The sequence below is a fragment of the Brevundimonas sp. AVps5 genome (assembly GCF_058681515.1).
In genome coordinates, this window is sequence record NZ_CM178740.1 from 1,862,501 (window position 1) to 1,920,171 (window position 57,671).

At 66.5% G+C, this 57,671-nt stretch carries 40 protein-coding genes, 1 tRNA gene and 1 pseudogene (2 of these 42 running past the window's edge); 27 read left to right on the plus strand and 15 right to left on the minus strand.

The window, feature by feature from the left end:
• From ACW18A_RS09560 to ACW18A_RS09570, 3 genes are all read right to left on the minus strand, one after another.
• A protein-coding gene (locus tag ACW18A_RS09560) for a cyanophycinase (protein ID WP_492021492.1) crosses the window boundary here: on the minus strand, positions 1–859 show its 5' portion. 398 nt of this gene lie to the left of the window's left edge; only the first 859 of its 1,257 coding nucleotides appear in the window; the start codon lies at positions 857–859; its stop codon lies beyond the left edge, outside the window.
• 524 nt (positions 860–1,383) lie between these two features.
• A complete protein-coding gene (locus ACW18A_RS09565; RefSeq protein ID WP_492021493.1) occupies positions 1,384–3,876 on the minus strand; it encodes a TonB-dependent receptor domain-containing protein in 2,493 nt (830 codons plus the stop codon).
• A gap of 377 nt (positions 3,877–4,253) precedes the next feature.
• Positions 4,254–6,092, minus strand: a complete 1,839-nt coding sequence (locus ACW18A_RS09570) for a methyl-accepting chemotaxis protein (protein WP_492021494.1) — start codon at positions 6,090–6,092, stop codon at positions 4,254–4,256.
• Positions 6,093–6,554: 462 nt separating this feature from the next.
• On the opposite strand from ACW18A_RS09570, the gene ACW18A_RS09575 reads away from it, so the two are divergent.
• From ACW18A_RS09575 to ACW18A_RS09635, 13 genes are all read left to right on the plus strand, one after another.
• A complete protein-coding gene (locus ACW18A_RS09575; RefSeq protein WP_492021495.1) occupies positions 6,555–7,697 on the plus strand; it encodes a DUF2332 domain-containing protein in 1,143 nt (380 codons plus the stop codon).
• A 527-nt stretch (positions 7,698–8,224) separates the two neighbouring features.
• Positions 8,225–9,667, plus strand: a complete 1,443-nt coding sequence (locus tag ACW18A_RS09580; protein ID WP_492021496.1) for an aldehyde dehydrogenase family protein — start codon at positions 8,225–8,227, stop codon at positions 9,665–9,667.
• Between the two features lie 330 nt (positions 9,668–9,997).
• Complete coding sequence (locus ACW18A_RS09585; protein ID WP_492021497.1) at positions 9,998–10,420, plus strand: hypothetical protein; 423 nt, start codon at positions 9,998–10,000, stop codon at positions 10,418–10,420.
• A complete protein-coding gene (locus ACW18A_RS09590; protein ID WP_492021498.1) occupies positions 10,417–10,659 on the plus strand; it encodes a hypothetical protein in 243 nt (80 codons plus the stop codon). Before ACW18A_RS09585 ends, ACW18A_RS09590 begins: the two co-directional genes overlap by 4 nt.
• Positions 10,660–10,706: 47 nt before the next feature.
• On the plus strand, positions 10,707–11,579 hold the full coding sequence (locus tag ACW18A_RS09595) for an AAA family ATPase (RefSeq protein ID WP_492021499.1): 873 nt from the start codon (positions 10,707–10,709) through the stop codon (positions 11,577–11,579).
• A 114-nt stretch (positions 11,580–11,693) separates the two neighbouring features.
• A complete protein-coding gene (locus tag ACW18A_RS09600) occupies positions 11,694–12,575 on the plus strand; it encodes a methyltransferase type 11 (RefSeq protein ID WP_492021500.1) in 882 nt (293 codons plus the stop codon).
• A 129-nt stretch (positions 12,576–12,704) separates the two neighbouring features.
• Complete coding sequence (locus ACW18A_RS09605; protein ID WP_492024376.1) at positions 12,705–13,298, plus strand: YfbR-like 5'-deoxynucleotidase; 594 nt, start codon at positions 12,705–12,707, stop codon at positions 13,296–13,298.
• Between the two features lie 4 nt (positions 13,299–13,302).
• A complete protein-coding gene (locus tag ACW18A_RS09610) occupies positions 13,303–14,244 on the plus strand; it encodes an NUDIX hydrolase (protein WP_492021501.1) in 942 nt (313 codons plus the stop codon).
• A gap of 99 nt (positions 14,245–14,343) precedes the next feature.
• Positions 14,344–14,433 (plus strand) — tRNA-Ser (locus tag ACW18A_RS09615).
• A gap of 760 nt (positions 14,434–15,193) precedes the next feature.
• The gene (locus ACW18A_RS09620) at positions 15,194–16,975 is read left to right on the plus strand and encodes an FAD-dependent oxidoreductase (RefSeq protein WP_492021502.1); all 1,782 of its coding nucleotides are present in this window, start codon (positions 15,194–15,196) and stop codon (positions 16,973–16,975) included.
• Complete coding sequence (locus ACW18A_RS09625; RefSeq protein WP_492021503.1) at positions 16,972–18,810, plus strand: 2-oxoacid:acceptor oxidoreductase subunit alpha; 1,839 nt, start codon at positions 16,972–16,974, stop codon at positions 18,808–18,810. The genes ACW18A_RS09620 and ACW18A_RS09625 overlap by 4 nt, the downstream gene beginning before the upstream one ends.
• Positions 18,807–19,862 carry a 2-oxoacid:ferredoxin oxidoreductase subunit beta gene (locus tag ACW18A_RS09630; protein WP_492021504.1) on the plus strand — a complete coding sequence of 352 codons (1,056 nt, stop codon included), beginning with the start codon at positions 18,807–18,809 and terminating at the stop codon, positions 19,860–19,862. Before ACW18A_RS09625 ends, ACW18A_RS09630 begins: the two co-directional genes overlap by 4 nt.
• A gap of 612 nt (positions 19,863–20,474) precedes the next feature.
• Positions 20,475–20,978: a phasin family protein gene (locus ACW18A_RS09635; RefSeq protein ID WP_492021505.1), complete on the plus strand. Its 504-nt coding sequence runs from the start codon at positions 20,475–20,477 to the stop codon at positions 20,976–20,978.
• Here ACW18A_RS09635 and ACW18A_RS09640 read toward each other — a convergent pair.
• Positions 20,975–21,568, minus strand: coding sequence for a TetR/AcrR family transcriptional regulator (locus ACW18A_RS09640; RefSeq protein WP_492021506.1), 594 nt, complete (start codon positions 21,566–21,568; stop codon positions 20,975–20,977). The two genes, ACW18A_RS09635 and ACW18A_RS09640, sit on opposite strands and share 4 nt — an antisense overlap.
• 121 nt (positions 21,569–21,689) lie before the next feature.
• On the opposite strand from ACW18A_RS09640, the gene ACW18A_RS09645 reads away from it, so the two are divergent.
• Positions 21,690–23,378 (plus strand): alpha/beta fold hydrolase, encoded by a 1,689-nt coding sequence (locus tag ACW18A_RS09645; RefSeq protein ID WP_492021507.1) that lies wholly within the window; start codon positions 21,690–21,692, stop codon positions 23,376–23,378.
• A gap of 14 nt (positions 23,379–23,392) precedes the next feature.
• Positions 23,393–24,271, plus strand: a complete 879-nt coding sequence (locus ACW18A_RS09650; protein ID WP_492021508.1) for an alpha/beta fold hydrolase — start codon at positions 23,393–23,395, stop codon at positions 24,269–24,271.
• 89 nt (positions 24,272–24,360) lie between these two features.
• On the opposite strand, the pseudogene ACW18A_RS09655 reads toward ACW18A_RS09650, so the two are convergent.
• Positions 24,361–24,477: pseudogene (locus ACW18A_RS09655) on the minus strand (IS6 family transposase); the annotation flags it as partial.
• Positions 24,478–24,529: 52 nt separating this feature from the next.
• Between ACW18A_RS09655 and ACW18A_RS09660 the strand changes: the two are divergent.
• The gene (locus ACW18A_RS09660) at positions 24,530–25,228 is read left to right on the plus strand and encodes an IS6 family transposase (RefSeq protein ID WP_492021509.1); all 699 of its coding nucleotides are present in this window, start codon (positions 24,530–24,532) and stop codon (positions 25,226–25,228) included.
• 395 nt (positions 25,229–25,623) lie between these two features.
• Here the strand turns inward: ACW18A_RS09660 and ccmI are convergent, their stop codons facing one another.
• Genes ccmI through ACW18A_RS09680 form a run of 4 tightly spaced genes read right to left on the minus strand, consistent with a single transcriptional unit; the run spans position 25,624 to position 29,805 of the window.
• Positions 25,624–26,802 (minus strand): c-type cytochrome biogenesis protein CcmI, encoded by a 1,179-nt coding sequence (gene ccmI / locus ACW18A_RS09665; protein ID WP_492021510.1) that lies wholly within the window; start codon positions 26,800–26,802, stop codon positions 25,624–25,626.
• Positions 26,799–27,272 carry a cytochrome c-type biogenesis protein gene (locus tag ACW18A_RS09670; RefSeq protein ID WP_492021511.1) on the minus strand — a complete coding sequence of 158 codons (474 nt, stop codon included), beginning with the start codon at positions 27,270–27,272 and terminating at the stop codon, positions 26,799–26,801. The genes ccmI and ACW18A_RS09670 overlap by 4 nt, the downstream gene beginning before the upstream one ends.
• Entirely contained in the window at positions 27,269–27,823 is a 555-nt protein-coding gene (locus ACW18A_RS09675) for a DsbE family thiol:disulfide interchange protein (RefSeq protein ID WP_492021512.1), read from the minus strand. Before ACW18A_RS09675 ends, ACW18A_RS09670 begins: the two co-directional genes overlap by 4 nt.
• Complete coding sequence (locus ACW18A_RS09680; RefSeq protein WP_492021513.1) at positions 27,820–29,805, minus strand: heme lyase CcmF/NrfE family subunit; 1,986 nt, start codon at positions 29,803–29,805, stop codon at positions 27,820–27,822. Before ACW18A_RS09680 ends, ACW18A_RS09675 begins: the two co-directional genes overlap by 4 nt.
• Positions 29,806–29,913: 108 nt before the next feature.
• Between ACW18A_RS09680 and ACW18A_RS09685 the strand changes: the two genes are divergently transcribed.
• From ACW18A_RS09685 to ACW18A_RS09705, 5 genes are read left to right on the plus strand one after another with little or no spacing between them, the layout of a single operon-like run.
• A complete protein-coding gene (locus ACW18A_RS09685) occupies positions 29,914–32,361 on the plus strand; it encodes a cyclic nucleotide-binding domain-containing protein (protein ID WP_492021514.1) in 2,448 nt (815 codons plus the stop codon).
• Positions 32,362–33,237 (plus strand): hypothetical protein, encoded by an 876-nt coding sequence (locus tag ACW18A_RS09690; protein ID WP_492021515.1) that lies wholly within the window; start codon positions 32,362–32,364, stop codon positions 33,235–33,237.
• A gap of 7 nt (positions 33,238–33,244) precedes the next feature.
• Positions 33,245–35,110 (plus strand): FHA domain-containing protein, encoded by a 1,866-nt coding sequence (locus ACW18A_RS09695; protein WP_492021516.1) that lies wholly within the window; start codon positions 33,245–33,247, stop codon positions 35,108–35,110.
• A complete protein-coding gene (locus ACW18A_RS09700; protein ID WP_492021517.1) occupies positions 35,107–37,371 on the plus strand; it encodes a CHASE2 domain-containing protein in 2,265 nt (754 codons plus the stop codon). The genes ACW18A_RS09695 and ACW18A_RS09700 overlap by 4 nt, the downstream gene beginning before the upstream one ends.
• Before the next feature lie 44 nt (positions 37,372–37,415).
• A complete protein-coding gene (locus tag ACW18A_RS09705; protein WP_492021518.1) occupies positions 37,416–38,285 on the plus strand; it encodes a phosphodiesterase in 870 nt (289 codons plus the stop codon).
• On the opposite strand, the gene ACW18A_RS09710 is transcribed toward ACW18A_RS09705, so the two are convergent.
• The 4 genes from ACW18A_RS09710 to ACW18A_RS09725 are packed head-to-tail and all read right to left on the minus strand — an operon-like array spanning position 38,282 to position 47,477.
• Complete coding sequence (locus tag ACW18A_RS09710; RefSeq protein WP_492021519.1) at positions 38,282–42,208, minus strand: LVIVD repeat-containing protein; 3,927 nt, start codon at positions 42,206–42,208, stop codon at positions 38,282–38,284. The two genes, ACW18A_RS09705 and ACW18A_RS09710, sit on opposite strands and share 4 nt — an antisense overlap.
• Positions 42,209–42,218: 10 nt before the next feature.
• Entirely contained in the window at positions 42,219–44,135 is a 1,917-nt protein-coding gene (locus ACW18A_RS09715; protein WP_492021520.1) for a hypothetical protein, read from the minus strand.
• A gap of 1 nt (position 44,136) precedes the next feature.
• Positions 44,137–46,107 (minus strand): heme-binding protein, encoded by a 1,971-nt coding sequence (locus ACW18A_RS09720; protein ID WP_492021521.1) that lies wholly within the window; start codon positions 46,105–46,107, stop codon positions 44,137–44,139.
• Positions 46,104–47,477, minus strand: coding sequence for a multiheme c-type cytochrome (locus tag ACW18A_RS09725; RefSeq protein ID WP_492021522.1), 1,374 nt, complete (start codon positions 47,475–47,477; stop codon positions 46,104–46,106). The genes ACW18A_RS09720 and ACW18A_RS09725 overlap by 4 nt, the downstream gene beginning before the upstream one ends.
• A 223-nt stretch (positions 47,478–47,700) precedes the next feature.
• On the opposite strand from ACW18A_RS09725, the gene ACW18A_RS09730 reads away from it, so the two are divergent.
• Positions 47,701–51,195, plus strand: coding sequence for a beta strand repeat-containing protein (locus ACW18A_RS09730; RefSeq protein ID WP_492021523.1), 3,495 nt, complete (start codon positions 47,701–47,703; stop codon positions 51,193–51,195).
• Here ACW18A_RS09730 and ACW18A_RS09735 read toward each other — a convergent pair.
• Together ACW18A_RS09735 and ACW18A_RS09740 are read right to left on the minus strand one after the other, a co-directional pair.
• Positions 51,192–52,100 carry a FecR family protein gene (locus ACW18A_RS09735; RefSeq protein WP_492021524.1) on the minus strand — a complete coding sequence of 303 codons (909 nt, stop codon included), beginning with the start codon at positions 52,098–52,100 and terminating at the stop codon, positions 51,192–51,194. The genes ACW18A_RS09730 and ACW18A_RS09735 overlap by 4 nt on opposite strands.
• 17 nt (positions 52,101–52,117) lie before the next feature.
• Positions 52,118–53,437 carry a tetratricopeptide repeat protein gene (locus ACW18A_RS09740; protein WP_492021525.1) on the minus strand — a complete coding sequence of 440 codons (1,320 nt, stop codon included), beginning with the start codon at positions 53,435–53,437 and terminating at the stop codon, positions 52,118–52,120.
• A 205-nt stretch (positions 53,438–53,642) separates the two neighbouring features.
• On the opposite strand from ACW18A_RS09740, the gene ACW18A_RS09745 reads away from it, so the two are divergent.
• The 5 genes in view from ACW18A_RS09745 to ACW18A_RS09765 are tightly spaced (at most 35 nt apart) and all read left to right on the plus strand, a layout consistent with a single transcriptional unit that may run on beyond the window.
• On the plus strand, positions 53,643–54,881 hold the full coding sequence (locus tag ACW18A_RS09745) for a class I SAM-dependent methyltransferase (RefSeq protein ID WP_492021526.1): 1,239 nt from the start codon (positions 53,643–53,645) through the stop codon (positions 54,879–54,881).
• Between the two features lie 35 nt (positions 54,882–54,916).
• Complete coding sequence (locus tag ACW18A_RS09750; RefSeq protein WP_492021527.1) at positions 54,917–56,275, plus strand: NAD(P)/FAD-dependent oxidoreductase; 1,359 nt, start codon at positions 54,917–54,919, stop codon at positions 56,273–56,275.
• The gene (locus ACW18A_RS09755) at positions 56,275–57,087 is read left to right on the plus strand and encodes a DUF1365 domain-containing protein (RefSeq protein ID WP_492021528.1); all 813 of its coding nucleotides are present in this window, start codon (positions 56,275–56,277) and stop codon (positions 57,085–57,087) included. The genes ACW18A_RS09750 and ACW18A_RS09755 overlap by 1 nt, the downstream gene beginning before the upstream one ends.
• Positions 57,080–57,595, plus strand: a complete 516-nt coding sequence (locus tag ACW18A_RS09760) for a lipocalin family protein (RefSeq protein ID WP_492021529.1) — start codon at positions 57,080–57,082, stop codon at positions 57,593–57,595. The genes ACW18A_RS09755 and ACW18A_RS09760 overlap by 8 nt, the downstream gene beginning before the upstream one ends.
• An 18-nt stretch (positions 57,596–57,613) precedes the next feature.
• Positions 57,614–57,671, plus strand: the start of a protein-coding gene (locus ACW18A_RS09765; RefSeq protein WP_492021530.1) for an SAM-dependent methyltransferase. It continues 965 nt past the right edge of the window; only the first 58 of its 1,023 coding nucleotides appear in the window; the start codon lies at positions 57,614–57,616; its stop codon lies off the right edge, out of view.

The window sequence follows — 57,671 nt, forward strand, 5'->3', positions numbered from 1 at the left end:
GGCCTGCAGCACGCAACGCCTCGGCGTCGTCGATCACCGTCACGGTCCCGACACCCTTGACGGTCGCAATATGGGTGGCCGTCTCGACGACCAGCGCCGTGTTCTCGTCGATGCCATAGCCGAACCGATCCATCGGACTTTCGGTGACCGCTCTGGACAATCGGCCCAGCCGCGCCTGCCGGTCAAAGTGCTGATCGACGATCCCGTCGGTAAAGAAGCCCGCACCCGTGCCCAGAATCAATCGGCCGTCCTCCATGTCAGCGTCGGGGCCGGGGGATGTCATTGGCCGGGTCAGAGCGATCAGGCCATCGCCGCGCAGGATCATGGTGGCGCTCTGGATTGCGGCGCCGGCGCTGGAGCCACCGATGACCGCGCCCTCCTCAAGGCGGCGACGAAGCATGATCAGGAGGGGGGTCGGCGATCCCGCGGCATCAAACAGCACCCGCGCTGTCCGGACCTGATCGCCCCCCGTGAACCAGATTCCGCCCGCCCCCTCGGTCATCGCGACCGCCGCCGGATCGTCGCCGCCATCGGCCCAGAGACTCTCGTCATCGGTCGTGGCTGGATCATCGACGAGGGCGGCACGAACGAGGACGACCCGGTCAGGGGAAACGCCGTGCAGCGCCAGCGCCGCGCGGGCCGACTCAAAGGAGGCGACGGGCTCGCCCGATGCTGCTGCGATGACGGCGACACGGTCGGTCGCCGGGTGGGGCAGCCCGTTCACAAAGGCCCCCCAGATCTCGGCATTCCGCGCATCGAGCGCGCCGCCGACGATCACGAGCCGCCCTGGCTCGGCGAGGGCGGGGGCTGCGGCAACCAGGCCGACAAGACCTCCGAGAAGGACATTCAGGAGGCGCATAGGACGTGTCATTAGCGATATCCGGTCAGCGTTGCGACAACAACGAACGTCCCGGCCAGAACCGGACGGGATTGACAGAACTCAGCACGCTCCGCAGGCCCCGACCAGGTCGAGCAGAGGGTTCAGCACGCTCGGTCGGATCGGATCGTCGCCGCCCGGAAGCCATGACCTGCCCCTCGGCATTTCCTCCACGCCGCGGCAGAGTCCGGACCTTGAAAGGACGGACGGAAGGAAGCGAGCGAGACCTGGGATTGAGGGCTGCCGTATTCGCCTGCCCGAAACAGATCATCAGGGTTCTACGGGAGAACGAGGCGGGCGCGAAGGCGGGTGAGTTGTCGCACAATCCAGGCGTTTCGGAGGGCACGATCTCCGGCCGACAGCGCCACCGCGAAGCTCTGGCCGTATCAGGCGCACCGATCGTCGGCATCAAAATGGCCGGACCTTGCGGTCCGGCCATCTGATACGCCTGGCCTGGACGACCAGACCTGGCCGTCAGATCATGGAGCCGTGAAGACGGCCGTCCATCAGAAGTAGAAGCGGACGGCTGCGCTGACGGTGCGGCCCGGCAGCGCCTGGACGAGGCTGACACCGCTGGTCGGCAAGGTGAAGGCAGCCACATCCGTCAGGGCCAGTTCGTCGAACAGGTTGGTGGCGTTCAGCGACACCACGACCCGGTCGATCGGGCGGACCTGCAGGAAGGCGTTCACCGTGGTGTAGCCCGGCATCGTCAGCTGGTTCTGGTCCTGGGCGTAGCTCTCCGTAGTGCCGACGATGCTGGCGCCCACGGTGAACAGGTCGTTCTCGTACTGCGGCATCAGCTGGAAGATCACGTCGGCCTGGCGGCGCGGCGAATTGCCGATCAGGGCCGGGTCTGCAGCGGCGGTGATCTCGGCGCTGGTGAATGTCGCGCCGGCCGCGAGACTGAAGGGACCGCGGCGGATGCCACCCTCGAACTCTGCACCCTGGGCCTGATAGCCCTGGGTCAGCAGGACCAGTGCAGTCTGGCCGTTGGCGTCCGGCCGCACCTGCTGGTTGGTCTCGCTCACCTCAGCCCAGAAGCCTGTGATATTGGCGAACAGACCGTCTGTCCGGTATTTGAAGCCGATCTCGGCCTGGTCGACCGGATCATAGGCGGCTTCGGTCCGGGCAAGGCCGCCGGTAAGGGGGTTGATGGCCGCCGTACGAACGATCTTCTCCGCCGCCGCACGGCCGCCGCTGCTGTAACGGGCGAAGGTCGAGACGCTTTCCGAGACGCGATAGTTGGCGCTGACGGAATACGACGTGTAGTCGTAGCCATAGTCGACCGGGATGGCGGTTGAAGCCGTGGGGAAGGCGAAGCTCCGCTCGGCCTCGGACAGGACGCCGTCGTTGTTGACGTCGATGGTCCGGACGCTCGTCGCGCTGTTGGTGGTGGTGACGCCGCTGACATCGCCGGTGTCAAACCGTACCGAAGCGCCCACCGCCAGCTTGCCGATCCGGTAGTTTGCCGAGGCATAAGGAGCCAGGACGCTGTAATCGAGGTCAAAGGTGGAGTTCGACCCCGGACCGGCCGCCGGACCGAAGAAGTTGAACACTCCGCCCTGGGTGCGGCGGGTGCCGTTGGCGTTGATGATGTCCACCGGGGCGGAGTTCCCGCCGCCGACCACATCCTGGAAATAGGGAATAAACTGACGGTCGAACCGCAACTCCTGGTCGGCGCTGTAGATGCCGACCGTCGTGGTCAGCTCGCCCTCGCCGATGTCCCAGACCCGGCTGGCGCGCAGATCAGTGGTGAAGTTGTTCAGGCTGTCGACCTGGCTGTTGACCAGGGTCGAATAGGCGATCAACCCATTGCCGTTCAAGGTCGTGGGATTGGTGATCGGCTGGCCCTGACGTGGCCCCCCGGCATAGGCCAGGGTGCCCGGTCGCCCACCGAAGGCAAAGGGCAGGACGGCGGCAGGCACGATGGCCAGTGGATAGCCCAGAACCTGGCTGCCGGACTGGTCGGCGAAACGCATGTTGCCCGAGACGGTCCAGCCCGCGAGGTTGAACCGGGTCTGCAGGCCGATGGACTTGACCAGGGCTTCGTTCCCCGTGCCCAGGTCAGCCTGTGCGAGGTTCCCGTCACCGTTGAGGTACGGGATGGAGTTGAAGTTGGCCGTCGTCAGGGTGTCGCGCAGATTCGAAAAGTTCGGGACGTCCGAATAGTTCGGATCGTCGTTACTGCCGGATACGAGCATCGGAGCCGGGGCATAGCCGGCGACCTTGTCGTCGAGCAGCTTGCCCTCGAGCCGGACGAACCCGCCCTCGAACTCCTGGGTGATGTTGAACTTGAACTGCCCGCCTTGATTGGCGTCATAGCCGGCCTCCCGGACGCCCTCGCCCTCGCGGTAGAAACCGCCGACGTGGAAGCGCAGCGTATCGGTCAGATGGCCGCCGTAGCCGAAGTCGACGCGGGAGTTGCCGTAGTCGAGGCCGGTCGAGACCTGGACCGACCCGCCCTCAACCTCGCCCGTGTGGGAAATCAGGTTGATCACCCCGCCCGGCGCGTTGGAGGCGAAGGTCGAGGCCGAGCCGCCACGGATCGACTCGATCTGGGCGACGTTGAAGTCGTAACGCATGAAGTAGTCCGGCGTGAACGCCAGGATGTCGCCGAACTCCAGGACCGGTAGGCCGTTCTCCTGGAACTGCAGATATTTCGCGCCGCTGCCGACCATCGGCAGGCCCCGGATCGTATAGCTGCCGTTGACCTCACCCGAGCCGGCTTCGGCGCGGATGCCCGGGATCGTGCGGAAGATACCGGCAATCGAGGATTCGCCGATCTTGATAATCTCGATGTCGTTGATCGAGCTGGTCGAGGTGGCGCTGTCCAGTCGGTCGCGCGCGCGTGCCACGCCGGTCACAACCATGTCGCTGTTCGCACGGGTGCGGCTGGCCTCCCAGGCGGTGGGCCGGGCCTCGGCCTGAGTCGTCTGGGCTTGCGTCGGCATCCCCAACAGAAGGGGCGCGAGCGCGGCGGTGAGATACAGGGATTTCAAGGGAGCCTCCAGGGCAGTTTCTTCGCTTGGAGTACTATTGAAACGACTATTATTGATTAACTTGGATCCTGATATTCGCCCCCCAATGACAGTTCAGTTCGCCGCCTGGAATATCTGGATACGTATATATACGTAACCTATGCTGTAACGCCAGTCACTGGAACCTGCATTCGCCAGTAACAGCTCGCGCAGGCTGTGACTGTCGCGGATCCGGAGCGGCGCGCAGCGGGATCCGGTCCGCTGGCCGGCCGTCCACGCCGTCCGGGATGAGGGCATTTTCCGACAGCCGGACAGTGTCGCTCAAAGCGATCCGTGTCCCACGCTCTCTGACGTCTGACGCCGCGGTCACCGAACAAGCCGCCCGGTGAAGGGTTCGGCTAGAATTCCTGCCACTCGTCTTCGACCACGGCGGCTTTCAGGGCCAGGGCGCCGACCGTTCGCGGCGCCTCACGCAGCGGCCTGGCGGGTGCCGGCGACGCGCTCCGCTCGCGCGGGGTCGCGACCATCGCGGGAGCGGACCCCCGTGTCGAGTTGAGGCGGAAGCGAGCGACCAGGGTCGCCAGCTCATCGGCCTCGGTCGCCAGGATACGCGCCGCCGCGGTGGCTTCCTCGGCCATGGCTGCGTTCTGCTGCGTCGCACGATCCATGCTGGCGACAGCGCCGTTGACCTGTTTCATGTTTTCCGCCTGGGTCTGCGCTCCATGCGCAATATCGACCACCAGCGTATTGGCATCGCCGATCTTCGATACGACCCGCGCCAGCATATCCCCGGTCTCGCCGACGCGGTCGACGCCGAGCTTCACTTCCTCGGACGACCTGACGATCAATTGTTTGATCTCCTTGGCGGCGTCCACCGTGCGCTTGGCCAGCTCGCGCACTTCGCCCGCGACCACGGCGAAGCCCCTGCCGGTCTCGCCTGCGCGCGCGGCCTCGACCCCGGCATTGAGCGCCAGGAGGTTGGTCTGCAGGGCGATGCCGTCGATCATGGTGATGATCTCGCTGATCTCCTGCGACCCGACCTTGATCGCGTCCATAGCGGAGATCGCCTGCTCCACGATCGCGCGCCCATCGGTTGCGTCGCCGTTGGCCATGGTGATCGCGGTCCGGGCGTCTGCGGCGCTTCGCGCGGTCCCGCCCACCATGTCCGTGACCTGATTGGTCGCAGATGTCGTCTGCTGAAGCGTGGACGCCTGCTGCTCCGTCCGATGCGACAGATGTTCCGACGCAGAACAGATCTGGTTCGCGCCCGCCCGAACACTCTCCGCCGACCCGGCGACGCCGGCGAGGCTTTCCTCCAGGCCCTGGACGGCGACGTTGAACGCCTTGCGCAGTCGGTCGTACTCCGGCGCGAACGGCGTGCTGATGACATGGGTCAGGTCGCCGGCCGCGAGAGCCTCGAGGGCGGTGTCCAGGGCCTCCACGACATGCCGCTGCGCCGTATCGGCCTCGGCCTTGTCGCGTTCAGCAGCAGTTTTGGCGAGATCAGCCAATGCCTTGGCGGCGTCCGCCTCGACCTTGGCCAGCGCCGTATCGCGGAAGACCAGCACGGCGCGAGCCATGTCGCCGAGTTCATCGGCGCGATCGGCGTCCACGATGATGTCGTTGTCGCCGTTAGCCAGTTGGCCCATGGCAGACGTCAGCGTCGTGATGGGCCGCGCGATCAGCCGGCTTAACATCGCCGACAGGACGATTGCGATCCCGATCAAGGCGACACCGCCGACGATCAGGGCGATAATCGCCGTAACGATGGCGACCTCTTGCCGCGCCACATTCTCGGCGGTCAGCGTCGCCTCGCCCTCGCGAAGCTCCCGAAGCGGCAGAACCGCGTCGCTCACCAGAACCAATTTGCCGGCGTCGCGAACCGCCTGCGCCGCTTCTTCCCGCCCGCCGGCTCGCACGACAGCGATCAGGCGATCGCCCCAGTCCGCGCGCCAGGCCATCGTGGCGACCCGCGATTTCTCGAGAAGCGCCTGCTTGTCCGCTTCGGTGAGCAATGCGCCCAGTTCGACAACGACCCGATCGTACTCGTCGCGCCCCTCGTCGTAAGACTTCAGATAGGTCTCGTCCCCCGTCACCAGGAAGCCGCGGAACTGACTGTTCTGGCGGAGTATCGCGGTTTCCAGCGACATTGCATGGGCTTCGATCGTGCGGGTCAGATTGTTACTGTCTATCGAGGCGCGGATCATCATGATCGTGCCGAAGAAGACTGCCATCATGACAGCTGCAGAAACACAGATGAGAACGAACGAAAGCGTAAGCTTTCGTGGAATTTTCATTGCCGACATCATGCTATTACAGTCTCGCGATCAATTTTTTGCTCGGCGAACATTTCGCGTTACGCGTACACCAGTCAGGAGTCGTGCAGGAAAAAAGCCTGAAGACTCTGGCTGAGAAGCCGTACCTGTCGACCCCACTCCGCTCTTGCAGGCAGCCGCTGAACATATGGTTAAGGCGGCGCGCGATGCGAGACGGATCGGCGGGCCGTTCCTGAGATGACCTGGCTCGAAGCTTCGTTCATTGGACCTTAAGCCCGCCCCTCTAAGTGCCTGATAGATTGAAGTCGTGGCTGCGTGGAGCGTCCGGTCGTCTCTGAAGGGCGCGAGGCGGCCAGGCCCCAATACTTCCAGGTCAGATTTGTATTTTCAGTCGGGGTACGTGCGTATGCGGTTGGTGATTTGATGATGGGCCTCGCCGCCGCCGCCCCCGAGGATGAACTCGCGCGGCAGGCCGACCGCTGCCGGGCGCTGGGTTCGCCCTTCATCGCCGACATTCTCGCCGCCGCCGACAGGCAACTGTTCCTCGCGCCGCTTACCGCGGCTGCGGTGCGCAACTGGCCGGGCGACCCCGCCGCGGCCGCGGTCGCGTTGCGGGTCAACGGAGCGCTTCACGCTCTCGCGCGACGCGGATCTCCGCCTTATCTGGCCGAGCTATACCGCCACGAACACGAAGACTTCGACGGTGCCGTCGCGGTCGCCCTTTCGCGAAACGATCAATTCATCGCCGACTGGATCCGCCACCCCACCCAGACCAATGAGGTTGCGCGAGCTGCCGCCATCATGTCCGCACTGATGGCCGCGCCATTGAGCCGGCCCATGCCGTTCGAACTGCTCGAACTCGGCTCGAGCTGTGGTCTGAATTTGAATCTCGACCGCTACGACTACAGCCTCGGGTCGGTACGCGCCGGTGATGCGCTGTCCATGGTGAAAATCGCGCCAGACTGGCGTGGACCGCCGCCGCCCGTTCGCCCGGTGACGATCACGGCTGCACGAGGCGTCGATCTGCAGCCGCTTCGCGCAACGGACGCAGCGGATCGCGAACGACTGCTGTCATTCGTCTGGGCGGATCAACCGGCGCGGTCGAAACGCCTCGAGCAGGCACTGAAGATCGCTGTGGCGCAGCAACCCCGCGTCGATCAGGGACATGCAGCGGCCTGGTTGGCGGAACGGCTCGCTGAGCCCCAGCCGGCTGGTCACTGTCGAGCGGTCGTACACACCATGGTTCTTCAGTATCTTGACGCTGGCGAGCGTCAGCATCTCTCTGCAACAATGGCGGACGCCGGTGACAGGGCTTCACCGGAGCGGCCCCTCATCTGGATCCAATTCGAGTGGACCCCGGACCGACGAGCTGTGGAGTTGCGGCTTACCTCCTGGCCGACCGGCCGCACCGTTGTGCTGGCCACCTGTCACCCCTACGGAGACTGGCTGAACTGGCAGGACATGGCGTCGATGGACGACGCCGGTGAACGCGCCGACCAATTCATGAGTGCCTCTCAGGCGTCCGACGATCCCGGCTGTATGGCGCTGAAAATGGCCAGGGCTTGATGAGTGAGGTTTCGGCAGTGCCCTGTCGGCTCCATCTGGACGCCTGGCCCCCACACGCTAGCTAGCGTCAGGCCCGGCGTGCGCCACGGAGACGACCTCGCCGGCGACGAAAAGGCCAGCCAGCGCGTATTCCAGAAACCAGCCACCATCCAGCCGCAGTGCTCGCGGCTCTCCTTTTCCAGGAACTGATGCGCGGCGTCAAAGCAGGTAACCGGGAACGACGGCAACCCGCTGCCGATCATCATGGCCGCTTCTGCAGGCGTCATGCTGGACCTGGAGCTCCCCGCACGATCTGGCGGCGCGCCGCCTGGTGCCGTTTCCGCGCCGTGTCGAAACGCTGACGAGGGGCGATGCGGGGCTCAAGCCAGATGAGCTATCGACCGATACGCGTTTCGGCCTGGCCGCCGTTCACCTGACCGGGTGCGGGCCTGGATCGATGCACATTCCGGTTCGATCCCTGCCCGTTTCGGTGTTCGCAGGGCTTGGGTGAGCCTCTATACCGCCCTCGACAACCGAAGGACCCAGCCATGACCGAGACCCTGAACCTCAGCCATCTGATCGACGGCGAACGCGCGGACGTCGCCCGGCCGACGGAGAGCCTCAATCCCTCGAACACCAACGAGGTGGTCGCCCGCACGCCGGACGGTGGTCAGGCCGAGGTCGACGCGGCCGTCGCCGCTGCGAAGGCCGCCTTCCCGGCCTGGTCCGGGGCCTCGCCCGAGGTCCGCTCCGATGTGCTCGACCGCGCCGGAACCCTGGTCATGGAGCGGCGTGAACAACTGGGGCGTCTGCTGGCGCGCGAAGAAGGCAAGACCCTGGCCGAAGGCATCGGCGAGACGGTTCGGGCCGGACGCATCCTGAAATATTTCGCCGGCGAGGCCCTGCGTCGTCACGGCCAGAACCTCGACAGCGTCCGTCCGGGCGTGGAGATCCAGACCTATCGTCAGGCTGTCGGCGTCTTCGGGCTGATCACGCCGTGGAACTTCCCCATAGCCATCCCGGCCTGGAAGGCGGCTCCCGCCCTGGCGTTCGGCAACACCGTGGTCATGAAGCCCGCCGGCCCGACCCCGGCGACCGCCTCGGCGCTGGCCGACATCCTTGTCGAGGCCGGCCTGCCCAAGGGGGTGTTCAACCTCGTGATCGGTCGCGGCGGCGTTGGCCAGGCGATCGTCGATCACCCCGACGTCGACGGTCTGTCGTTCACCGGGTCACAGAGCATCGGCTCGGGCGTGGCGCTCGGCGCCATCAAGCGTCAGGCCCGGGTGCAGCTCGAGATGGGCGGCAAGAACCCGCTGATCGTGCTCGACGACGCCGACCTCGAGCGGGCGGTCATGGTGGCGCTGGACGGCTCCTTCTTCGCCACGGGTCAGCGCTGCACCGCCTCCAGCCGCCTGATCGTCACCGAAGCGATCCACGACCGGTTCGTCGCCGCCCTGGCCGAAAAGGTCGCATCCCTGCGTGTCGGCGACGCCCTGGATCCCGACAGCCAGATGGGTCCGGCGGTCTCCGAGGCCCAGATGGAGACCAGCTACAGATACATCGACATCGCCCGCGAGGCCGGCGGCCGGATCGTCACCGGCGGAGCGCGGCTGAAGCTCGCCAGCCCTGGCTGGTATGTCCAGCCGACCCTGATCGCCGACACCGATCCGACCATGCGGATCAATACCGAAGAGGTGTTCGGCCCTGTAGCCTCGACGATCCGCGTCAAGGACTACGAGGAGGCGCTGGCCGTCGCCAACTCCACAGAGTTCGGCCTGTCGGCCGGCATCGTGACCACCAGCCTGAAGCATGCCCGCGACTTCCAGCGCCGTGCCCGCGCCGGCATGACCATGGTCAATCTGGCCACCGCCGGGGTCGACTATCACGTGCCGTTCGGCGGCTCGAAATCCTCCAGCTACGGCGCCCGCGAACAGGGCTTCGCCGCCGTCGAGTTCTTCACCCAGACCAAGACCAGCTACAGCTGGAGCTGAAGAGCGCTGTCAGCGACGAGATCCGGCTGGGTGCCACGATCCCGGTCCAGAGAGAATCGACGAAGGGCCCAGCGCGTCAGGCCCGGGCTTTCGACGCCGTTGTCGACATCCGCGTTACTGCGGGCGGCGCCTTTCCCGGCAGCTGAAGATTGTTCCCGGAAAGGCGTCGGCGAACAATCATTGCCGGTGTTCCCTCGAGGACAGGCCAGGTGTCTGGTCCCGGATCTTGGTCGATCGGGTCGACCCTGAACCGCCCGGGCTCTCCGGACATGGGCGAGGGAACGCGCGGCAAAGTCACCGCGTTGATCTCCAGATAACAGGGAGGCGAGCATGGCCGACATCGATCCGTCCGAAGCTTTCGACGAAGACAATAACGACGCCTCCGAAACAGGCGGTGTGACCAGCGAGTTCAAGACTTTCGAGGAAATGCCCGCCGTCCTCGACGTCACCGCGGCCGACGGCGACGCGGACGAGGAGGATTTCGACGAGGACGATCAAGGCCTCGAAGACAGGCTCGGGACCGACGGGGTCGAGCCTGAAGCCGACGCCCGGTACGGTGCCGACGGGACGCGCATCAACGACCTCGACCTCGGCACCGACGAACCCGGCGAGGGTGAGGTCGAGCTGGTCTATTCCGGTCTGATGGAGGACGCGCGCGGGGCCCAGGCCAGCGCCGCCCACTGGGAAGCCAGGACCCTGTCGGACGACGATATCGCAGACCTGGGCTACGGCCCCGAAGGAGACCAGACATGACCGACGCCAAGCCTTTGACCGGCAAGCCGCGCGATCCCGATCTTGATACCGACACGCCGCATGCCCGCCGCGCCGACCGTCTTGAAGGCAAGCCGGACCAGCTGAACGAGAAGCACGGCCACGCCGAGGACCGCCAGGAGGCCCTGGTCGACGAGGGCGTGGAGGAAACCTTCCCTGCCAGCGACCCGGTCTCTGCCAAACGGATAACCTCACCCCGGCATCAAACTGATCGTTGTTAACCGGCCGTGTCATCGGCTAGGCGTGATGCGAACTCACGGAGCATTCGATGACACGGCCGACCGACCGGTTCGAGGGCACCTCGAACTATATCGCCACCCAGGACCTGAAAATCGCGGTCAACGCCGCCGTCGCCCTGGAAAGGCCTCTCCTGATCAAGGGCGAGCCCGGGACCGGCAAGACGGTGCTGGCCTATGAGATGGCCAGGGCGCTGAACGCCCCCCTGATCACCTGGCACATCAAATCGACGACCAAGGCCCACAACGGCCTCTATGAATATGACGCCGTAAGCCGCCTGCGGGACTCCCAGCTTGGCGAGGCGCGCGTCCACGACGTCCGAAACTATCTCAAGCCCGGCAAGCTGTGGGAGGCCTTCACCTCCCCCGTCCGCCCGATCCTGCTGATCGACGAGATCGACAAGGCCGATATCGAGTTCCCCAACGACCTGCTGCAGGAACTCGATCGCATGGAATTCTATGTCCATGAAACGGACGAGACGATCCGCGCAGAGGTGCGCCCGATCGTGGTCATCACCTCGAACAACGAGAAAGAGCTGCCCGACGCCTTCCTGCGCCGCTGCTTCTTCCACTACATCCGCTTCCCCGACGACGAGACGATGAAGGCCATCATCGCGGTCCACTTCCCCGGCATCAAACCCCGGCTGGTGTCCGAAGCACTGAAGACCTTCTACGAAATCCGCGACACGCCGGGCCTGAAGAAGAAACCCTCCACGTCCGAACTGCTGGACTGGCTGAAGCTGCTTATGGTCGACGACGTTCAGCCGGAGACGCTCCGCGAGACCTCGCCGAACAAGCTGATCCCGCCGCTCCACGGTGCCCTGCTGAAGAACGAACAGGATGTGCATCTGTTCGAACGGCTGGCCTTCCTCAATCGTCGCGAGGGCTCGCGTCCCGGCGTTTGAGAAACGACGCAATCCGGTCATCCGACGGACAGATATCGTCAGTTCGATTACCGCGATTTCACTGGAATAGTGACGGCTACTGTTCAAGATGAAGGCCTGAAGAGGAACCTGTTTATGCGACTGCTTCTCGCCACCATCTGCACCGCTTGCCTGATGACGGCAGCCTGCGACGGCGAATCCGTGCGCATCTCGTCGACCACGACCGAGACCGGCCCCAAGGGCGTGCTGAAGGTCATTGACACCCTGCAGTGCCCGGAGACCATCGGTGTCCTGACGCGCAAGGGGACAGCCCACGCCGGCGGTGCCACCTGCCTCTACAGCGGCCCGCGCGGCGCTGAAGTCTCGCTGCAGCTGATCACCGTCAGCGATCAGACGGCGGACGCCGTGCTGCAACGCTTCGAGAACACCCTGTCGGCTGACATGCCGCACACCACCGCCGAACTCCGCGCTTCCGCCGATGCCGCTCGCGCCCAGTCCGCGGCCGATGAAGCCCGGGTCCAGGCCGATGTTGCGGCCGTGGCGGCGGATGCCGCCGCAGTCGAGGCGCACGCCGCAGCTGCTGCCGCCGACAGCGCCAACGTCCGCGCCCCGGGGCTGGCCGTCGACGCCGAGGGCGATCGCGCCCGCGTTCGCCTGCCGGGCATGAGCGTCGACACCGACGGCGACAAGGCCCACGTCCGCATCGGCGGCTTCTCCATCAGCGCCGACGACAGCACCGAAACCGTAGACATCTCGTCGTCCGACGAAAGCGTCAGCATCCGGGCCCACGACGACGCAGCGGAAATCCGCACCCGCGCCCCCGGCGAGGCGACCCGTCGCACCTATATGCTGACCGACAGCCGCCCGGCTGACGAGGGCTGGAGACTGGTTGGCTTCGAGGCGCGCGGTCCCGTCGGCGGCCCGATCGTGATCGCCACGGTCCGCGCCAGGGACCGCGACAGCGACAGGGTCTTCGACTCCGCCAAGGATCTGGTCACGCTCAACGTCGGCGAATAGGGCGCTGAAGCTTGATCCGGCCGCCGGGATGGGTCACCTGACCTGCCGTTCGACGTCTGGATCCCCGCCTTGGCCTCTGCCCCCTCCCCCCGCGCCTCGAGGACGCCCGCGCCCCGCGCCTGGCAGCGTATGCTGTCGGGCCGCCGCCTGGACCTTCTGGACCCGTCGCCCTTCGACATCGAAATCGAGGACATCGCCCACGGCCTGGCCCGGGTCTCCCGCTGGAACGGCCAGACCATCGGCGAACACGCCTTCTCCGTCGCCCAGCACTCCTGCGTCGTGGAGGAGATCGCCGCCCACATCAAGCCCGGCCTGGAGCCCAGATGGCGTCTCGCCGCCCTGCTCCACGATGCCTCCGAATACGTCATCGGCGACATGATCTCGCCCTTCAAGGCGGCCCTGGGCGTCAGCTACAAGTCCTTCGAGGCCCGGCTGGAAGACGCGATCCACGTCCGCTTCGGACTGCCGCCCAAGACGCCCCTGCCGATCAAGAAGCTCATAAAGACTGCGGACAAGGCCTGCGCCTTCTTCGAAGCCACCCAGTTGGCCGGCTTCAACGAAAAGGAGGCGCTCGGTTTCTTTGGCTCGCCCCCTCCGGGCTACGACCTGGTCATCGATCCCCTGCCAGCCCCTATCGCCCAGCAGCGATATCTGGAGCGGTACCGCATGCTCGCCGGGGCCGTGGGCATCCTGCCCGCCGCCGACGCCTCGCACACGGAATAGCGCCATGTCCTGGGGTGGCGAGCACGGGGTGCGCATCGGCCTGTCCGCCGTCGTTATGGCGCTGCGTTCCAGTCATCTCTGCATCCTGACCACGGAGACGCCGGAAGGCGAACTGGCCCTGCCCTTCGGCCCGTTCGATCCGGCCGGGGACCGCACCTTCGAACGCGCACTGCGGGCCTTCGTGACGGCCCAGACCGGCTTTGGCCTCGGTTTCGTCGAGCAGCTCTACACCTTCGGCGACGCCGGCCGCGCCGCGCCCCGCCCGACGCCGGGCCCGGATCGCCAGCGCGAGGTCTCCGTCGGCTACCTGGCCCTGACGGCCGACGCGGTCGACATGGCCCCGACAGGAGCCCGCTGGACACCCGCTCTGGAGGTCTTTCCGTGGGAGGACCGCCGCCCGGCGACGACCAGACTGACCAGTGAAATCTTCGACCGTTTGACGACCTGGGCCGGCGGCGATCCCCGACGCGCTGAGAGGATCGACGCCCTGTTCGCCCCGTCCGCTTCCGCCCGCTGGGACGAGACGCGCGTGCTCGAACGCTATGAGCTCCTCTACGAGGCCGGCCTGGTCGCCGAGGCCGCCCGCGACCGCGACGACGCGTCTCCGCTGGATCTGCCCGACCGCCCCATGGCCTCGGACCACCGCCGCATCCTCGCCACGGGCCTGGGGCGGCTGCGCAGCAAGCTCCGTTACCGCCCTGTCCTGTTTGAACTGACGACCGACACCTTCACCCTCTCCGCCCTGCAGGCCGCCGCCGAGGCCGTCGTGGGCCTGAAACTCCACAAGCAGAACTTCCGTCGCGGGGTCGAACGCACCGGCCTGGTCGAACCCACCGGCCGCCTCTCGACCGGCACCGGAGGCCGTCCAGCCGAGCTGTTCCGTTTCACCGGCGCCGGCCCACGCGACGGCCAGGCCCCCGGTCTCGCCCTCCCCGCCCTGCGCTGACCCGTCTTCGTTCGGAAAATCGTCCGCGCCCGCTTGCGGCGCAGGCTTCACCCCATTAGAGAAGCCCCTCGCTTTCGACCGAGCGTCCTACGGCCCCGCGGAGAGGTGGCAGAGTGGTCGAATGTACCGCACTCGAAATGCGGCGTGCCTTTACGGGTACCGTGGGTTCGAATCCCACCCTCTCCGCCACAACTTTTCCCTAGTTTTATCAGACACTTAGGTGTTACATCAGGGTGCCGCACTGACCCCGTTGTTGCCTGCCAACAGGCCCTGACTGAAGCCGTTCTATCGTTGGCCTGCCAGCACCCTCCCGGAGCCAGCCGGGTCAGTGAAGATGGCGAAGACTCAGCTTCGGCCGTCGGGCAATCAACGGTCCGAACCTGGTCGCCCAGCGCCGGATCGCTTCACGGCTGACTTCGATCCGGCGCTGAGCCATCAGACCCATACTGGAACCGTGCTGCCGTTAGCCAACCAGTCCCTCACCGCGTGTGCCTCAACCCGAATTTCTACTCTGGTTTGTAAGTGAGGCGGAAGGCATAGGTTGTGTCCTGCCGGTCCGTTCGGCCTGCCAGCGGGTCCTCGCCTTGCGAATAGGTGATCCCGACCGAAGGCACCCAGCCTGCTCCTGGTTGGGTAGGGCGATGGCCGAGTTCGACATCAATCGACGCGACCTGATCCTCCCTCGTTTCGGTAGACATGCATGCCTGCTTCGGCAGGCCGCTATGCGCCTAGGCCCCATTCCGCGAAATGGATCCGGGAGCTCGCTGACTGCCACCACCCTCGTGGTGTCGCCCAAACACCTATCACCGCAGATACTGGCTAGCGCTGTTCCCGCGGTCTAGAGTGATCGCTTGAGCATCTGTTGCGTGCGTAGGAGGACCGCTCCTGTGTAGATGGAGACGGCTTTTCTCGCAAAGGCACCGGAGCGGGGGAAGAGGAGTTCCATGCTTTGGAGTCCACGAATACCGAGGCACCTGAGTATTTCCACAAGGTCGTCGATTGCCAGTGGGCCTGTCCGGCCCACACGCCAGTTCCCGAATACATCCGGCTGATCGCCCAGGGGCGCCATGCCGACGCCTACATGGTCAACTGGAAGTCCAATGTATTCCCCGGCATCCTGGGGCGGACCTGCGACCGCCCGTGCGAGCCGGCGTGTCGTCGCGGTCGGGTGGAGGATGAGCCGGTCGCCATCTGCCGGCTCAAGCGCGTCGCTGCTGACAACAAGGGCGACGTCTCGGCGCGCATGCCGACGGTGCCGGTCAAGCGGATCGGCAAGAAGATCGCCTGCATCGGTGCCGGACCGGCCTCGATGACGGTGGCGCGGGATCTCGCCCCGCTCGGCTATCACGTCGTGGTCTATGACGCCGACGCCAAGGCGGGCGGCATGATCCGCAGCCAGATTCCCCGGTTTCGCCTGCCGGAAAGCGTGATTGACGAGGAGATGGGCTACGTTACCGCCCTCGGTCTGGAGATGCGGCTGGGGCAGCGCGTCGAGAGTCTGGGCGGGCTGCTCAAGGAAGACTTCGACGCCATCTTCGTCGGAACCGGGGCGCCGCGTGGTCGCGATCTGGAGGTTCCGGGCCGCCAGGAAGCCACCGCCAACATCCACATCGGCATCGACTGGCTCTCCAGCGTCTCATTCGGACATATCGAGCGGATCGGCCGCCGGGTGATCGTTCTGGGTGGTGGCAATACCGCCATGGACTGTTGCCGCACCGCCCGTCGCCTCGGCGGCGAGGACGTCAAGGTCGTCGTCCGCTCCGGCTATGAGGAAATGAAGGCCTCGCCCTGGGAGAAGGTAGACGCAGTTCACGAGGGGATACCGATCCTCAACTTCCTCGTCCCGAAGGCCTTCACCCATGCCGACGGCCAGCTCACCGGCGTCACCTTCGAGAGGGTCACGCCCATAGTCGACGAGAAGGGCCGCCGCACGCTCAAGCCTACGGGTGCCCCTGATGAGCACATCGAGTGCGATGACGTTCTGGTGGCCATCGGTCAGGAAAACGCCTTCCCATGGATCGAGCGGGATATCGGCCTCGACTTCGACGAATGGGGCATGCCCGTCGTCAATGAGACCACCCTTCAGTCCACCAACGACAAGGTCTTCTTCGGAGGCGACGCGGCGTTCGGGCCAAAGAACATCATCTGGGCCGTGGCCCATGGTCATGACGCAGCGATCTCGATCGACCACTTCTGCCGCGGCAACGATGTCCGGCTCAGACCGCCGCCCGGGGTGCTGGTCTCATCCCAGAAGATGGGCATCCACGAGTGGAGCTACGACAACGACATCTCCGTCGATGACCGCCAGATCGTGCCGCAGTTGCCGACCGCTGAGGCCCTGGCCAATGTGAGGGCCGAGGTCGAGCTGGGCTTCGACACCGCCCTGGCTCTGGCCGAAGCCCAGCGCTGCCTCAACTGCGATATCCAGACGGTGTTCACCACGCCGCTGTGCATCGAATGCGACGCCTGCGCCGACATCTGCCCGACCGATTGCATCACCTTCACCGTCAACGGCGAGGAGGACGAGCTACGCCCCCGCCTCAAGGCGCCGGCCCTGAACCTGACCCAGGACCTCTACATCTCAAGCGCCTTGCCCACGGGGCGGGTGCTGGTGAAGGACGAGGATGTGTGCCTGCACTGCGGCCTGTGCGCCGAGCGCTGCCCGACCGGGGCGTGGGACATGCAGAAGGTCATCATCGAGATGACCCATGCCGGCGGGTGCTCGAAATGAGCGGACCAACCCGCGCGGTGAACGACTTCGTGGTGAAGTTCGCCAACGTCAACGGCTCGGGCTCCGCCAGCGCCAACGGCCTGTTCGTCAAGGCCATCCTGCGGATGGGCGTGGCGGTGGCGGCGCGCAACATCTTCCCGTCGAACATCCAGGGCCTGCCGACCTGGTACGAGATCCGCGTCAGCGGCCAGGGCTGGCTGGGCCGGCGTGGCGGCGTCGACCTGATGATTGCCCTGAACCCTCAGACCTGGGACCGCGACGTCGCCGAAATCGATCCGGGCGGCTACCTGTTCTATGATTCCACCAAACCCATGCCGGCCAACAGGTTTCGTGATGACATCACGATCGTCGGCATCCCGCTGACCGCCCTGTGCAACGCCGCCTACGTCGAGCCGTCCAAGCGCAAGGTGATGAAGAACATCATCGGCCTGGGCGCCCTGACCTTCCTGCTCGGCATCGAGCAGGAAGTGGTCGAAGCCCTTCTGGCCGCGGAATACGCCTCCAAGCCGGCCATGATCCCGGCCAATATCGAGGCCCTCCACATCGGTTTTGACCATGCGAAACAAAACCTCAAGCCTCTCGGCCTGCAGTTGGAGCGCAACGATGCGGTCGGCGATCGGATCTTCGTCGACGGCAACACGGCCGCTGCGCTCGGCGCGGTCTATGGCGGGGCCACGGTCTGCGCCTGGTATCCGATCACCCCGTCGACCTCGCTGGCGGAGGCCTTCACGGACTACTGCGGCAAGCTGCGTCACGATCCGGAGACCGGGGAGGCCCGCTACGCCATCGTCCAGGCCGAGGACGAGATCGCCTCGATCGGCATGGTCGTCGGCGCCGGCTGGAATGGCGCGCGCGCCTTCACCTGCACCTCGGGACCGGGCGTCTCGCTGATGCAGGAGTTCATCGGCCTGTCCTATTTCGCCGAAATTCCGGCGGTCATCTTTGACGTCCAGCGCGGCGGTCCTTCCACCGGCATGCCGACGCGGACCCAGCAGTCGGACATCCTCTCGGCCGCCTACGCCAGCCACGGAGACACCAAACACGTCCTGTTGCTGCCCGAAGGTCCGGGCGAATGCTTCGAAATGGGTGCCAGCGCCTTCGATCTGGCCGACCGGCTGCAGACCATGGTCTTCGTCATGCTCGACCTGGACATGGGCATGAACGAATGGCTGGTCGAACCTTTCCGGTGGGACGACAGCCGCAGCCTCGACCACGGCAAGGTCATGACGGCCGAAATGCTCGAGGCGGGTGCCGACTTCGGCCGCTACAAGGATGTCGACGGCGACGGCATCCCGTTCCGCACCCTGCCGGCGACCCATCCATCCAAGGGTGCCTATTTCACCCGCGGCACCTCGCGCGATCCCTATGCCCGCTACAGCGAGGAGGGGGCCGTCTACGTCGACAACATGGAGCGGCTGCTGCGCAAGTTCGACACGGCCAAGGCGCTCGTGCCTGCGCCGATCCTGCGCAAGGCCCCGAAACGGACCTCATACGGCGTGATCTACTACGGCTCGACCTCGCCGGCGATGGATGAGGCGTTGGCCGGTCTCGAGGCGCAGGGTCTCAACGTGGACGCCCTGCGCATCCGCGCCTTCCCCTTCCCGGGCGAGGTGTTCGACTTCATCGCCCATCACGAACTGATCTTCGTGGTCGAGCAGAACCGCGACGCCCAGCTTCGCAGCCTGCTGATCAACGAGGGCGGGGTCGATCCGGCCCGGCTGGTCAAGGTGCTCAACTACGACGGCTCGCCGATCACCGCGCGGTTCATTCAGGCGGAGCTGGCCCGGGGGATGGGCGCGGTCGACGCCAACGCGGCAGGGGAGATGGCGCAATGACCTGGATCGTCAAGCCACAGTTCCATCACCCCTCCCTGCCGACCAACAAACTGGGCTTCACCCGCCGCGACTACGAGGGCCGGGTTTCGACCCTGTGCGCCGGCTGCGGCCACGACTCGATCAGCGCCGCCATCGTCCAGGCCTGTTTCGAGATCGATCTGGAGCCGCACCGGCTGGCCAAACTGTCCGGGATCGGCTGTTCGTCCAAGACGCCGGACTATTTCCTCAGTGCCAGTCACGGCTTCAACACCGTGCACGGGCGGATGCCCTCAGTGCTGACCGGCGCCAATCTGGCCAATCGCGAGCTGATCTATCTGGGCGTCTCCGGCGATGGTGACAGCGCCTCGATCGGTCTGGGCCAGTTCGCCCACGCCATGCGGCGCGGGGTCAATATGGCCTATATCGTCGAGAACAACGGCGTTTACGGCCTGACCAAGGGCCAGTTCTCCGCCACCGCCGACAAGGGCAGCAAGTCCAAGAAGGGCGCGGTCAATTCCGACAGCGGCATCGATCTGGTCGCCATGGCCCTGCAGTTGGGAGCCACCTTCGTCGGCCGAAGCTTCTCCGGCGACAAGGATCAGCTGGTGCCCCTGATCAAGGCCGCCCTGACCCACAAGGGGGCCGCGTTCATCGACGTGCTGAGCCCCTGCGTGGCGTTCAACAACCACAAGGGCTCGACCAAGAGTTTCGACTGGGTGCGCGAGCACAATGAGGCCGTCAACCGGCTGGACGTGATCCTCGGCCGCGTCCCTGTCACCGCCGACTACGCGCCCGGTTCCCTCATCGAGGTGGCCCAGCACGACGGATCGGTCCTGATGCTGCGCAAGGTCGCCCGCGACTACGACGCGACGGACCGGGTGAAGGCCATGGCCTATCTGCACGAACGGGAGGCCGTCGGCGAGATCGTCACCGGCCTGCTCTATATCGACCCCGGGTCCGAAGATCTGCATGGCGCCCTGGCGACGGTCGCCAAGCCGCTTAACGCCCTGTCCGACGCCGAACTGATCCCCGGAGCGGCGGCCCTCGACAGGATCAACGCAGCGCTGCGCTAACCGCCGGATTGGCCCTGTCAGCCAGAACCGATTGCTCGCCGGCAAGCTGACACCTGTCGTCGCCCGAGGGCTCGCTCCACCAATCCGTTCCGCTACTTCGACAGCTCGGCGTGGCGCTGTCAGGGCAACTTGGCCGAGTCCAAAGCCGCCTGTTCCACCGCCATTCAGGCGGTGCTGTCAGGGCAATTTTTGCTGGCTCTATGTGGAGCCATGCGACGCTTTGCTGGTTGGCAAGAAGCCTTGTAAATTCTGTGACAAGCCGCTTCCCCAGAGTGGCTTCGCACTCGCCTAAAAGATGCGAGACTCAACCTAGGTCACCGATTGTGGCTTTGAACCTGACAGCACCCGACCGCCATGACCGCCGGGCTATCCGCCTCAAGCAGCAAGCGGCGGCGTGCCTCGAGGCCCTCGTCCCGGGCATGGGCCGAAGGAGTCGCAGCAAGCAGAACGGCCGTGATGAGAAAAAGGCGGCGCATGGGTGGGTGCAGGCCATCAGGCGAGAAGCCGACGTTTTCGGGGGCTCGTGAACGGTTAGGATGCTCTTTCTAAAGTTGGGGCCTAAGCCGTCCTTATCCGCCCCGACTGATCGGGTCGCCTTTGAGGATTTCGACCATGACCGACGCCAAAAAGACCACCAAAACCGCACCGAAAACCACGACTGCAGATCCTGACATCGCCCGCAACATCTGGCTTGCCGGCGTCGGCGCCTACGGCCGCATGTTCACCGAGACCCAGGGCGCCGTCAAAAAGCTGGCCTCTGGCGCCAACGAGGCGTTTGACCAGCTGGTCGCCCAGGGTGAACAGGTCGAAGACACTGTGCGCGAGGCCATCTCCAAGTCGCCCCAGGGCGAGAAGGTGGTCAGCATGGTCGGGACCGCGACAGCCAAGGTCCAGGGGTTCCGTGAGGAACAGCGCGCTTCGCTGGATGCTCGCATCGGCAAGGTTCGCAAGACCGTTTCCGAGGCTCTCGCCCCGCTGAATATGACCGCCCTGGCTCAGGCGGTGGAGAAGCTGTCGGCTCAGGTCGAGAGCCTGACCGAAGAAGTCTCCGCGCTGAAGTCTGAAAAGACTGACGGAGCCGCCAGGAAGGCGACCGAGAAGGCCGACGCGGCCTAGGCCCGCCCGGTCAATCCCGCCGGAAGAAGCATGATCTGGGCTGCCGCACGCGCCAGGCGTTCGCGCGGCGGCCCGGTATCACCTTCCAGCTCCAGTTCGATGGCGTGGAAGTTGATTCCGGTGACCATCAGACGGGACAGTCCGTCGATGGCTTCGGGGGATCCGGCTATCACCCCGGCGGCTTCGAGTGTCTGCAGCATGAGTCGCAAAGCATCGCGCTCTGCGGCAGCTATGCGGCGGACGCGCGCTGCGAGCTCGGGATTCCCGAGCACAAGCCCCCCGGCCTCCCGGTAGAGGAAGCGCGCGTCCCACGCCTCCTCGACGAGAATATGAACGTGCGTCCAGAGCGTTTCCAGGGTCGCTCCGTCGGCCTGGCACGCGTGCAAGGCCGCTTCCAGGACAAGCTCGACTTCGCTCTGATAAGCGGCGCTAAGCGCGGAGAGGATCTCGGGCTTGCCTTTGAAGTGATAGTATAGGTGTCCTGGGCTGATCCCCATGGCGGACGCGATATCGACAGCTGAAAGAGCGCCAACTCCCTCGGTATTGAACAGAAACAGCGCTGTTTCGAGGATTTTATCCTTGGTGCTCACGGGGTTTGTCTGGATCGCGACATCGTCGTTGACACCGTGCAGGAACACCAGAGGATGAACCGATCAATCGGCTTCGCGAACGAAAGCCGTTGTATCTACATTTGATCTGGGAGGATCAGCGATGTCAAAGGCAGGGATCACGCTCGAGGGTGATGGGCCTGAGAATACCGTAGCGCTGAACCCCTTGCTGGGTTTGGCGCGCGAGGATCTCATCGGCGCCGTCGGCGTAATGCTGCGCGAGACAGCCACACGGCCCGTCAAGACGCTCAAGCACATGAAGAAGCTTGGCGACGAGGTCGTGAAGATCGTCTCCAATCAATCCGAGCTCGCCCCTGAATCCAAGGACAAGCGGTTTCTCGATCCGGCCTTCCGCTACAATCCGTTCTACAAGGCGGGCATGCAGTATTACCTCGCGGTCCGTAAGGGCGTCGGCGAGTGGATGGAGGAGCTGGATTTCGACGAGACAGAGCGCGCGCGCGCCAGTTTCGTTGCCGGGATGATCCTGGACTCCATCGCCCCCACCAACTCTCTGCTGGGGAACCCGTCCGCGATCAAGAAAGCGTTCGACACCAGTGGCGGGTCGCTGATCCGCGGGCTGAAGAACGCCTACGATGATATCGCAAACAACGACGGAATCGTCAGCCAGGTAGACAAACGCCCCTTCAAGGTGGGCGACAACATCGCCAACTCGCCGGGTGCGGTCGTGCATCGGACCGAGATGATGGAGCTGATCCAGTACGCTCCGGCGACGGCGCAGGTGCATGCCACACCCTTCCTGATGATCCCGCCCCAGATCAACAAGGCCTATGTGAATGACCTCTCGCCGGACAAGAGCATTATCCGTTACCTGGCCGCCGGCGGCATCCAGCCCTTCATGGTCAGCTGGCGCAACCCGACCGCAGAGCATGCCGACTGGGGGCTGGAGGATTACGTCCAGTCGCTGATCGAAGCGATCGACGTGATCTGCGAAATCACCAAATCCAGGACGGTGAACGTGTCTGGCGCCTGCTCGGGCGGCATCACCACCGCGGTCCTGCTGAGCAAGCTGGCCGCCGAGGGCAACAAGCGGATCAACTCCGCCAGCCTCATGGTCTGCGTCCTCGACCCGCAGCGTAACGACAGCGAAACGGGCGCACTGATATCCGAGCATGGGATCGAGCTCGCGAGGCGGCGTTCCGCCAAGGCCGGCATTCTCGAAGGCTCATCGCTTTCGCGCACCTTTGCATGGCTGCGGCCGAATGACCTGATCTGGAACTATGTCATCAACAACTATCTGCACGGGGAAGACCCGCCGGCTTTTGACGTGCTCTTCTGGAACAACGATTCGACCAACCTGACCGCGACACTGCATTCGGACTATCTGCGCATCTTCGAAAAACAGCCTTTTGCGAACCCCGGGACCATCGCTATCGCCGGGCACAAAGTCGACCTCTCCAAAGTGACCCAGGACTGTTTCATTGTCGCCGGCGTCACTGATCACATCACGCCCTGGAAGGCCTGCTACCGGGTCGCCGGACTGCTCGGTTCACCCAACGTCGAGTTCGTCCTCTCCCAGTCCGGGCATATTCAGGCCATGTTGAACCCGCCGGGAAATCCGAAAGCGAAATACTTCAAGAGCGACAACCGTCCCCCTGCCGACGTCGATGAATGGCTCTCGTCCCACGCCCGTGAACACGCCGGGACGTGGTGGCCGTACTGGCTTCAATGGCTCCAGGACCGGTCCGGCGCGTTGAAATCCAAACCGAAGTCCCTCGGTTCCCGGGCAAACCCGGCCGGCGACCCGGCGCCGGGCCTGTACGTTCACGATTGAAAGCCACTGTGTCCATGTCCACCATCGAGCGCACAGCCACGCGGGAACCCAAGGTCGAAATCCATCGCGCGGGGGGCAGGAAGCTGCGCGTGGCAATATGGTCCGGGACACCTCAGCCTGGCCGGGACCCCGGGCGACCGATCCTGTTCTTCAACGGCATCGGGGCGAATATCGAGCTGATAAGTCCGCTGGCCGACTGGCTGCCGGACAGAGACATAATCACGTTCGACATGCCGGGGATCGGAGGATCGCCTCCGCCACGGCTGCCCTACCGCCCGTGGACGATGGCGCTGCACGCCGCAAGGCTGCTCGACAAGCTCGGTTATGACCAGGTCGACGTCATGGGCGTATCATGGGGCGGAGGGCTCGCACAGCAGTTCGCCTTCCAACACCCCAGGCGCGTCGGCAAACTGATCCTGGCGGCAACGGCTGCCGGGATTGTCATGGTGCCGGGCAACCTCAAGGTGCTGGCGAAAATGGCCAACCCGCGGCGCTACATCGACGCGGACTATATGCTTGCGAACTTCGCCACGCTGTACAGCGAGAGTACGGACGCGGAAGCGCACGTCGCCCGCCTCAAGGCTCCCACCAAGCTTGGCTATCTTTACCAGCTCGGCGCCATGGCTGGCTGGACGAGCGCGCCCTTTCTCCCTTTCCTGAAGCAGAAAACGCTTATCCTGATGGGCGCGGATGACCGCATCGTGCCACCCGTCAACGGCAAGATCATGGGCGCGCTCATTCCGAACGCCCGTCTTGAAATCGTGCCTGGCGGACACCTCTTCCTGGTGACGCAGCCGAGGTCGACGATCCCCTTGATAAAGGCTTTCCTGGAAGAGACGGATATTGTCGAAAAGGCGCTGCGGGGCGCTGTCAGGAAAACTTCCGTCGGTTGAGAAGCCCCTGCCCCGGTAGGCGCTGTCAGGGAGCCTGGGTCTGTCAGGCTAACTTCGCCTCGTCGAAAGTCCCCGACCCCGCCCAACATTCACGCAACCGCCGCCGCCCATGCGGCATCAGCATCGGCGCGGAAGCGGCGAAGGGTGGGTCTGCTGACTAGATGGCGTTGGATATTGAAGACCTTGTAGATCGCTGCGTGGGTGCTGGCAGTCTAACGCAAACTTCTCTCCAGTCTGGCCGATAGGCGAGGAGGCGGAGTGAGCCCGATCAGTTTCAATTGTCACCGGTTCCCGACAACGGTCATCCTGAAGGCGGTGCAATGGTATGTCCGCTTCACGCTCGGCATCCGCGACGTTGAGGAGTTGATGGCGGAGCGCGGGATCGAGGTCAGCCGTGAGGCGATCCGCTGCTGGGTGATCAAGTTTGGACCATTGATCGCAGCGAACCTGCGTCGGAACCGGCCATCGCCGACAGGCCGCTGGCACCTCGATGAGGTCGTCGTGAAGATCGGTGGCCGGCGGATGTATCTGTGGCAGGCAGTGGATGACGAAGGCGAGGTGCTCGACGTTCTGGTGCAGAAGCGCCGGAACAAGCAGGCCGCCTTGAAGCTCCTGCGCCGACTGCTCCGCAACACCGGGATCCATCCGGAGGCCATCGTCACGGTTAAGCTGGCTTCATACCGGGCGGCGATGAAGGTGCTTGGTCTCCAGGCCCGTCACCGTCCTGGCGGGATGCGGGAGAACAATCGCGCAGAGAACTCGTACCTCGTGATCCGACGACGAGAACGCAAACAGCAGAAGTTCAAGTCGCAAGGCTCAGCCCAGCGCTTCCTCTCCAGCCACGGTCCGAACTACAACACCTTCAATCTGCAACCCCATCTGATCTCCCGAGCCGGCCTTCGCACCCTGCGAGGGCAGGCAAACGACGTCTGGTCGGCGGCGACCCGGGCCGCCTGAAGCGGGAACGGGAGGGGCGTTTTCGGCTCGGCCGACTCAACGTGTCAGTGCGTCCATGCGCCCTGCATAAGGATGCCCGCCATCGGTCAGCGTCACCTTGAGAGGCGACCTTGTCTCGCCGTCGGCGGATGCGGTGCGGGCCTCGCCCGTCTGTTCCAGTCCCATCGATCCCTCCTGGTTCCACCGGGGTGTCGTCAGGTTAAACCCACAATTGGTGCCGTCGGTCGATTGTTTGTGTCCGGAGGGCGAGTTGTTCAGGTCTATCGACCGCCCCCCTCTGCGGAGTTTCCTCGCCTTTCGCCCGATTTGGCGCGCCTGAACTGGGCCTGACAAGGAGCTGCGAATCCTGTCCCGACAACACCCCTCGGCGGTGCCCTTTCACCCAGCCGACAGGATCAGACCCCTGGAACGCCGAGGCCGCGGGCAGCTTCCGCAAGGCGCACCTTTTCGGCGTTGTTGTCGGCGAACGCGGCCTGGGCGGAGGCGTAGGCGCGTGCTGCGGCCGGAGCATCGCCCAGCACCATCCGCGCCCGCATCAAGCGGACCCAACCCTCGGCGTCCCGCGGCTGGGTCCGAAGTCTGGCCTCCAGGCTTTCGACCATCCCCAGCACCATGGCGTCGCGATCGGCCGGTGCCATCCCGGCCGCCGCCGCGACCTGATCGGCGTCCGGTCCCGGCGAAGCCCCGGCGGACGTCACGGGCGTGAGCCGGCCAGAGATGTCGATCCCACGTTCCCGGGCCACGTCCTCGACGAACCGTCTCACCTCGCCCGCCCACGGCGCGTCGGGCGGGGCGGAGTTGACGATGGCGATCCAGTCGGCCATCGCGCCGTCGCGATCCCCGGACTGGTCCTTCAGCACTGCCAGGAAGTAGCGCGCCCGAGGTTCGGTCGGATCGATCGCGGTCGCGGCGCCGAATGCGGCGGCGGCGGCCGGGGTGACCTGACCGCCGGCGGCCTGAACCAGAGCCTCGCCCTGGGCCGAGGGATATCCGGCGTCGGTCGGGTCCAGTTCGGCGGCCCGGCCATAGGCCTGAGCAGACTCCGGGAAACGCCCGGTCTGAAAATAGGACCAACCCAGGAGGCGCCAGCTCTCGACGTCGCGATCGTCGCGCTGAACAGCAGCTTCCAGCTGGGCGACCATGGCGGTCACATCACCGCCCGGATGGGCGGCGTCGACGGCTCCCGGTAGGGATGAGGACCCGGCCGGCCGGTTGGCACCGGGCACGCCAGGGTTTCCCATGAAGGCGTAGAGCAGCGTCGCACTGAGCGCCACGACTGCCGCGAGACCGAGGGCGAGACGCAGTGTCGTCTTGTCACCGAGCGGACGTCCAAGGGGCTCCGCGTCTCGCGCTTCGGCCAGAATGCGGCGCTCGATCTCGACGCGCAGCCGCATGGCATCGGCCTCGGCCACGACGCCCGACACGACCTGGACATCCAGCTCCGCCAGCTGGTCCTTCAGGATGCTGACGGGTGTCGCTCCGGTCTCCACCCGCCGCCTCGGTCGGATCAGCGGGATCACCAGACCGACCGCCGCGACCGAGACCAGCACCGTCAGCACGATCCAGAGAGTCACAGTTGGTCTTCCTTCAGGAGGGCGTTCAGCCGTTTTCGTTCAGCGGCGGCCAGAGGCGCGGGCTCGACCTCGGCCTCGGCCGGCGACGCGCGGCCGCGCCAATAAGAGACCACGCCCGCGCCGCCCAGCACGAGGACCAGGAACGGACCCAGCCAGAGCAGGATCGTGCCGGCGTCCAATGCGGGCTTAAGCAGGACATAGTCGCCGTACCGGCTGACCAGATAGGCCTTGACCTCGGCGTCCGTGTCGCCGGCCAGCAGGCGTTCGCGCACCAGAACGCGCAGGTCGCCGGCGAGCGGGGCGTCGGATTCGTCGATGGTCTGGTTCTGGCAGACCACACAGCGAAGTTCCTGACTGATCTGACGGGCACGCGCCTCCAGCGCCGGGTCAGACAACTGCTCTTCGGGCAGGACGGCCCATGTCGGGCCGGCGACCAGCATCAGGATCAGGATCGCCAGCAAACGCTTCATGGCTCGGCCCTGAGTTCAGCCATCAGCGGTGCCAGGGTGTCGTTCCAGACCCCGTCCGTGATCGGGCCTACATGGCGGTAGCGGACCCGACCGTGCCGATCGATGACAAAGGTCTCGGGCGCGCCCGTCACACCCAGGTCGATTCCGGTACGGCCGGTCGGGTCATGGCCGACGCGGTCGTAGGGATCGCCGAACTCCGCCAGCCAGAGAGCGCCAGCCTGCTCGCCATCTCTCCAGTTGAGCCCTTGCAGGGGCTCGCCCTGGCGCGCCAGCCGCATCAGCATCGGATGCTCGACCCGGCACGATACGCACCAGGAGGCGAAGATGTTCAGGAGCGTCGGCTCGCCCCGGAGGTCGGTCGAGGCGAGGGCCCGCCCTGCGGTGCGTCCGGGCGCGTTTGCCAGATCGAACGGCGGCAGGGGCCTGTCTATCAGCATCGAAGGCAGGATCGACGGATCGCTGCGCAGCCCCAGACCCAGCGTCGCGGCAATCAACAGGAAGCCGATCACCGGCCCGGCGAAGGCGATTGCGCGAAGGGACAGCCGCTTCATGTGGGCACGCTCGCGGGCGCCGCGGCGACCACCGGCGCCCTGGTGGGAGCTCCGAGACGCAGGCGGCGGTCAGACAGGGACACCGCCCCGCCGAGCGCCATCAGCACCGCGCCGCCCCAGATCCACCCTACGAAGGGATGGTTCCACAATCGTACGATCACCGCACCAGTCTCGTCCCGCTCACCGATCGAGATGTAAAGGTTACCCAGGACGGTCCCGCCGATCCCTGCCTCTGTCGTCTGGTCCTGGCTGGAGGGGTAGAAGCGGCGTTCGGAGGTCAACCCGGTCGGGCCGATCCCGCCGGCGATCCGGAAGGTCGCGCGGTCGGCCTGATAGTTGGGACCGAGCACGGGCTGGAGGCTGTCCAATGTCACGACCCGCCCCGAGAATGTCGTCGAGGCCCCGGGTTTCATCCGCAGCACCGCGTCCTCACCGAAGGCGGACATCGCGCTGACGCCCACGGCGGTCACGCCGATGCCGAGATGGGCCAGTGCGACGGCCCAGACGGCGAGCGGCGTGGTTCGCACGAGCGTCAGTGTCGCGCGGGACGACCGCTCGCCGATCTTCCAGCGCCGCAGCAGGACCAGGGCCGAGGCGGCGACCAGCCAGACGCCGAGTGCAATGCCAACGGCCGCGAGTGCCTTGCCCAGGCCGAACACGGCCATTCCGACGACAAGGGCGAGCCCCCCCAGCCCCAGCGGCCAGCGCAGGCGGCGAACCAACTCGGCAGCCCGATCCCGCTTCCAGTTCATCAGCGGCCCGAAACCCATGATGACCAGCAGGGGCAGCCAGAGAGGCACGAAGGTCAGGGCATAGTAGGGCGGTCCGACCGAGATCGTCCGGCTCTCGATCACGTCCATGAAGACCGGATAGAAGGTGCCGAGAAACACCGTCACCGTCGCGGCCACCAGGAACAGGTTGTTCAGGGTGATGCCTGCCTCCTTCGAGACCGGCGAGAACAGGGCCCCGGTCCGCATGGCCGGCGCGCGCCATGCGTAAAGCGCCAACGCCGAGCCTGTCGCGATGACCGTGAAGGCCAGCACATAGGCTCCTCGGGCTGCGTCGACCGCGAAGGCGTGAACGCTGGTCAGCACCCCCGAGCGCACCAGGAAGGTTCCGATCAGGCTGAGCGAGAACGTCAGAATGGCCAGCAGGAGGGTCCAGCTGATCAAGGCTCCGCGTTTTTCCAGGACGAGAGCGCTGTGGAGCAGAGCCGTACCCAGCAGCCAGGGCATCAAGGAGGCGTTCTCGACCGGATCCCAGAACCACCAGCCGCCCCAGCCGAGTTCATAATATGCCCAGTGACTGCCCAGGGCGATGCCGAGCGTCAGCGACATCCAGGCCAGAAGCACCCACGGCCGCACCCAGCGCGCCCAGGCCGCATCGACGCGACCCTCGATCAGGGCCGCGCAGGCAAAGGCGAACGCCATCGAGAAGCCGACATAGCCGAGATAGAGCAGCGGCGGGTGCGTAATCAGGCCCGGGTCCTGCAGCAGCGGATTGAGCTCAGTCCCTTCCAGAGCGGCCGGCACCAGCCGTTCGAACGGGTTGGACGTGAACAGGCTGAAGCCCAGAAAGGCGACGCCCAACATTCCTTGCACAGCGAGAACCCGTGACCGGAACGTTTCGCGCAAACTTCCTCCGAACAGCACCAGCGCCCCTCCGTGCAGCGCCAGGATCAGGGTCCAGAGTACCAGCGATCCCTCGTGGCTGCCCCAGGTGGCGGCGATCCGGTACGGCAGCGGCTGGGTCGAATGGCTGTGCTGGGCGACCAGGGCAACCGAAAAGTCGAGAGTCACATAGGCCCAGGCGACCGCCGCGAAGGCCAGGGTGACGAAGGCCGTCTGCAGCAACGCGGCCATCCGCGTCAGCGCCATCAGGGCACCGTCGCCCCGCCATGCCCCCCAAAGACCGACGCCGGACTGAACCACGGAAAGTACGAACGCCAGGATGAGCGCGAGACAACCGATTTCAGCGCTCATGATCCCGGTCGCCCCTCTCGCTCCGCGAGCGTATACGTTATGCCGAACCGGCGTTATGGGTAAAGCTTCCGCAACGCCGCGCGGGGGAGTGCGGCCGGCGAGGGAATTATGGGGGCTGTCCACAAGGTCGCCATCCTGGGGTCTGGGCCCGCAGGGCTGAGCGCCGCCGCGCGGGCGGCTGCGCGTGGCATGGATCATGTCCTGCTGGAGAAGACCGACCGCCTCTCGGACACCATCTTCCGCTACCAGCGCGGCAAACACATCATGGCGACGCCGACCCAGCTGGTGCTGCGTTCGGACATCGGGTTCGAGGCAGGGCGAAGGGAGGTCATCCTTGATCGCTGGAACGAAGAGACCGGGTCACACGGCGTCAATGTCCGTTACAACGCCGAGGCCGTCGCGATCACGGGCCAGAAGGGCGATTTCCACATCGAACTGGCCGATGGCGAGACGCTGCGGGCCGAGACCGTGGTTCTGGCCATCGGCACCCAGGGCAATCCCAATCGGCTGACCATTCCCGGCGCCGACCTGCCCCGCGTTCAATACTCGCTGGATGACCCGAACGAATACGTCGACGAGCACATCGTCGTCGTCGGGGGCGGCGACGCCGGAATCGAGAATGCGCTGGGTCTGATCGCGGACAGCGAACAGGGGAACGCGGTCACCCTGCTCAACAAGTCCGTGGACTTCGCCCGCGCCAAGGAAGCCAACGTCAAATGGCTGATGGCGGCGCGGGACGCGGGGCGGATCACCATCATGGCCGGGGCGTCTCCGACATCCCTGACGACCGGTTTCATGACTGTGGAGACGCTCGAGGGGCCGACGACGATTCGCTGGGATCGGGTCATCGCCCGGATGGGCTCTGCCCCGCCGCGCAAGTTCGTCGAGGCCATGGGCGTCGCCTTCACCAGCGCGGATCGCGAGGCCTTCCCGTCGTTGGGCCCGACCTTCGAGAGCACCGTGCCGGGCGTCTATGTCATCGGCGCCCTGGCCGGCTATCCCCTGATCAAGCACTGCATGAATCAGGGCTACGATGTCATCGAGTTCATCGCTGGAAACGCGGCGCTGAAGCCTGCTGACGAACCGATCCTCGAAGCGCGTCTGAAAGGGCTGCCGGGCGGCCGATCTGTGGCGGATTGGCTGGAGTTCCTTCGGACGCGAATCGAAGTCCTGAACGGCCTTTCCGCCCTGCAGATGCGCGAATTCCTGCTCGATTCCGAGGTCCGCGCCTACCGACCCGATGAGATCATCTTCCAGCGGAACTCCATCGGATCCTCGATGTTCGGGATCGCCGACGGCTCGGTCAAGGTCGAGGTCAATCCCAAGCGACGCAGCGAAACCGTGGCCATCGGCCAGGGCTCGATCTTCGGCGAGGTCGGGCTGATCTCGGGCAGGCGACGCGGGGCCACGATCCGGGCAGCGGAGCCGACTATCGTGCTGGAAATGTCGCGCAACGCAGCCCTGCGCCTGATGGCCCAGAACAAGGAGGCCCGGGACGCGATCAACCGCATCACGACCGAACGGCAGATCCTGCAGATCTTCGGTTCCGGCCTGACCCGCGACGATGTCGCCGATGTGCTGTCGGACGCCGAGTTGATGCAGGTTGCAGTGGACGTGCCGATCATCACCGAGGGCGAGGACGGCTACGACATCTTCATCGTCCGCTCGGGCAGTATGGTGGTGGAGAAACAGATCGGCGGGAAGCCGGTGTTCCTGTCCTATCTGCCCGCCGGTTCCTACGTCGGCGAGATGGCGCTGATCGACGGCGGGCGACGCAGCGCCACGGTGAAGGCCGCGATCCGGTCCGAAGTCGTCAGGCTGGACGGCGACCGCTTCCGCGCCCTGCTGGGGCGCAAGCCCGAGCTGGCGGAGAAGATGCGCACCGATATGGCGGCGCGCCGTCAGGTCAACAGCTATATCGAGGACCAGAAGCACCGGTTCAGCGGCGTGGTCGACATGTACTCCTCGGTCGCCGACTTCCTGGTCGACCAGGGCATCGGCGAGGCCACCGACGTCCTGCTGATCGACGAGAAACTGTGCGTCGGCTGCGACAATTGCGAAAAGGCCTGCGCCGACATCCACGACGGCCTGTCGCGGCTGGATCGAGAGGCGGGACGTACCTATGCCCACCTGCACGTGCCGACCTCGTGCCGACACTGCGAGCATCCCTATTGCATGACCGACTGCCCGCCGAACGCGATCCATCGCGGGCCGGACGGGGAGGTCTTCATCGACGAGACCTGCATCGGCTGCGGCAACTGCCAGCGCTACTGCCCCTATGGCGTCATCCGGATGGACTGGCCCCCACCGCCGCGTCCCGGCCTTCTGCCCTGGATGCTCTTCGGCACAGGACCCGGCCCCGGCGAACCCGACGCCCAATGGAAGGCCAGGGCAAAGAAGAAGCATGGAGAGGCCCCCAAGGTCGCGATCAAATGCGACATGTGCGCGGGCAAGGACGGCGGCCCGGCCTGTGTGCGCGCCTGCCCGACGGGCGCGGCGATCCGGGTTTCACCCGAGAACTTCCTGACCGTTACCCGGCTGAAAGAGCGCGACTAGGTGGCCGCCGCTGCGCCCCGTTCCGGTCGTCGGTCCGACGCCACGGCGCATGTCGGTTTCCTGCGCCACGCCGGGTTCAGGTGGGCCTGGGTGGCGCTGATCCTCAGCCTGGTCGCGACCGCGGGCTATTTCCTGGCCGATGTGAAGCCCCGGCCCAATGGCGGGACCTGGTACGGCTACACGCTGGGAACGATCGGGGCCCTGTTGATCGTCTGGCTGACGCTGCTGGGCATCCGCAAGCGCGCCATCACCGCCGGCTCCTGGTCGCTGAAGGCCTGGGTTTCAGCCCATGTCTATCTGGGGCTGGCGCTGGTCGTCATCGCGACGCTCCACACGGGGCTTCAGTTCGGCTGGAACGTCCACACCCTCGCCTACGCCCTGATGATGCTGGTGGTGATTTCGGGCCTCTATGGCGTGCTGGTCTATACCGTCCTGCCGAGGCGACTCAGTTCGAACCGGCGCGAGACCACGCAGAAACAGATGGTCGAAGCCATCGCCGCCCTGGACCGACAGTTGAGCGATGCAGCTCAGGGCTTGACCGAAACCCAGGCCGCAGCCGTCCGTCTGTCGATCGGGCACAGCCGGGTCGGCGGAGGCTTCCTGCGCCGGCTCAGCACCCGCCCCGGCGACTGCGGCACACGTCGCGCACGAAAGAACCTGAAGCGGCTGAAGTCCGGGGCGACCGATGTGGAACGCGACGCGCTCGACATTGTCGGCGCGCTTCTGGAACGCAAGTCGGCCGCCCTGTTCCAGCTGCGCCGGCACCTTCAGACCCGGACCCTCCTGGCAGTCTGGCTGGGCGTGCATGTGCCGGCCTCGATCGCCCTGCTGATGGCGCTGACCGCGCACATCCTCAGCGTCTTCATCTACTGGTGAGGCGCGGATGACCTTTATCCTTCGCCAGATCAGTCGACGCGCCACGGGCGGGGAGATCATCCGCCAGCGGGATCTGGCCGACGAGACCATCAGCATCGGCCGGGGCGCGGACTGCGATATCCGGCTTCAGGATCTCGCCGTCAGCCTGCGCCATGCCACCCTGAGGGCCGAAGGCGATGGACGGGTCCAGGTCGTCGCCGTGGGCGATCAGCCGTTCGGCGTCAACGGCCGGTTCGTCAAGGACGCCCGGCTGAAGGTCGCCGACGGAGCCCGGCTCACCTTCGGAGACCATCAGATCCTTGTGGGCTTGGAGGGCGGTGCGACCGTCCTGACGGTGACGCGGGCCGAGGCCGCCACGACGGCAGGGTCGACCGGGACCGGCGACGCGGAGGGTCTGGCGCCGAACCGACGCTGGCTGGGCAAGCGGAACCTGGCCTGGGCCGGCTTCGTCGCTATCGGCGTCCTGTGCCTGCTCGTCCCCCTGCTCGCCATGAACGGCGGGCTTGACCGCTGGCTGTCGCCCCGGATCGATCCCGACGCCCAGTGGTCGTCCGGACCCCTGTCGATGAGCCATGCCTTCCTGGAGACCGACTGCCAGTCCTGCCACCAGCAGGCGTTCGTTTCAGTGCGCGACGACTCCTGTCTGGCCTGCCATTCCAGCCAGCAGACCCCGGCCATGGTGGTCCAGACCAATGCCCGGATCCGGGCCGCCGGAGGGGCATTGCCGCCTGACCGGATCGCGGACCATGCGGGGCTGCAAAGGCTGGCCTGGAGCGCGCCGCCGCCGTCCGACCTCGGCGGCCGCATCTTCGCCCTGGCGCGCCGCGGCTTCAACAAGCCCGAGCAACGCTGCGCCGCCTGCCACATCGAGCATGTCGGCAATCCTCTGACAGAGGCCCGCGCCGAGACCCCACTGCTTCAGACGGCCCATGCCTGCGTCGCCTGCCACGCAGACCTGGATCGCCGTCTGCCGGACACCGATCTGGTCAACACCCCGAGCTGGATAGGCCACCCGGAGCTGAGACCGACGATCACGACCTGGGCCGGCCCCGGGCCCGCGCGTGTGCAACGAGTGTCGATGGCTTCGCGCCCGCATGAGACGACCGGTCTCGTCTTCCCCCACGCCCTGCACATGTCGCAAACCGGGGGCGTCGCCCGGATGGCCCAGACGCTCAGCCGATACGGTGCGGCCCTTGACTGCGCCTCGTGCCACACGCCCAAACCGGGTGACGACAACTATCAGCCGGTCGAGATGGAGACCGCGTGCGGCTCATGCCACTCGCTTGGGTTCGCGACGAGATCGGGCGTCCGCCAGTTGCCGCATGGTGAGTCGGCGGCCGTGGTCGCCTTCCTGCGCGGGGCCTATGCACGGGGCGAGCCCCTCACCGGTGCTGCCCGGCTCCAGCCCCGCCGTCGACCCGGCGAGCGCACCGGCGCGGCCCTGAGCGCCGCGTCCGGACCCGGCCAGCGTATCCAGCAGACCTTCAGCCAGGGCGGGGCCTGTTTCGATTGCCACACCGTCAACGGGACGCAGATCGCGCCGGTGCACATCGTCGACGCCTACCTCACCCGGGGAACCTTTAACCACCGGGTGCTCCAGCACCGTCAGGACGCGGCGGGCCGTCCGACCTGCACGACCTGCCATGCCGCAGCGAGCTCGACCCGTTCCAGCGACCTGCTGCTGCCCCGCCGGGCCGTCTGCGCCGAGTGCCATGGAGCGGTCCAGTCCGCGACCGTACCAGCCGCCTCGGTCGCCTCGGAGGACTGCGCGACCTGTCACAGCTACCATGCGCCGAGCCGTCCGGCTCCGCGCGACGAGACCCACCAGGCGCTCGCCGGACTGCGTGCGCCGACCGGAGGCCCACCGTCATGACACCGTTGAAGACCCCCGCGCCTGGACGGCCCCGCAAGTCGACCCGGCAGGGCGGCTGGGCCGCGACCATGACAGGACTGGTCCTGACCGCCGTGCTCCTGTCGGTCCACGGCGCTCAGCCGGTGGTTCTCGGCACATTGGGCAATCTGGTGTTCGACACCTATCAGCGGCTCTGGCCCCGGCCCTACGAAGACGCAGGCGTGCGCGTCATCGACATCGATGACGAGACCATCCGCCGCCTCGGCCAGTGGCCTTGGCCACGCACTGATATGGCGCGTCTGACCCAGACCGTCGCGGACGCCGGTGCCGCAGCCATCGCCTATGACATCGTCTTTTCCGAGCCAGACCGGACGTCGCCGGCGCGTGCCGCCGAGATCCTGCGCGCCAATCCCGAGGCTCGCGGCGACTATGCCGAGATCGCCGCCCTGCCCGATCACGACGTCCTGCTCGGCCAGACGGTGTCACTGACGCCCACGATCGTGTCCTATTTCCTGACGGCCGAGGCCAACGCCGTGCGTCCGCCCGTGGTCGCGGGGATCGTCTTTTCCGGCACCCCGCCGCTGGAGGCTCTTCCGACCTTCGCCGGCACGATCAACACCCTGCCAGCGATCGCGTCAGGCGCATCCGGGGCCGGCTTCGTGTCCCGGCTTGGTGACCGGGACGGCGTGATCCGCACGGCGCCGCTGCTGTCGCGACTGGACGATCAGGTTCTTCCGTCCCTGTCACTGGAGGCCCTGCGCGTGGCCCAGGGCGCGGGTTCGGTCCAGGTTCGCAGCACCGACGGCAGCGGAGAGATCGCCGCCGGTCAACAGGGCGTCGTGGCGGTCCGGGTCGGGGACTTCGAAGCCCCGACCACCCGCGGGGGCGAACTGTGGATGCATTTCACCGGCGACGCGCCCGAACGGAGCGTGCCGGCCTGGCGAATCCTGACGGGCGACCTGCCGCCGGAAGAGATGCAGCGGTTGTTCGAAGGCAACATCGTCTTCATTGGCGCGGGCGCCGTGGGCCTGCGCGACCTCGTATCGACACCGATACGAGAGCGCGAACTGGGGGTCGTCGTCCATGCCCAGGCCGCAGAGCAGATGATCCTCGGTCAATATCTGACCCGGCCCGACTGGGCGCTCGGGGTGGAGTGGGTGCTGGTGCTGGTGTTCGGCGTCGCCCTGTCGTTCCTTGCCCCGCGCCTGGGGGCCGTCCGTGGAGGCGCCGTCGCACTCCTGACCCTAGTCGTCACGGCGGCAGGGTCCTGGATCGCCTTCCGCTTCAACGGCCTTCTGCTTGAGCCCACAGCGCCGCTGGCGACGGTCGCGTTCGTCTATACATCGGTGACCTCCCTGTCGTTCTGGCGCGAGGAGCGTAGCCGGGCCTACATCCGAAACGCGTTCGACCGCTACCTGTCCCCTGAACTGGTCGAGCGTATCGCGCGCGATCCCGGCCAACTGGAGCTTGGCGGCGAGGAGCGGGACATGACCGTCCTGTTCAGCGACATCCGCAGCTTCTCCCGCATCTCCGAAAACATGGCGCCGAAACAGCTGATCGACTTTCTGATCGAGCTCCTGACGCCGCTCACAGAAGCCCTGCTGAACCGAAAGGCGACGATCGACAAATACATCGGCGACGCCATCCTGGCCTTCTGGAACGCTCCGCTCGACGACCCGAACCAGTACGAGAATGCCGCCAACGCCGCGCTCGACATGATCCAGGCGATGAAGACCCTGAACGCCCGACAGTCCGGTCTCGTCGGTCCATGGCCCGGCGACGTCGCCATCGGCGTGGGCCTGAACGCCGGCCGCTGCTGCGTCGGCAATATGGGGTCCAGGCAACGACTGGACTATTCGCTGATCGGCGATGCGGTGAACCTCGCCTCGCGGCTGGAGGGCCTGACCAAGGTCTATGGCGTGCCCATCCTGATCGGCGAGACCCTGGCGAGGAATATCCCGACCTTCGCGACCCTGGAGGTCGACCGCGTGCGGGTCGTCGGACGCGATGCGCCGGAAGTCATCTTTGCCCTGATGGGTCGCCCCGAGGATGCGCGGGCCGACGGCTTCCTCGCATTCTCGGCCGCATGGGCCCGGATGCTGAGAGCCTATCGTGATCAGGACTGGGACGGCGCCGAAGGCGCGCTGGGCAATGCGCGATCGGCCGGAGAGCCTTTCGGCGTCGATCGGCTGGTCGCCCTGTTTGAACACCGGATCGCGCATTTCCGCGACCTACCGCCGTCCGACGACTGGGACAGCGTGTATCAGGCTGAAGACAAGTAGAGGCGTCGCGTCCGGAACGCCGGTTGGAACAGGGGAGAGCGTACATGCTGATCGCCCAGATTACGGATATCCATCTCGGGTTCGCCAAGGGCGGCGGGTTCGAGGACAATGCACGACGCCTCAGACGCGTCGTGGCGATGCTGCGGACGCTACAGCCGAGGCCGGACATCCTGCTGGTGACAGGCGACATGTCGGATCACGGTGACGCGGCGTCCTACAAGCGGCTGAAACGCTATCTGGCGCGTTTGCCGATGCCTGTGCATTTCTGCATGGGCAACCACGACGGGCGGCCCACCTTCCTGGAGCAGTATCCGCAGACGCCGACGGCCGACGGCTTCATCCAGTATGTGCTGGACGAGCACCCCCTTCGGATCGTCACGATCGACACGCTGGAGGTGGGCAGGCACGGCGGCGGCTTCTGCGAAACCCGCGCCGCATGGCTCGAAGCCCGGCTGGCCGAGGCACCGGAGCGGCCGACCCTGCTGGTGCTGCACCATCCGCCGGTCGATCACGGCATCACCTGGATGAGCGTCGGTGAGGGCGAGGCCTGGGTGCGTCGGCTGAAGGAGGTGGTCGGACGCCATCCCCAGATCGTCGCCATGGTCTGCGGCCATGTACACCGCCAGATCGTCGCGCCCTTCGCCCATACGACCGTGCGGGTCTGCTCCTCGGTCCAGCCCCAGGTCGTGCTGGACCTGAAGACCATGAACCTGGAAGCGCCCGACGACCGGCCGATGATCGTCGCCGGCCCGCCAGCCTTCGCCCTGCACCAGTGGAACGGCTCGGCCCTGATCAGCCACTATTCGGATACCGAAGAGCAGTCGAAGCTGAAAATCCTCGCCCGCTATACGCCCAGAATGCAGCTGTTCATGAAGCACCTGGCCCATGAGCGGGATAAGGGGCGCGAAGACTAGTTGGGCCGTTCGGCCGCCCGTTCGGCGGGCCACCAGTCTTCCATGCGTATCGCATCCGTCACGCGATAGAAGGTCTGTCGTGCGTTGATGAACAGTCGTTCCATCTCCGAGCGGTTGAACGGGCGCGAGCCGAGACGACCGAAGACGGCGATCTGCTGGCCCGTCTCGTCGACCGCGCGATCCCGGTCCAGTCCCTTCGACAAGGCCAGCGCGGGCGAGGCGGTTCTGGCGAAGGCGATCAGTTCAGGTCGCGGCTCAGGCGAGAAGCCATAGAAGTTCCGCTGGCTCTCCGGGCTGGTGAGTTGCAGCACCTTCATCCCGTTCACCCCGTCGGCGACATAGGCGAACAGGGAGGCGTTGGTGGCACCGACGATGACGTCTTCCGCGTCGTTCAGGGCACCGTCCAGGGTCACGCGCGTCAGCACATGAGGCCGGCGCGGCTGTTCGATGTTGATAATGACCAGCCCGTCGCGCTTGGCCGCGACATACAGATAGGTCCGGGCGGCATAGAGTTTGCGGGCATCGGCCAGAGGAACCACCGCCCCCTCGATCGGCCGGGGATCGCCCAGGTCAGTGATGTCCATCACGCGCACGCCCTGCGCGTCGGTCAAGAACAGATAGCGGAACTGGACCGCGGAGGCCCGGACGTCGGTCAGGCGGACGATACGGGCAAGCCGGGGGTTGAGCGGGTCGTCCAGATCGATCACCACCAACCCGGCGTCTGCCGCGACATAGGCGAAATGGCCGGCCAGTGTGATATGGCGCGCGCCGTCGAGCACGCCTCCAGCATTCCATGTGACCACGCGGCGCAGGTTGTTGTTCCGGGGATCGGCGTCCGCGAGCGTGTCCACATCGACGAGGATCAACCCCTCACGGGCGTCGGTGATCACGGCGTAGTGATAGATCGGGTGGAAGGCCTGCTCCTGGTTTTCGGCGCGCATCAGAGCCGTGTTCCGGCTCGGCGCGATCGGCTGATTGGTGGGCAGGGCCATACAGGTGGCGTCCCGGCTGCGCACCCGCGTCGCCTGACCCAGCGGCGAGACCGGCGCGGTCAGGATGCGGTCCGAGACGCCCTTGTTGGCGATCGAGGCTACGTCATAGACCTGCAGACCCCCCGCACCTTCGGCGACGTAGAGATATTCCCCGCGCAGCTGCAGACACCGGGCCGCACCGGCGGTGGACTGGCGGCTGTTGCTGATCTCCTCCAGCGGCCGGGTCTCGCCCGAGCCCGAGGCGTCGAAGGTTTCGCCCCGCGTCCAGTCGATCAGCTCGCGCCCGTTCCGCTCGACATGAAGACGATAGTAGTCGGGGAAGGCGTAGCGCTGCAGGTAGGAGCCGAATACCGTCTGTGGCTCGTCCCATTCGGTGACCCGCACCGCCTCGACCCCGCGCTCCAGCCCGACCCAGGCGTGCAGGCCGACGAAGTTGACGGTGTTGGTCCCCAGCAGCAGCAGCTGAGCCATGATGGCGTTGTTGTCCTCGGCCTCCGACACATGACAGTCCGTGCAGGTCTTGGTCTCGGTCGTGCGCACCGTGTGCGGGAAGTGCGGCGCAAAGGCCTGGGACGAGAAGCCGGGCGCCGATACCGGCGGCTGCTGCGCATAAATGCGTTCCCGGTTGATATTGGTCGATGACAGCACCAGGGCCGACGACGAGCGGACCGGGGCGATCACCGAACCCCGGCTCGTCTGGTGCCGACCCAGCTGGAACATGTCCTCACGCGCGACCTGGGGATTGTAGGTTGCGAAATTGCGGGTCGTCCCGCCCTCGGCCCGATGGCTTTCGCTCATCCAGTTGGACTCCACCGGCAGGTGGCAGCCACCGCACGAAGGCGTCCAGGAAGTGTGGCAGGTGAAACAGGCCATGTCGTCGTCGGAGTGGGCAAGCTCGTCCGGCGCGACCCCCTGCCCCCACGCCTGGTCGGGCCGCCCGGCGACGGCGCGCGACATCAGCTTGGCTCGCGCGGCCCGAGCGTTGTAGCGGCTGTTCTCCGGGTCGACGGTGTCACGGACCAGTGACACCTCCCACTCCCGCGTCGGATCGACGATGGACCGCTGGACCAGCACCCGGCGGCCGTCCCGCTCCAGCCACTCGAAGCGGCGCTGGCCGTCCGGGTTGCGGATCAGGCTCAGGTCGGTGCCCTCGGGCGGCGCGGCGGGGCCGGAGGTGCGCAGCGTCGGCAGGGCGCGCGCCGTGCCGTGGCAGTCCTTGCAGGAGATTTCCACAGCCGCGGCGACTTCGCCCATGATCAGGCCCGAGCCGTGGCTGTCCTGCGAGAAGTGGCAGTCGGCGCACTGCAGACCCTTCTCGGCGTGGATATCCATCATGTGGACGGTCCGGCCGGGATTGGTCCCCGGCGGCACGAATTCCGGCTCGCCCTCGCGGCGCCAGCGTTCCGGATCATCCGGATCGACGATCGCGCCTTCTGCATCCAGCAGATTGCCCGCCCGATCCCGCTTGAACACGCCCCGGAAGTTCCAGCCATGGCCGTGGTAGTCGGCGAACTGGGTGGTCTCCAGCCCCGGGTTAAGCCCGTAGACCTCGCGCATGAAGTCCAGGTCGCTCCACAGCCCGCGCGGCGCGGCACCCTCGGGATTGCGGTCGTTGACCTCGCGGACCTGTTCCGCGGTCGGATAGCGCTGCTGCTCCGGCCACATCGACGGCGCGTCGGACTCATAGTCCCACATCGTGTAGCCGAGGTAGCTGTTCAGGAACATGTTCGGCTGGTGCATGTGGCAGGTCATGCACTGGGCGGTCGGGATCGCGCGGGTGAAGGCGTGCCGGATGGGATGCCCCGACTGGCCTTGGGGGATGGTCGGATCGACGGTGGCTGTGACCCCGTCCCGCCCGAACTGCTCATAGCCCAGACTGTGTCGCGGCTCGCGGTCGTTGGCATAGACCACGTGGCAGGACGAACAGCCCGACGTCCGATAGTCGCCCGGCTGGTCGTTGGTGCCCATGAACCAGGTGTAGGGGTCGTTCAGCCGCGTCTTGTGGATGTTGAGCACCGGCACAGATATGCGAAGGCCCGTTCCCGGTCCCCGGTTGGACTGGCGAATGTCGGGCCGCCCGGGTTCTTCCAGCCGCTGGAGCAGGCCGGTGGGATTGGGCAGGCCGATTTCGGGGAAGACATTGCCCAGGTTGCGACCGCCGCGCTCGAAGACCCTGAACACATCGCCGGGCGGCGTCACCTGCCAGGTCGGGATGGGATAGAGCGTCGGCAGTGCGCCCCGTGCGGCCTCGGCAGCGGTCACCGTACCCGGTGGATCGCCAGGCGACAGCAGCCGGGCGGGCTCGCCCTCCGGCGTGTAGGCCTCACCGATGATGTAGTTTTTGAACGGCAGGATGCCGTTGTTGTACGAGGCCCCGCCGAAGAACATCGCGCCGGTCGCCATCAGGGACCGTTCGCTGGCCTCGATCAGGGGCATGTGGCAGGCGCCGCAGGACTGACGCGCCACCCGGAAATCGCCCGGGTTCACGAAGCGGATGAACTCGGGTGCCTCCCGGTTCAAAAGGGTATAACCGCGCACCGGATTTGCCGATCCGGAATGGCCCCAGGCGATCGGATAGCGCGGCAGCACGTGGGCCCGGTCGCGCACGGCGGCGTAGACCGGATCGGCCGCCGTCAGGCCCGCGGGGATCCCCGCCGCCGCATCGCCCCCGTGGCAGTCGGTGCAGCCGATGACCACCGCAGGCGAGGCGTGCATGGTCGTTGAATCGACGGGGCTATGGCAGGTGACGCAACCCGCGCTCCTGGCCGCCGCCTGTTCGGGCGTCTGGTCACGCGCCGCCGGCGGCGCGGAGGCATAGACGCGGACAACCGGCGTCTCTTCATCCTCTGAAACAGCCCGGTCGCTGGAAATGGCGAAGGCCAGGGCCGCCAGCCCCCCCACTCCCAACGCCCTGAACCAGCCCCGTGTCATTGCCTGCCCCTCAGAACGCCAGTGTGGCATTGAAGAGAACCGAATAGTAGCGCTCGTCCCGGTCTGAATCCGTGAACAGATCGCCGAATCCCGCCCCCGGCTCGAACACGGCGGCGGACGCGCGCAGGACGATGTTCTGGGTCACCAGGGGCCGCCAGATCGCGCCGACCGAGATATCAAAGCCCACATCCTCGGGGATCGAACCCTCGTTGCGCAGCGCCTGCACCGTCGCCGTATCCTCGAAGCGGATGTGATTCACATTGCCCGTGACGCGCAGAGCCGGTGTCAGGTCCGCATCGACCCCGAACCCGACCAGGATCGTGCCAGGATTGTTGAAGTTGGACTGCCCCTCTTCCTTGGATGAGCGCAGACTGTTGAGCACCCCGTTCCGACCGCTCAGGCTGACCGCCCGACCGCCGCCAGCGAAGGGGACGCTCTGGCGAATCCAGAAACTGGTGTCGGCTCCCGCGAACTGCGGGTTCTCGAAGATGGCGTCGAAGCCGGTCTCCAGGTCGTCGTAGGGATCCCTGTCGCCGGTTGCGTAGAGGAACGATCCCCGGAACCGCATCCAGTTCAGATCGTAGGATGGCTCGACCGCAATGAAGCCGGAGCGGATGTCGGCCTTTCGGCCGGTGAACAGCGAGTATCGGTCCTCGCCGAACGCGCCGTGGATACTGGCGGTCAGGTTCAGCCGCCCCCACCGCCCGTCGGCAGAATAGCTCAGATAGACAACGTCATATCCACGAGGCCTCAGGTCGCCGATCAGGGCAGGCCGGACCGGAAACCCATTGTCGTCGACATGGATGTCGGTCTCGCGGTTGCGGTTGTAGATCGCCGATACCTGGGAGGTCATGCCCGGGACCGGGAAATCCTGACGGTACAGGTTGGCGATCAGCAGTTGGTCATCGCGGATCGGCTGGGTGATGTCATTGAGGCCGGAGTTGGTGTCCTTCTCCAGACGAAGGAAGGCGGCCAGATTGTACTGAAACCGGTTGTTGTCACGGTTACCGAAGAACCGGACACCCAACTGGTTGTCCTGGAACAGGAAGCCCCGGAAATCTGCGTTGAACGGCTGGATGCCGACGCGGACGGAATCGAAGTCGTATCGGGCCGACACGTTCCGCAGGTGATAGTCGACAAAGGCTTCCTGCACCCCCAGGAACCCGTCATGACGGCGGCTTTCACGGCTTGGGCGCACGTCGAGCACGCGCCGCTCCGGCACTTCAGCATAGTTGTAGTTCAGCGCCAGCGTCAGCCGGGCCTCGATCTCCGGCGGCATGAAGGCGGTCGAGCCCTCAATGAACGCGACGCTGCCGACCAGGGTCTGGGACACCACCAGGCTGTCGGCACGGCCGAAGACATCGAGACTGCCGGGGCGCTCCGTCGTCTGGACGCCGACCGGGATCGGAAACGACCGTGGCTCGACCACCGTGTCGGATATACCGGTGAAGGCCAGAAAGCGGTCATCCGACCCTCGCAGGGGACGGTCGCCCTTCAGGGTGTTCTGGTTGTAGGGGTCGAACCAGCGTTCGCGCACGCCGAACTGCTCGACCAGCCGCCAGCGGTCCGGGATCGGCAGGTGATCGGTCGGAAACGCTTCGGGCGGCGGAGCCCGTACAGCACCGACATTCATTTGGGTCGCAGGCTCCGGGAACGTCCTCTCCCGCCCGGGGCGTCGACGCCACGGGAGCCAGTCGAACAGACCCCGCCGGCGGCTCCGGGCGTCGATGGCGGGCAAGGATTCGGGCAGGGCCTCCTGCAGCGCGACCGGTTCGGCCGGATCGAGGACTTCCTCCTCGACCAGAACCGCTGGCAAGACTGCCGCGATCTCGATCGTCGCCAGCGGCAGAGATTGCGCCCCGACGACCGTGGGCAGCCCGCTTACCGCCGTGGCCATCAGCAGGATGGACCGGAGCGAGCGTCTCACCTCACAGGCCCTGACAGACGTTCTGGTCCGACGAGTCCAGGAACGGCGCGAAGGGGCAGTTGACGTACCGCAGCCGGACCGGCGAACCGTTCACGCTGACGGTGACCTGATCCGAGCGGGACGCTGCCGGGGCCTGGCCCAGGCCACCCCCGCGCGCGGCGGTGTTCGCAAGGCCGAGGAAGGCGATCATGTCGTCCTGGTCGATGCCGTCGCCTGATACCCCGATCGCGCCGATCATGACGCCGCCTCGATAGATCGGAACGCCGCCGGGGAAGATCTGCAGGCCATTCTGCAAACGGTTCTGTCCGGGACGGGCATCCGGCAGGAAGGTGCACCGCTGCGGCGTGTCCGCGCCCAGGCCGGAGACATGGGCGACGTGCTGACCCAGATTCGTCAGGATCAGCGCCGACTGCAGGCCGGTCGACAGCGGGCTCCAGCGCGCGATGGGGCGCGACAGCGGGCCGTTGGGACGGCCGACCTCTCCATCTGGAAAATAGGGACGGGCCAGATTGCCGATGGCGCGCACGGAAAAGGCCGTGGTCCCTCCCAGCGCCGCCGGCTGGTTCAGGAACGTCCGGGTCGCCGGTACGAACGCCCGGACGTCTCCGCTGGGATCCCCCAACAGATCGGCCGCGGCACCGGGGCTGCTCAGGAAGGCGGCGGAACGGGCCTTCTGCAGGGAGACGTCGATGCCGAACAGCGGTGCGTCCGGTGAACGGACGAGGCCCAGGATGGCTCCCTGACTATCGACGACCGAAATCGACACCTGCGCACGACTGTCGAGCGGCCGACGGATCTGGGCGCGGCTGCGACGCATGACGGCGAAGGCGTCTTCCAGAAGTTGGCGGACCTCGGCGGCGGTCAGCGGGCTTCCGACCTGGGCTCCGTCGCCGCCGGCTGTCGGCAGGTATCTCGCCACGCCAGCCCCGTCGGTCAGCACATAGGCGTCGGGGTCGGCATATTCGGTCGTGGCGGCGTCCCGCACGCCCGAGGCTTCGGAGCCATAGGCCTGCCCGGCGATCGAGCCGCTCCCCGGGTAGTAGCTGGTCACGGCGGTGAACGCGCCAGTCCCTCCCGGCAAGGACGCCAGGGCGGGAGCCGTCGCCGGGCTACTGCGCAGATCCGAAGCCGTCGTGTCGGCGAAACGCAGCGAGGTACCATCCACCGTGATGCGCTCGGCGCGAATCTCGATCGGAGCCTCCAGCCCCGTCGCCGCCGCAAGGGCGATGGCCTCCTCGTCGTCGCGATCGAAGTCCAGCACATTGGTGTCGAACCCGTAGTCGCCGTCTGCCATCACGCCGACGCCGCCGACGACCGTGCCGTTCTTGTAGAGTGGAAACCCGCCCGGATCGGCGGACAGTCCAAGCGGAGATCGCTTCGGACCGATCCCCGCTCCGGCTCCGCCACCGGCGACGAACCGACGCGACAGGTCCGAACAGGGCAGTTGGCTGAACTGCACGCCGAACAAAGGTCCGCTTTCCAGGCCCGCCGTCGAGGAAGCCGGCGGGAAATGTTCCTGTACGATCATGCTGGCGGTGCGGGTTGAAAAGGCGTTGCCGCCCGATGACAGATAGGCCCCGGTGATGGCCTTGGCGATGGCCCCGGCTGCGGCTGGTACGACCACCCCCTGCAGATCGGAGTTGCCGGCGGCACCGGGCCTGAGCGTGGCCGTCGGACGCGCACCGGTCATGCTGTACACCGCGAGGACATTGCCGACCCGGTCGGTCACGGCGATCACGGCGGGCGATGACCGCGCCCGCGCCTCGGCGACGGCGCGCGCCAGTATGCCGTCGACCTCCGCCGCGGTCAGCGCCAGTTGAGGAACGGCGAGATAGACGGGGCTGGCCCCGCCTCCGCCCCCGCCGGTTCCGCCGCCCGGGTTCGAAGCCGATGGAGACGATCCGCCGCCTCCGCATGCGGAAAGCGCTGTTGCGGACGCCGCAAGCATCGCGACCCATGGGGAGCGGTTCATGTGGTGCGGTCCAGCGCGGCGCGCACACGACCCAGCGATTGACGGAAGGCCTCGGGTCGCCAGGCGTTGGGATCACGCGTCGCGGCGTAGGCGGTCTCGATGTCAGGACGCATTGCAGCAAACGCAGAGGCCGGCACCGCCCCCTGTCGCACCAGGGCGGTGAGCAGGGTGTCGACGGCCATGACCGCCTGGACCCCACCGGTGTAGTCGGTGAAACGGGGTGCCAGGGCGTCGCCGAGGACGGACCGGAGCAGGTCGAGCGTGGCCGCGGTGTTGAAACCATGGCCTGCCATGGCACCTGCCAGCCCCCGACTGGAACGGGCGAGGGTCCGGGCCGCCGAAGCGGCATCGTTCCGATCCCCGGCCAGAGCCAGATGGAAGGCGCGCGCATCGGCCTGAAAGCGCTCAGCGACCGCGCCGCCTTCGAGAGGTCGTGCCGCCGCCCCCAGCAGGATCAGGTTCTCATCGTTGTAAGGGGGCGCACCCCACGCCACGGCCCGGTCCGGATTGCGCTCGAACCGGATAGCGGGGTCGCTGTCGTCGGAGATCGCGCGGTGACAGCTGTGGCAGTCAAAGAAATAGAACTCGGGAAACTGCCCGTCCATGCCGCGGTCGTCGCGACTGAACAGGGTCAATGACCGCTCCAGCGCCATCGCCTGTCCGACGGCCCAGACCGTGGTTCCCGCCCAGACCGCCTTGCGGGAAACATAGTCGGCGTCCTCGTCGTGGTGCCTCTGGAAGGCGTTGAACAGGTCCAGTTCGAAAGTCAGGCGGGGATGGCCTGCGCTCATCATCCGGTGGCTGACGAACTGGTTGGGCTTGTCGCTGCCGAAATGACAGTCGAGACAGACCGACGCGGCGACCTGCGGATCATTCAGCGCCGTCATGCCGCGAGCGACGTTGTCGGCATGGGTGGCTCCGACAGTCGTATGGCTGGCCAGCCAGCGTTCCGAGCCCCCGTGGCAGGCTTCGCATCCCACCCCGTCCGAGACCTGGAAACGGGCGCCTCTTTGAGGCGCTGAATCGCTATGGCAGCCGAGGCAGGCAGGCGCGCGGGACGCGTCGCCGAGACCCAGCCGGGTCGCGATCCTGCGTGCCCATCCGCCCTGCAGCGTTCGCCAGGCCCGGCTGTGGGCTCCGGCCGAGCTCGACGGGTCCTGCCAGGTCACCAGTTCGTTCTGACGCACGATCACCCCGTCCGCCGCCTGGCGGCCGTGGCAGGTCGAGCCGGCGCAAGTCGCTACGCCCTGGTGCAGATCCACAGCCAGCGCCGGACCGGCGAAGGCCAGTAGCAGTGCGATCAGCAGCGCGCCTTGGAGCCAGGATATCGCCCATGCCGCGTCCGAGTTGTCCGCGAGCCTGACGCCCACTCCAAAGTCCCCCGACCTCGCCGTTCGCGCGACTGGGCACGAAGGGCCAACGATAACATCATTTTTCGAGGGACCAAAACGGCAACGGTTGAATCGGCATGCGTTCACCGAACGGTGTGCTACCTTGGTCGCGGGCCGGTCGAGGTCCGGTCGCGGGCCGGTCGCGGGGTGCGGCGAGAAGGTGCCAGTCTTGTGTCTGGCGACTTCTCCCAGGGGGATGAAGATGGACGGATGGCGTCTGGATTTCGGAATGGACCCGGAGCGACCGAGGGACGACGGTCCGGCAAGTGCCGGCAGCGATAGTCCTGCAACCTCCATCGACCCGCCGCTGCCGGAGTTGCTGGCGCCGCGCGTGGTGACCTCGACGCCCGACACGACCCAGGCGACCGAGGACGGGCCGGCCGTGGTGATCCCCGTGCTCGCCAACGACGTCGGCGTCGCTGCGGTGGCCCGGATCAACGGCGTCGCCGTCACGTCCGGCAGTGTCGTGTCCCTGCCTTCGGGCGCCGCCGTCATCGTCAATGCCGACGGCACGGTTTCCTACGCGGTGGGCGCGGCGTTCCAATCCCTGGCGGCAGGCCAGGTTACGCAGAACACCTTCACCTACGTCGGCAGCGACGGCGGCGGCTCCGCCCTCGCGCCCGACGGGACGTTCAACGCGGCGGCGATTAACGGCGTCAACGGCTTCGTCATCAACGGCGTCGCGGCGGGTGACCGCAGCGGCTATGCGGTGGCTGGTATCGGCGACTTCAACGGCGACGGGGTCGCGGACCTGCTGGTCAGCGCCTTGTCCGCCAATCCCAACGGCGAACCGGACGCCGGTTCCAGCTATGTCGTCTTCGGACGCCGGGGCGGTTTCGGTACCTCGCTCGATCTGGGGACCCTGAATGGAACCAACGGGTTCGCGATCAACGGCGGCGACCCGCTCGACTACAGCGGAGCCAGCGTATCGCGCGCAGGCGACATCAACGGCGACGGGTTCGCCGACCTGATCATTGGCGCACCGTGGGGAGAATCGAACCGGGGCGCCAACGCGGGCGAGGCCTATGTCGTGTTCGGCCGTTCCGGCGGGTTCGCCGCCTCGCTCGACGTCACGGCGCTGAACGGGACCAACGGCTTCGTCATCCGTGGCGGCGCGGCCAACGACGGTCTCGGCTTCACGGTCTCGGCGGCGGGCGACCTGAACGGCGACGGCTTCGGCGATCTGATCGTCGGCGCGCGAGGCGTTGACGGCCGCGGCGCAGACTCGGGCACCAGCTATGTCGTCTTTGGTCGGTCGGGCGGTTTTGCCGCCGGGATCGACGTCGGCAGCCTGAACGGGACCAACGGATTCGCCGTCACGGGCGCCCGCGGCGGCGACCAAAGCGGCTACGTCGTCTCGTCCGCCGGCGACATCAACGGCGACGGCCTGGCCGACCTGATCGTCGGCGCGCCGATGGCGGACCCAGGCGGACGGGTCGATGCTGGTCAGGCCTATGTCGTGTTCGGCCAGCGCGCCGCCTGGGCCGCGACGCTGGAGCTCGCCGCCTTGAACGGTGTCAACGGGTTCAGCATTTCGGGCGCGCGGGCAGGCGACCAGGCCGGCTGGTCCGTCGCCGGGATTGGCGACATCAATGGCGACGGGATCGCCGATTTCGCCGTCGGTGCTGCCTATGCCGACCCCGGCGGCCGCGAGAGCGCGGGCGAGACCTATGTCGTCTTCGGGCGGCGCGGAGTGTTCGGGACCAATCTGGACGTCTCGACCCTGAACGGGACCACCGGCTTCGTGATCACGGGGACCACGGCGCTGAACCTGACCGGACATTCGGTGGCGGCGGCTGGCGACATCAACGGCGACGGCGTCGCGGATCTGCTGGTCAGCGCCCTCTATGCCGACGGCGCGGGCGGCGCGGACTCGGGCGAGACCTATGTGGTGTTCGGACAGCGCGGCGGCTTCGGCGCGACCCTGAATCTGGCCGCCCTGGACGGCGTCAACGGCTTCGTGGTCGGCGGGGCCGCGGCGGGGGATTTCAGCGGCTACAGAGTCTCGGCGGCCGGAGACGTCAACGGCGACGGCATCGACGACCTGATCATCGGTGCTCCACAGGCCGATCCGGGTGGCAGGGCCGACGCGGGCACGAGCTATGTCATCTACGGCAGCCGCAACGTCGAACGGTTCACCGGCGAAACCACGGTTGCAGTCACGGTCACGGGCACGAACGACGCCCCCGTGATCACCTCTGGCGGCGGAGGCACCACGGCGACCGTCGGTCTGGCCGAGAACACCACCGCCGTCGGCACGATCACCGCGACCGACGTCGATGCCGGCGCGGTCCTGACCTACTCGATCGTCGGTGGCGCGGACGCGGCCCTGTTCCGTATCAACGGCCAGACCGGAGCGCTGGAATTCGTCGCCGCGCCCGATTTCGAGGCACCGTCCGATCAGGACCGGAACAACGTCTACGACGTCATCGTTCAGGCCGCCGACGGTTCGTTGAACGATCGCCAGACGGTCAGCGTCACCGTGACGAACGTCAGCGAGCCGCCGGTCATCACCTCGAACGGCGGCGGCGCGACCGCCGCCATCGGCATCGCGGAGAACACGATCAGCGTCACGACGGTAACGGCATCCGATCCCGAACGCGCCACCGTGACCTATGCCATTGTCGGCGGGGCGGACTCCGCCCTGTTCCGCATCAACACCCAGACCGGCGTGCTGGAGTTCGTGGCCGCGCCCGATTTCGAGGTGCCAACCGACCAGGGTCGGGACAATGTTTACGATGTGGTCGTCCAGGCTTCGGACGGGGCTCTGCTGGACAGCCAGGCGATCCGCATCACCGTCGGCAACATCAACGAAGCGCCAGTGATCATCTCGGGCGGGGCCGCGAGCATTCCGGAGAACATGACCGCCGTTCTCACGGTCACCGCGACGGACCCGGAAGGCAGCGCCATGACCTATTCGATCGCGGGCGGCGCAGATGCGGGCCTGTTCCGCATCAACACTATGACCGGCGCGCTGGAGTTCGCGGCCGCGCCGGATTTCGAAGCGCCCGCCGACCAAAACGGCGACAATGTGTATGACGTCTTGGTTCGCGCCTCGGACGGTTCTCTGGCGACCAACCAGGCCGTCAGCGTAACCGTGACCAACGTCGATGAAGCCCCGCCGCCGCCGAATCCGCCCAACCCTCGCAATCCCCAGCTGGATGACAACATCATCGGCACGGGCGGCGTCGATACTCTTCGTGGCGGTCTTGGTCGCGACACAATCGACGGCGCTGGCGGCGACGACCAGATCTTCGGCGACGAGGACGACGACCTTCTGGTTGGCGGCTCGGGCGACGATAGGATCGACGGCGGCTCCGGTGTCGACACGGTTCGCTATGCGGGCTCGCCCGCCAATCTCAATTTCGCATTCGGACCCAATGGAGAACTGACAATCGTCCGGCAGGACGGGACCGACACCCTGACGAATGTCGAATTCCTCGAGTTCGACCAAACGACCGTCGACGTCGAGGCCTTGCGCCGGGCACCGACACCGGACATTTCCAGCAAATGGGCTGAACCTGTCATCTGCCTGCTGGTCGACGCTCCGATCGACAGCGCCGCGGCCCTCGCGGCGTTGCTGAGCGATCTCGACCCGAAATTGTCGCTGCTCGATGGTCCCTACGCCCGGCATGACCCGACGATCGACCAGATCTGGTACGGCGGCGACCCCCTGGACGCCGGCGGGATCTTCTAGTTCGGCCGAACTGGCGGAAAGAATGGGAAGTCGCCCTGATCCCGGCCCTCATCGGCCGCTGGCAAGGGGTCGAAATCGTCCAGCGGGTCGGGCAGCGTCACCTCGTCCTGAAACGGCGACGGGTCGTCGGCCGCCACCGACGCAGCCTCCAGCAGACTCTCGTCCGCCTCGCCGCCGGGACCGGCAAGCGGCGACAGCATCGCCGCGAGCACCATTGATACCGCATCCGACAACTCGAACGGTCCGAACACGCCGTCGCTGGTCACGATCACCGCCTGACCGGCACGATCCAGATCCACGACGACGCCGTCGCGCTCGATCGTCACCGCGCCCGGCGTATCAAAGCTGTGCGTGTCCCCGGCGGGGCCGCGCAGCACCACCAGAACCATAGTCTCCTCGTCGCCGGTAAAGGCGGGAACACCGGGCTGGCCCCTCAACATGGACAAGGCGTCCGGCCCGACGACGCCTTCCACGATCGTCCCGCGAATGCCGATCGAGGCCACGGGGGTCGAGATAGCCTGCCGCGCCGGCCCGCGCGTCGTGCGACCCGAGGCGAAGCGAAACGCCCCCCGCGCCACCGAGGCCGTGACCCCGCCGGCACCGCGATCGGCGACGACGAAGCGATCGACGGTCATTCGGGCATTGGCACCGACGGTGAAGGTCGATCGATCCCTGAGCAGGACCTGGACCTGGCTGTTGGCTCCGGTGACATACTGGTCACCCAGGGCGACGCCTGCACGAAGTACAGCGGGACGCAGCGGGGCGCTGGCACCGCTGCGGGTCTGGACGGAATTCCGGATCGCGGCGTTCACGCCGACGCTCTGCGCCTGTGCCTCCAGACCCGACAGGCCCGCGACAAGCAGCGCAAAGACAGGAGCGATCCGGACGGCATTGCGTCTGATCATGAACCGTTTCCCCAACATCATCGCTCTGAACCGAAACGCCAGATCAATCGCATCTCCGCCCCCAGCCCGTCGAAATCCGCCAGGGGCGGACCGGACTCACGGCTTGCGTAGGTCGCCGCCACCTCGATGGCGAGCGCATCCCGGAGGTCTCCGAGAACCCCGTCCTCCGCCAGAATGCTGAGGGGCGCACCCACGGCGATCCGCGCCGTCGTCCGCGTATCCTCGCGAACGGCGCCGCTCAGAAAGAAGGTGTCGGAACTATCGTAGTCCTGCCACCGCACCGCCGCCGAGGCCGCAGCATAGACGCCCCGATCGTAGCGCTGCTGGACACTCATCCCGACGCGCAGACTCTCGTATCCGAACGGATCGTAACCGGCTGACTTCGTCGAGTAGTCAAGCGCCCCGCCCAGGGTCGTTCGGGACGTCACCTTTATGCTGGCACCCGCGCCGACCAGATAGCGTGCTCCACTCCGGTCCCCGCCCAGGAGCGGCGACAGGGCGTCGATGAGCGGCTCGTCATAGTTCTGGTCTACCGCCTCGAACCGCGCGCTCAGGGTCAGGGCGTTGGTGGCGCGAATGCGGGTGTCGCCCCGAACCCCAACCTCGGTCAGTTGCGGTTCTCCCTCCAGTCGAACGTGGTTCACGGTCGCGCCGACGCGGGTTTCCGTCAGGCGAGTCGTACGGCTGAAGCCGACCTCGGCGTCCGCACGCTGAAAGTCGACCGCGGCACCCGAAAGCGCGGAATGGTCATAGAGCAGCCCCGAGCCAAACGCGGTCCAGGTCCGGCCCGAACCGATATCCCGGCTCCCGTTCACCGACAGCGTCGCCTCGCTGGCCAGGCCCTCTTCCGGTGCGGGCGCCCCTATCAGATCGAACGCGGTCTGATAGGCGCCTGCGGCATCCTCTTCATACGAAAGTCCAACTGCCAGCCGGCCCCAAACCGATGCCGCTTGATCCGCCCCTTCGATGCGACGGCCGTAGGCCGCGGCTTCGGCCTGCTGACTATCCGTCAGAGGGGCCGTCTCGAGCCGCCGCAGCTGTTCTCTCGCATTCTGGAGGTCGCCCAACCGATACAGAACGACGGCATACAAAAGCCGCACGCCATGGCGGTCGGGGTCATTGATCAGGATACGTTCGAGGGTCGACGCCGCGATCGCCAGTTCGCCCTGTCGAGCCGCTTCCCGCGCATAGGCGAGGTTCAGATCCACGTCATCGGGGGCGGCCAGAACCGCCGGAAAATCCTGGGCCAATGCCGCTCCGGACAGGGATGCGATGGCGCAAGAAACGGCGAGAGACGCCGCCAGGGGCCATCGCGGAGTTCCGAACCTGTGGTTCATCGTCGACACCGCCCAGCCAAACATCGTTAGGCTAACGCTAGGAGTCGGCGAAGACGAGGTCAAGGACGTCGGCTGACCCGCATCCAACCGACCCGCACCCGCGTAACTGACAGGGTTCAGCCAATGACGGCGTGACAAGATCCACCGGATGCTCTTGCGTGAGACGGGATCGTTGCGGCACTTCGGCGATCGAATAGGACAAGTGATGACCGATACTCCGGGCGTGATCGAGACCGCTTCGTTTGGCGAAGCGAGGCCGCACTGGGCGGGTCCGCTCATGGGAGCTCTCTCCTCGCTATGGCGGGTCGGCCGGCTGGTGATCGTCGATCCGGCGGGACGCACCCTGGAGGTCGGTCCGGCGTCCCCACAGACGGTCGTCTGGCGTATCCGGCACTGGCGGGCCTTCTCGCGGATGGTCCGGCGCGGAGATATCGGGTTTGCCGAAGGCTATGTCGCCGGGGACTGGGATACGCCGGACCTTCCCGCCCTCCTCCTCGCCTTCGCCGACAACTACGACCACCTTGGCCGCCTTGTCGGCGGCAACCCGGTCACGCGCGCGATCGACGCGATCCGCCATGCCTTCTCTTCGAACACCCGCAAGGGCTCGCGGCGCAACATCGTCGCCCACTATGACCTCGGCAACGATTTCTACGCCCAGTGGCTGGACCGGGGGATGACCTATTCCTCCGCCCTCTTTGCCGGGCCGGACCAGACGCTGGAAGCCGCCCAGCACGCCAAATACGCCGCCCTGGCGGACGCCGCCGACATCCAGCCGGGTCAGTCAGTTCTGGAGATCGGCTGCGGCTGGGGCGGGTTCGCAGAGTATCTGGCGGGAGAGCGCGGGGTTCGCGTCACCGCCATCACCCTGTCACCCTCCCAGAAAGCCTTCGCCGAACAGCGCATCACCCAGGCCGGGCTCGACGACCGGGTCTCGATCCAGCTGATCGACTACCGCGACGTCCAGGGGACCTTCGATCGCGTCGTCTCCGTCGAAATGTTCGAGGCGGTGGGTGAGGCCTACTGGCCGACCTTCTTCGAGACGGTCCGCGCCCGGCTCGCGCCCGGTGGCCGCGCGGGCCTGCAGATCATCACGATCCGCGACGACCTGCTCGCGACCTACCGGCGGCGGCCCGACTTCATCCAGATGTACGTCTTCCCGGGCGGGATGCTGCCGTCTGAACCGCGGCTGGCCCGAGCGATCGGTGCCGCCGGGTTGGAAGGCGACGTGGTTCGCCGCTTCGGCACCGACTACGCGGAAACGCTTCGTCGCTGGCGGATCGCGTTCGACACCGGCTCCCCGGCCGGCAAGGACGAGCGATTCCGCAACCTCTGGCGCTATTACCTCGCCTACTGCGAGGCCGGCTTCCGCTCGGGCCGCACGGACGTCGTCCACATGACGCTGTCCTCCAGTCAATCGACATCCGGCGCCCGCGTTCATACCTAGCTATTGATGTCCAAGACTTGACGACAGGCAGTTCCATGTTCGACCGCACTCTCGACGCAACGACCGGCCCGAAGCGGCGCATCGCGGTGGTGGGCGCGGGGATCGCAGGCCTGTCAGCGGCCTGGTTGCTGTCACGCCGCCACGAGGTGGTGCTGTTCGAGGCTGAAGATCGCCTGGGCGGTCATTCCTGCACCGTCGATGCGCCGTCGCCGGAGGGCCCGGTCGCCGTGGACACCGGCTTCATCGTCTACAACGAGCCGAACTATCCGAACTTCACCGCCCTGCTCGACTGCCTCGGCGTCGAGAGCAAGGCCGCCCATATGTCGTTCGCTGTCTCGATGAGCTCAGGCGACTTCGAATACTCCAGCCACGGCGCGCGCGGCCTGTTCGCCCAGAAGCGTAACCTCGCCAGCCCCCGCTTCTGGGGCATGCTGATGGACCTGAAACGGTTCCACCGCACGGCCGCGGGCGACCTGCCCCAGCTGGACCGGTCCCTGTGCTCGCTGGGCCACTACCTTGACGACCGCAAATACGGACAGGCGTTCCGCGACCTCCACCTCCTGCCCCAGGCCGCAGCCATCTGGTCGTCCACGCCGCAGCAGATGGCCGACTACCCGGCCGCCGCCTTCATCCGCTTCTATCGTAACCACCGGCTCCTCGAGGTCGACATGGAGCCGACCTGGCGCACGGTGGCGGGGGGCAGCCGCCGGTATGTGGAGGCGCTCGCGGCGGACTTCCGGGGTCAGGTTCGACTGGACACGCCGGTCTCGCGCATCGATCGCGCGGCCGACGGCGCGACCCTTCATAGCCGCGACGGGGCGGAGCGGTTCGACGCGGTCGTCCTGGCCGTCCATTCCGATCAGGCCCTGGCGCTGCTGACTGAACCGGGCGCGGACGAACGCCGCCTGCTCCAGCCCATGACCTACGGTCGCAACCGCGTCGTCCTGCACCGAGACCGCAGCTTCATGCCGCGCCGCAGCACCGCCTGGGCCGCCTGGAACTATGTCGGGGCCGGCCGGGCCGGTGGGGACGGCGACGCCAGCGTTACCTACTGGATGAACCTTTTGCAGGGGCTGCCGGGGCCGGAGCTGTTCGTGACACTGAACCCCGAGCGGGACCCTGATCCAGCCCTCGTCCTGGCCGACCGCGAGTTTGACCATCCCATTTTCAACGCGGCGGCGATGGAGGCCCAGCGAGCCCTGGGCGCGCTTCAGGGACGGAACAGCACCTGGTTCTGCGGTGCCTGGTTCGGGTCCGGCTTCCACGAGGATGGACTCCAGGCCGGACTCGCGGTCGCCGAGGATATCGGCGGCGTCCGCAGGCCCTGGACCGTCGAGAACGAAAGCGCCCGCATCCCCCTGCCCGTCCCCGCAACAAAGACCCTGGCCGCCTGATGTCGGCGGACCTGCGATCCGGGATCTATACCGGGCCGGTGTTCCATCGCCGCCTGCGCCCGCGCATCCACGCCCTGCGCTATCGCCTGTTCATGCTGCTGATCGATCTGGATGAGTGGGACGATCTTGTCGGCCGTTTGCGCTGGCTCGGCACCGGCCGGTTCGGCCTGATGACCCTGCGCCAGGGCGACCACGGCGATGGCTCGGAAACGCCCCTGAAGGTCCAGATCGAACAGCGAATGAAAGACGCCGGCCTGGCCACAGGCGGCAGGGTCCAGTTGCTGACCCTGCCACGTATCCTCGGCTACGGCTTCAACCCGATCAGTGTCTATTTCTGTCACACCGAAGCCGGCCAGCTCAGCGCCATTCTCTATGAGGTTTCCAACACCTTCGGCGGCCGGCACGCCTATCTGATGTCCGTCGGCGCAGCCGCGGCGCCAGTGCGTCAGGCGGTCGGCAAGGCCTTCCACGTCTCGCCCTTCATGGACATGGACCTGACCTACCGGTTCGAGGTCGATCCGCCCGAAGGGATCGCCGCCGAGGTCACCCGCGTCTCCATCACCGTGGACGACGCCGATGGCCCGATGCTGCTGACCGGCTTCTCCGGCGTCCGTTCAGAGATGACCGACGCCAATCTGCGCCGCGCCTGGCTGAGCCATCCCCTGCTGACGCTGAAGGTCATCGCCGGCATCCACTGGGAGGCGATCCGCCTTATGCTCAAGGGTCTGCGCCTGCGCGGCGGGATCACACCCGCCCATCCCGTCACGGTCGGGGGACCGGCCGAAACCTCTGCCGGAGCCCGACATGCCTAGATTCGCCCTGCCGCTCGCGGCCGCCCTCATGCTGATAGTCGCCACGGCCGCATCCGCCCAGGCACCGGAGCCCAGACGCGCGATCGACCTCGACCGCTTCATGGGTCGCTGGCACGAGATCCTGCGCACTCCGAACGATCATCAACGCGACTGCTGGGCCGCCAGCCAGGTCTGGAGCCGGCGCGCGCCGAACGACTTCACGATCAGCCAGACCTGCCGCCAGGGAGCCCGGGACGGTCGCGTCACGACCATCAATACCCGCGCCCGGGTCACTGACACCGCGACCAACGCCAAATTCGAGGCCAGCTTCTTCGCCGGCCTGATCCGCCAGCGCTACTGGGTCATCGACGTCGCCCCCGACTACAGCTGGATGATCGCCACGACGGCCGACGGCCGCTTCCCTGCCCTGCTGTCGCGCAGTCCGACGATGAGTGCGGCTGAACAGACCCGCCTGCGCAACCGGATGGTCGAGCTCGGCCTGCCGACCCGCCAGCTGATCCAGCGCTGAACCTGAAGGACCACACCCATGAGCCTCCTCGCCCAACGCGTGAACAAGCTTCAGGACGCGCCCTTCCCCGACTTCA

Bases quoted from the DNA above. Each gene is read 5' to 3' on its own strand.
- ACW18A_RS09720 (WP_492021521.1), bottom strand. From the start codon at position 46,107: ATGAACCGCTCCCCATGGGTCGCGATGCTTGCGGCGTCCGCAACAGCG.
- ACW18A_RS09600 (WP_492021500.1), top strand. From the start codon at position 11,694: ATGCGACTGCTTCTCGCCACCATCTGCACCGCTTGCCTGATGACGGCA.
- ACW18A_RS09705 (WP_492021518.1), top strand. From the start codon at position 37,416: ATGCTGATCGCCCAGATTACGGATATCCATCTCGGGTTCGCCAAGGGC.
- ACW18A_RS09645 (WP_492021507.1), top strand. From the start codon at position 21,690: ATGTCAAAGGCAGGGATCACGCTCGAGGGTGATGGGCCTGAGAATACC.
- ACW18A_RS09580 (WP_492021496.1), top strand. From the start codon at position 8,225: ATGACCGAGACCCTGAACCTCAGCCATCTGATCGACGGCGAACGCGCG.
- ACW18A_RS09740 (WP_492021525.1), bottom strand. From the start codon at position 53,437: ATGAACCACAGGTTCGGAACTCCGCGATGGCCCCTGGCGGCGTCTCTC.
- ACW18A_RS09585 (WP_492021497.1), top strand. From the start codon at position 9,998: ATGGCCGACATCGATCCGTCCGAAGCTTTCGACGAAGACAATAACGAC.
- ACW18A_RS09700 (WP_492021517.1), top strand. From the start codon at position 35,107: ATGACACCGTTGAAGACCCCCGCGCCTGGACGGCCCCGCAAGTCGACC.
- ACW18A_RS09630 (WP_492021504.1), top strand. From the start codon at position 18,807: ATGACCTGGATCGTCAAGCCACAGTTCCATCACCCCTCCCTGCCGACC.
- ACW18A_RS09730 (WP_492021523.1), top strand. From the start codon at position 47,701: ATGGACGGATGGCGTCTGGATTTCGGAATGGACCCGGAGCGACCGAGG.
- ACW18A_RS09680 (WP_492021513.1), bottom strand. From the start codon at position 29,805: ATGAGCGCTGAAATCGGTTGTCTCGCGCTCATCCTGGCGTTCGTACTT.
- ACW18A_RS09590 (WP_492021498.1), top strand. From the start codon at position 10,417: ATGACCGACGCCAAGCCTTTGACCGGCAAGCCGCGCGATCCCGATCTT.
- ACW18A_RS09710 (WP_492021519.1), bottom strand. From the start codon at position 42,208: ATGACACGGGGCTGGTTCAGGGCGTTGGGAGTGGGGGGGCTGGCGGCC.
- ACW18A_RS09575 (WP_492021495.1), top strand. From the start codon at position 6,555: ATGATGGGCCTCGCCGCCGCCGCCCCCGAGGATGAACTCGCGCGGCAG.
- ACW18A_RS09605 (WP_492024376.1), top strand. From the start codon at position 12,705: ATGCTGTCGGGCCGCCGCCTGGACCTTCTGGACCCGTCGCCCTTCGAC.
- ACW18A_RS09695 (WP_492021516.1), top strand. From the start codon at position 33,245: ATGACCTTTATCCTTCGCCAGATCAGTCGACGCGCCACGGGCGGGGAG.
- ACW18A_RS09595 (WP_492021499.1), top strand. From the start codon at position 10,707: ATGACACGGCCGACCGACCGGTTCGAGGGCACCTCGAACTATATCGCC.
- ACW18A_RS09650 (WP_492021508.1), top strand. From the start codon at position 23,393: ATGTCCACCATCGAGCGCACAGCCACGCGGGAACCCAAGGTCGAAATC.
- ACW18A_RS09570 (WP_492021494.1), bottom strand. From the start codon at position 6,092: ATGATGGCAGTCTTCTTCGGCACGATCATGATGATCCGCGCCTCGATA.
- ACW18A_RS09635 (WP_492021505.1), top strand. From the start codon at position 20,475: ATGACCGACGCCAAAAAGACCACCAAAACCGCACCGAAAACCACGACT.
- ACW18A_RS09735 (WP_492021524.1), bottom strand. From the start codon at position 52,100: ATGATCAGACGCAATGCCGTCCGGATCGCTCCTGTCTTTGCGCTGCTT.
- ACW18A_RS09755 (WP_492021528.1), top strand. From the start codon at position 56,275: ATGTCGGCGGACCTGCGATCCGGGATCTATACCGGGCCGGTGTTCCAT.
- ACW18A_RS09750 (WP_492021527.1), top strand. From the start codon at position 54,917: ATGTTCGACCGCACTCTCGACGCAACGACCGGCCCGAAGCGGCGCATC.
- ACW18A_RS09745 (WP_492021526.1), top strand. From the start codon at position 53,643: ATGACCGATACTCCGGGCGTGATCGAGACCGCTTCGTTTGGCGAAGCG.
- ACW18A_RS09685 (WP_492021514.1), top strand. From the start codon at position 29,914: ATGGGGGCTGTCCACAAGGTCGCCATCCTGGGGTCTGGGCCCGCAGGG.
- ACW18A_RS09625 (WP_492021503.1), top strand. From the start codon at position 16,972: ATGAGCGGACCAACCCGCGCGGTGAACGACTTCGTGGTGAAGTTCGCC.
- ACW18A_RS09670 (WP_492021511.1), bottom strand. From the start codon at position 27,272: ATGAAGCGTTTGCTGGCGATCCTGATCCTGATGCTGGTCGCCGGCCCG.
- ACW18A_RS09760 (WP_492021529.1), top strand. From the start codon at position 57,080: ATGCCTAGATTCGCCCTGCCGCTCGCGGCCGCCCTCATGCTGATAGTC.
- ACW18A_RS09610 (WP_492021501.1), top strand. From the start codon at position 13,303: ATGTCCTGGGGTGGCGAGCACGGGGTGCGCATCGGCCTGTCCGCCGTC.
- ACW18A_RS09675 (WP_492021512.1), bottom strand. From the start codon at position 27,823: ATGAAGCGGCTGTCCCTTCGCGCAATCGCCTTCGCCGGGCCGGTGATC.